Source organism: Luteimonas rhizosphaericola, assembly GCF_029888045.1.
Taxonomy (GTDB): Bacteria; Pseudomonadota; Gammaproteobacteria; order Xanthomonadales; family Xanthomonadaceae; genus Luteimonas; species Luteimonas rhizosphaericola.
This window is the reverse complement of record NZ_JARXRN010000025.1, coordinates 267,917-324,375: the sequence shown is the minus strand read 5'-3', so window position 1 is coordinate 324,375 and position 56,459 is coordinate 267,917. Positions and strand designations below refer to the sequence as shown.

At 71.8% G+C, this 56,459-nt stretch carries 52 protein-coding genes (2 of these 52 running past the window's edge); 31 read left to right on the top strand and 21 right to left on the bottom strand.

Going from position 1 to position 56,459, the window contains the following annotated elements; all coding sequences use genetic code 11:
* The 4 genes from QFW80_RS10780 to QFW80_RS10765 form a co-directional block, all read left to right on the top strand.
* Nucleotides 1-232: the 3' end of a DcaP family trimeric outer membrane transporter gene (locus tag QFW80_RS10780; protein ID WP_280601930.1), read on the top strand. Its footprint begins 1,172 nt before the window's first position; only the last 232 of its 1,404 coding nucleotides appear in the window; its start codon lies beyond the left edge, outside the window; its stop codon occupies nt 230-232.
* A 105-nt stretch (nt 233-337) separates the two neighbouring features.
* On the top strand, nt 338-595 hold the full coding sequence (locus QFW80_RS10775; RefSeq protein ID WP_280601929.1) for a DUF4212 domain-containing protein: 258 nt from the start codon (nt 338-340) through the stop codon (nt 593-595).
* Nucleotides 596-613: 18 nt separating this feature from the next.
* A complete protein-coding gene (locus QFW80_RS10770; protein ID WP_280601928.1) occupies nt 614-2,434 on the top strand; it encodes a sodium:solute symporter family protein in 1,821 nt (606 codons plus the stop codon).
* A 105-nt stretch (nt 2,435-2,539) separates the two neighbouring features.
* Entirely contained in the window at nt 2,540-2,899 is a 360-nt protein-coding gene (locus tag QFW80_RS10765; protein ID WP_280601926.1) for a hypothetical protein, read from the top strand.
* A 60-nt stretch (nt 2,900-2,959) separates the two neighbouring features.
* Here QFW80_RS10765 and QFW80_RS10760 read toward each other — a convergent pair whose 3' ends face one another.
* From QFW80_RS10760 to QFW80_RS10745, 4 genes are all read right to left on the bottom strand, one after another.
* Entirely contained in the window at nt 2,960-3,628 is a 669-nt protein-coding gene (locus QFW80_RS10760) for a hypothetical protein (protein ID WP_280601924.1), read from the bottom strand.
* A gap of 52 nt (nt 3,629-3,680) precedes the next feature.
* Nucleotides 3,681-4,364 carry an exonuclease domain-containing protein gene (locus tag QFW80_RS10755; RefSeq protein ID WP_280601922.1) on the bottom strand — a complete coding sequence of 228 codons (684 nt, stop codon included), beginning with the start codon at nt 4,362-4,364 and terminating at the stop codon, nt 3,681-3,683.
* Entirely contained in the window at nt 4,361-6,214 is a 1,854-nt protein-coding gene (locus QFW80_RS10750) for a DUF294 nucleotidyltransferase-like domain-containing protein (protein WP_280601921.1), read from the bottom strand. Before QFW80_RS10750 ends, QFW80_RS10755 begins: the two co-directional genes overlap by 4 nt.
* A 71-nt stretch (nt 6,215-6,285) precedes the next feature.
* Nucleotides 6,286-7,599 carry an MFS transporter gene (locus QFW80_RS10745; RefSeq protein WP_280601920.1) on the bottom strand — a complete coding sequence of 438 codons (1,314 nt, stop codon included), beginning with the start codon at nt 7,597-7,599 and terminating at the stop codon, nt 6,286-6,288.
* A 222-nt stretch (nt 7,600-7,821) separates the two neighbouring features.
* Between QFW80_RS10745 and cyoA the strand changes: the two genes are divergently transcribed.
* The 7 genes from cyoA to QFW80_RS10710 all read left to right on the top strand — a co-directional run bounded on the left by cyoA (nt 7,822) and on the right by QFW80_RS10710 (nt 14,637).
* Complete coding sequence (gene cyoA / locus QFW80_RS10740) at nt 7,822-8,859, top strand: ubiquinol oxidase subunit II (RefSeq protein ID WP_280601918.1); 1,038 nt, start codon at nt 7,822-7,824, stop codon at nt 8,857-8,859.
* Nucleotides 8,860-8,938: 79 nt separating this feature from the next.
* On the top strand, nt 8,939-10,912 hold the full coding sequence (gene cyoB / locus QFW80_RS10735; RefSeq protein ID WP_280602218.1) for a cytochrome o ubiquinol oxidase subunit I: 1,974 nt from the start codon (nt 8,939-8,941) through the stop codon (nt 10,910-10,912).
* Complete coding sequence (gene cyoC / locus QFW80_RS10730; RefSeq protein WP_280601917.1) at nt 10,905-11,531, top strand: cytochrome o ubiquinol oxidase subunit III; 627 nt, start codon at nt 10,905-10,907, stop codon at nt 11,529-11,531. Before cyoB ends, cyoC begins: the two co-directional genes overlap by 8 nt.
* Entirely contained in the window at nt 11,531-11,908 is a 378-nt protein-coding gene (gene cyoD, locus QFW80_RS10725) for a cytochrome o ubiquinol oxidase subunit IV (protein WP_280601915.1), read from the top strand. Before cyoC ends, cyoD begins: the two co-directional genes overlap by 1 nt.
* 102 nt (nt 11,909-12,010) lie before the next feature.
* Complete coding sequence (locus QFW80_RS10720) at nt 12,011-12,805, top strand: SURF1 family protein (protein WP_280601913.1); 795 nt, start codon at nt 12,011-12,013, stop codon at nt 12,803-12,805.
* Nucleotides 12,756-14,108 (top strand): ATP-binding protein, encoded by a 1,353-nt coding sequence (locus tag QFW80_RS10715; RefSeq protein ID WP_280601911.1) that lies wholly within the window; start codon nt 12,756-12,758, stop codon nt 14,106-14,108. The genes QFW80_RS10720 and QFW80_RS10715 overlap by 50 nt, the downstream gene beginning before the upstream one ends.
* The gene (locus QFW80_RS10710; protein ID WP_280601909.1) at nt 14,098-14,637 is read left to right on the top strand and encodes a response regulator transcription factor; all 540 of its coding nucleotides are present in this window, start codon (nt 14,098-14,100) and stop codon (nt 14,635-14,637) included. Before QFW80_RS10715 ends, QFW80_RS10710 begins: the two co-directional genes overlap by 11 nt.
* A 28-nt stretch (nt 14,638-14,665) precedes the next feature.
* Here QFW80_RS10710 and sctU read toward each other — a convergent pair whose 3' ends face one another.
* Nucleotides 14,666-15,769 carry a type III secretion system export apparatus subunit SctU gene (sctU, locus tag QFW80_RS10705; RefSeq protein ID WP_280601907.1) on the bottom strand — a complete coding sequence of 368 codons (1,104 nt, stop codon included), beginning with the start codon at nt 15,767-15,769 and terminating at the stop codon, nt 14,666-14,668.
* 209 nt (nt 15,770-15,978) lie between these two features.
* On the opposite strand from sctU, the gene QFW80_RS10700 reads away from it, so the two are divergent.
* From QFW80_RS10700 to QFW80_RS10690, 3 genes are all read left to right on the top strand, one after another.
* On the top strand, nt 15,979-16,281 hold the full coding sequence (locus QFW80_RS10700; RefSeq protein WP_280601906.1) for a hypothetical protein: 303 nt from the start codon (nt 15,979-15,981) through the stop codon (nt 16,279-16,281).
* Between the two features lie 124 nt (nt 16,282-16,405).
* A complete protein-coding gene (locus tag QFW80_RS10695) occupies nt 16,406-17,086 on the top strand; it encodes a hypothetical protein (RefSeq protein ID WP_280601904.1) in 681 nt (226 codons plus the stop codon).
* A gap of 102 nt (nt 17,087-17,188) precedes the next feature.
* Nucleotides 17,189-18,058, top strand: a complete 870-nt coding sequence (locus QFW80_RS10690; RefSeq protein ID WP_280601902.1) for a hypothetical protein — start codon at nt 17,189-17,191, stop codon at nt 18,056-18,058.
* Nucleotides 18,059-18,262: 204 nt separating this feature from the next.
* Here QFW80_RS10690 and QFW80_RS10685 read toward each other — a convergent pair whose 3' ends face one another.
* Entirely contained in the window at nt 18,263-19,096 is an 834-nt protein-coding gene (locus QFW80_RS10685; RefSeq protein WP_280601901.1) for a sulfite exporter TauE/SafE family protein, read from the bottom strand.
* 46 nt (nt 19,097-19,142) lie between these two features.
* Here QFW80_RS10685 and QFW80_RS10680 point away from each other — a divergent pair, with 46 nt between their 5' ends.
* On the top strand, nt 19,143-21,068 hold the full coding sequence (locus tag QFW80_RS10680; protein ID WP_280601900.1) for a lytic transglycosylase domain-containing protein: 1,926 nt from the start codon (nt 19,143-19,145) through the stop codon (nt 21,066-21,068).
* On the opposite strand, the gene QFW80_RS10675 is transcribed toward QFW80_RS10680, so the two are convergent.
* Nucleotides 21,065-22,321 carry a hemolysin family protein gene (locus QFW80_RS10675; RefSeq protein ID WP_280601898.1) on the bottom strand — a complete coding sequence of 419 codons (1,257 nt, stop codon included), beginning with the start codon at nt 22,319-22,321 and terminating at the stop codon, nt 21,065-21,067. The genes QFW80_RS10680 and QFW80_RS10675 overlap by 4 nt on opposite strands.
* Nucleotides 22,322-22,413: 92 nt before the next feature.
* On the opposite strand from QFW80_RS10675, the gene QFW80_RS10670 reads away from it, so the two are divergent.
* On the top strand, nt 22,414-23,652 hold the full coding sequence (locus tag QFW80_RS10670) for a multifunctional CCA addition/repair protein (RefSeq protein WP_280601896.1): 1,239 nt from the start codon (nt 22,414-22,416) through the stop codon (nt 23,650-23,652).
* A gap of 350 nt (nt 23,653-24,002) precedes the next feature.
* On the opposite strand, the gene QFW80_RS10665 is transcribed toward QFW80_RS10670, so the two are convergent.
* The 5 genes from QFW80_RS10665 to QFW80_RS10645 all read right to left on the bottom strand — a co-directional run bounded on the left by QFW80_RS10665 (nt 24,003) and on the right by QFW80_RS10645 (nt 29,517).
* Nucleotides 24,003-25,091: a DNA topoisomerase IB gene (locus QFW80_RS10665; RefSeq protein ID WP_280601895.1), complete on the bottom strand. Its 1,089-nt coding sequence runs from the start codon at nt 25,089-25,091 to the stop codon at nt 24,003-24,005.
* 73 nt (nt 25,092-25,164) lie between these two features.
* Nucleotides 25,165-26,232: an acyltransferase family protein gene (locus tag QFW80_RS10660; RefSeq protein WP_280601893.1), complete on the bottom strand. Its 1,068-nt coding sequence runs from the start codon at nt 26,230-26,232 to the stop codon at nt 25,165-25,167.
* Nucleotides 26,229-27,383, bottom strand: a complete 1,155-nt coding sequence (gene nagA, locus QFW80_RS10655) for an N-acetylglucosamine-6-phosphate deacetylase (RefSeq protein ID WP_280602217.1) — start codon at nt 27,381-27,383, stop codon at nt 26,229-26,231. The genes QFW80_RS10660 and nagA overlap by 4 nt, the downstream gene beginning before the upstream one ends.
* A gap of 8 nt (nt 27,384-27,391) precedes the next feature.
* Nucleotides 27,392-28,450, bottom strand: coding sequence for an SIS domain-containing protein (locus QFW80_RS10650; protein ID WP_425603548.1), 1,059 nt, complete (start codon nt 28,448-28,450; stop codon nt 27,392-27,394).
* Nucleotides 28,447-29,517: a LacI family DNA-binding transcriptional regulator gene (locus tag QFW80_RS10645; RefSeq protein ID WP_280601891.1), complete on the bottom strand. Its 1,071-nt coding sequence runs from the start codon at nt 29,515-29,517 to the stop codon at nt 28,447-28,449. Before QFW80_RS10645 ends, QFW80_RS10650 begins: the two co-directional genes overlap by 4 nt.
* A 356-nt stretch (nt 29,518-29,873) precedes the next feature.
* Here QFW80_RS10645 and QFW80_RS10640 point away from each other — a divergent pair, with 356 nt between their 5' ends.
* The 3 genes from QFW80_RS10640 (at nt 29,874) to QFW80_RS10630 (ending at nt 36,310) form a co-directional block, all read left to right on the top strand.
* Nucleotides 29,874-30,911: a glucokinase gene (locus tag QFW80_RS10640; RefSeq protein WP_280601890.1), complete on the top strand. Its 1,038-nt coding sequence runs from the start codon at nt 29,874-29,876 to the stop codon at nt 30,909-30,911.
* A 112-nt stretch (nt 30,912-31,023) separates the two neighbouring features.
* The gene (locus QFW80_RS10635; RefSeq protein WP_280601889.1) at nt 31,024-33,867 is read left to right on the top strand and encodes a TonB-dependent receptor; all 2,844 of its coding nucleotides are present in this window, start codon (nt 31,024-31,026) and stop codon (nt 33,865-33,867) included.
* A 106-nt stretch (nt 33,868-33,973) separates the two neighbouring features.
* Entirely contained in the window at nt 33,974-36,310 is a 2,337-nt protein-coding gene (locus QFW80_RS10630; protein WP_280601887.1) for a beta-N-acetylhexosaminidase, read from the top strand.
* 17 nt (nt 36,311-36,327) lie between these two features.
* Here the strand turns inward: QFW80_RS10630 and QFW80_RS10625 are convergent, their stop codons facing one another.
* Complete coding sequence (locus QFW80_RS10625) at nt 36,328-36,744, bottom strand: VanZ family protein (RefSeq protein WP_280601886.1); 417 nt, start codon at nt 36,742-36,744, stop codon at nt 36,328-36,330.
* Entirely contained in the window at nt 36,741-37,919 is a 1,179-nt protein-coding gene (locus QFW80_RS10620) for a class I SAM-dependent methyltransferase (protein WP_280601884.1), read from the bottom strand. Before QFW80_RS10620 ends, QFW80_RS10625 begins: the two co-directional genes overlap by 4 nt.
* 54 nt (nt 37,920-37,973) lie before the next feature.
* On the opposite strand from QFW80_RS10620, the gene QFW80_RS10615 reads away from it, so the two are divergent.
* Nucleotides 37,974-38,711, top strand: coding sequence for a pteridine reductase (locus tag QFW80_RS10615; protein ID WP_280601883.1), 738 nt, complete (start codon nt 37,974-37,976; stop codon nt 38,709-38,711).
* Nucleotides 38,712-38,942: 231 nt separating this feature from the next.
* On the opposite strand, the gene QFW80_RS10610 is transcribed toward QFW80_RS10615, so the two are convergent.
* The 5 genes from QFW80_RS10610 to tsaD form a co-directional block, all read right to left on the bottom strand.
* On the bottom strand, nt 38,943-39,773 hold the full coding sequence (locus QFW80_RS10610; RefSeq protein WP_280601881.1) for a DUF6159 family protein: 831 nt from the start codon (nt 39,771-39,773) through the stop codon (nt 38,943-38,945).
* 166 nt (nt 39,774-39,939) lie between these two features.
* Nucleotides 39,940-40,443, bottom strand: coding sequence for a 2-amino-4-hydroxy-6-hydroxymethyldihydropteridine diphosphokinase (gene folK, locus QFW80_RS10605; protein ID WP_280601880.1), 504 nt, complete (start codon nt 40,441-40,443; stop codon nt 39,940-39,942).
* Nucleotides 40,444-40,534: 91 nt separating this feature from the next.
* Nucleotides 40,535-41,806: a mechanosensitive ion channel family protein gene (locus QFW80_RS10600; protein WP_280601879.1), complete on the bottom strand. Its 1,272-nt coding sequence runs from the start codon at nt 41,804-41,806 to the stop codon at nt 40,535-40,537.
* A 52-nt stretch (nt 41,807-41,858) separates the two neighbouring features.
* Nucleotides 41,859-42,215 (bottom strand): dihydroneopterin aldolase, encoded by a 357-nt coding sequence (gene folB, locus QFW80_RS10595; RefSeq protein ID WP_280601878.1) that lies wholly within the window; start codon nt 42,213-42,215, stop codon nt 41,859-41,861.
* A gap of 11 nt (nt 42,216-42,226) precedes the next feature.
* Complete coding sequence (tsaD, locus tag QFW80_RS10590; protein WP_280601876.1) at nt 42,227-43,273, bottom strand: tRNA (adenosine(37)-N6)-threonylcarbamoyltransferase complex transferase subunit TsaD; 1,047 nt, start codon at nt 43,271-43,273, stop codon at nt 42,227-42,229.
* A gap of 141 nt (nt 43,274-43,414) precedes the next feature.
* Here tsaD and rpsU point away from each other — a divergent pair, with 141 nt between their 5' ends.
* From rpsU to QFW80_RS10540, 10 genes are all read left to right on the top strand, one after another.
* Complete coding sequence (gene rpsU, locus QFW80_RS10585; protein ID WP_036170822.1) at nt 43,415-43,630, top strand: 30S ribosomal protein S21; 216 nt, start codon at nt 43,415-43,417, stop codon at nt 43,628-43,630.
* 106 nt (nt 43,631-43,736) lie between these two features.
* Nucleotides 43,737-44,183 (top strand): GatB/YqeY domain-containing protein, encoded by a 447-nt coding sequence (locus QFW80_RS10580; protein ID WP_280601874.1) that lies wholly within the window; start codon nt 43,737-43,739, stop codon nt 44,181-44,183.
* Nucleotides 44,184-44,310: 127 nt separating this feature from the next.
* Entirely contained in the window at nt 44,311-44,805 is a 495-nt protein-coding gene (locus QFW80_RS10575; protein ID WP_280601871.1) for a GNAT family N-acetyltransferase, read from the top strand.
* A 117-nt stretch (nt 44,806-44,922) separates the two neighbouring features.
* Nucleotides 44,923-45,825, top strand: a complete 903-nt coding sequence (locus tag QFW80_RS10570) for a YihY/virulence factor BrkB family protein (protein WP_425603547.1) — start codon at nt 44,923-44,925, stop codon at nt 45,823-45,825.
* Between the two features lie 163 nt (nt 45,826-45,988).
* Nucleotides 45,989-47,707, top strand: coding sequence for a DNA primase (dnaG, locus tag QFW80_RS10565; protein WP_280601867.1), 1,719 nt, complete (start codon nt 45,989-45,991; stop codon nt 47,705-47,707).
* A 440-nt stretch (nt 47,708-48,147) separates the two neighbouring features.
* Complete coding sequence (locus tag QFW80_RS10560) at nt 48,148-50,151, top strand: S9 family peptidase (RefSeq protein ID WP_280601865.1); 2,004 nt, start codon at nt 48,148-48,150, stop codon at nt 50,149-50,151.
* Between the two features lie 164 nt (nt 50,152-50,315).
* Nucleotides 50,316-50,813 carry a GFA family protein gene (locus QFW80_RS10555; RefSeq protein WP_280601864.1) on the top strand — a complete coding sequence of 166 codons (498 nt, stop codon included), beginning with the start codon at nt 50,316-50,318 and terminating at the stop codon, nt 50,811-50,813.
* Nucleotides 50,814-51,044: 231 nt separating this feature from the next.
* Nucleotides 51,045-51,260, top strand: a complete 216-nt coding sequence (locus QFW80_RS10550) for a DUF4287 domain-containing protein (RefSeq protein ID WP_280601862.1) — start codon at nt 51,045-51,047, stop codon at nt 51,258-51,260.
* A gap of 47 nt (nt 51,261-51,307) precedes the next feature.
* Nucleotides 51,308-51,823, top strand: coding sequence for a DUF1993 domain-containing protein (locus QFW80_RS10545; RefSeq protein ID WP_280601860.1), 516 nt, complete (start codon nt 51,308-51,310; stop codon nt 51,821-51,823).
* Nucleotides 51,824-52,067: 244 nt separating this feature from the next.
* The gene (locus QFW80_RS10540) at nt 52,068-52,418 is read left to right on the top strand and encodes a DUF2200 domain-containing protein (RefSeq protein WP_280601858.1); all 351 of its coding nucleotides are present in this window, start codon (nt 52,068-52,070) and stop codon (nt 52,416-52,418) included.
* A 142-nt stretch (nt 52,419-52,560) separates the two neighbouring features.
* On the opposite strand, the gene QFW80_RS10535 is transcribed toward QFW80_RS10540, so the two are convergent.
* Entirely contained in the window at nt 52,561-53,442 is an 882-nt protein-coding gene (locus QFW80_RS10535; RefSeq protein ID WP_280601856.1) for a transglutaminase family protein, read from the bottom strand.
* A 33-nt stretch (nt 53,443-53,475) separates the two neighbouring features.
* Nucleotides 53,476-55,869 (bottom strand): circularly permuted type 2 ATP-grasp protein, encoded by a 2,394-nt coding sequence (locus tag QFW80_RS10530; protein ID WP_280601854.1) that lies wholly within the window; start codon nt 55,867-55,869, stop codon nt 53,476-53,478.
* Between the two features lie 231 nt (nt 55,870-56,100).
* On the opposite strand from QFW80_RS10530, the gene QFW80_RS10525 reads away from it, so the two are divergent.
* Nucleotides 56,101-56,459: the 5' portion of a DNA/RNA non-specific endonuclease gene (locus QFW80_RS10525; RefSeq protein ID WP_280601853.1), read on the top strand. Its footprint extends 883 nt past the window's final position; 359 of the gene's 1,242 nt are visible here — the first part of the coding sequence; it begins with the start codon at nt 56,101-56,103; the stop codon falls past the right edge of the window.

The window sequence follows — 56,459 nt, the reverse complement described above, 5'->3', positions numbered from 1 at the left end:
CAACCTGATGTATTCGGTGGCCGAGTTCGACAACGACCGCGGCCTGGCCGGGTGGGGGCCGGGCAGCTGGGCGGCGATCGAGCGCGCGCAGTCGTTCCACGCCAACCTGATCTACTCGCCGTTCCCGAAGCTGGACATCGGCGCGGAGGTCAGCTGGGGCGAGCGTGCGCTGGAGGACGACCGCAAGGGCGACCTCAAGCGCATCCACACCACGGTCAAGTATTCGTTCTAGCCGCGTCCGGGCCGGGTCGCCGCCGATTTGGTGGCGGCCCGGCCGGTTCCGTTCCAGGGCCCGTTCCGGCAATCGTTCCCGCAGATCCACGGAGGCATGTCACCCATGAGTGCAGACACCGAACACTGGCGCAAGACGCGCAACCTGACGATCGCCCACCTGCTCGTCTGGTTCGTCTTCGCGTTCCTGATCCACTGGTTCGCCCACGACATCAACAACATCCGCTTCCTCGGCTGGCCACTGGGCTACTACATGGCCGCGCAGGGGTCCCTGGCCGTGTTCGTGGTCCAGCTGTTCCTGTTCAGCCGGCAGCAGCACGCCATCGACGTGAAGTACGGCGTCCACGAAGAAGACGAAGTCTGACAACCGAGGGGATACGTCATGGCACTGCAATTCGAAGGCAAGTCCTTCACCCAAAGCCTGCCGAAGATCTACGCGATCTACACCGGCGGGTTCCTCGCGTTCTTCGCGCTGATGGCGGTACTGGAGCAGTTCGGGCTCAGTGCGCGCGCGATCGGCCTGAGCTTCGTCGCCTTCACCATCGCCATCTACGCCTTCATCGGCGTGATCTCGCGCACGGCCGCGGCCGACGCGTATTACCTGGCGGGCCGCAGCGTGCCGCCGGTGTTCAACGGCATGGCGACGGCGGCCGACTGGATGTCCGGCGCCTCGTTCGTGGCGATGGCCGGCGGCATCTTCATGTCCGGCTACCCGTACCTGGCCTTCGTGGTCGGCTGGACCGGCGGCTACATCCTGGTGGCCACTTTGATGGCGCCGTACCTGCGCAAGTTCGGCTGCTACACGGTGCCGGACTTCATCGGCACCCGCTACGGCGGCAAGCTGACGCGGTTCTGCGCGATCGTGGTGCTGATGGTGGCGTCGTTCACCTACGTCACCGCGCAGATCACGGCGACCGGCACGATCGCGGCGAGAGCGTTCCTGATCCCGTTCGAGCTGGCCTGCTGGCTGGGCCTGATCGGCATCCTGGTGTGCTCGATGCTCGGCGGCATGCGCGCGGTGACCTGGACCCAGGTGGCGCAGTACATCGTGCTGATCGTGGCCTACATCCTGCCGATTGTGTGGATGTCCGGCGCACAGGGCTTCGGCTGGTTCCCGCAGCTGCAGTACGGCCCGGCGGTGGAACGCATCCAGGAGCTCGAGCCGCTGCTGGGCGTGGGCACCGCGCCGGTGGACACCGTGACCGGGCTGTCGGCCCTGACCACGCTGCACGCCTCGCCGGCGGACGGCGCGCTGGCCGCGTGGCAGTTCGTGACCCTGGCGTTCTGCATGATGGTCGGCACCGCATCGCTGCCGCACATCCTGATGCGCTACTTCACCACGCCTTCGGTCAAGGCCGCGCGCAGTTCGGTCGCCTGGTCGCTGTTCTTCATCTTCCTGCTGTACTTCTCCGCGCCGGCCCTGGCCACGCTGAGCAAGCTGTCGCTGTTCGATCCCAACCTGGCCAGCTCGATCTTCGGCAAGGCGATCGCGGACGTCGAAGCGCTCAGCTGGGTGCGCAACTGGGGCGAGATCGGCCTGGTGGCGATCCGCGACTCCAACGGCGACGGCATCCTGCAGATCAACGAGTTCTTCCTCAATCCCGACATCATCGTGCTGGCCACGCCGGAGTTCGCCGGCCTGCCCTACGTGATCTCGGGCCTGGTGGCCGCGGGTGGCCTGGCGGCGGCGCTGTCGACCGCCGACGGCCTGCTGCTGGCCATGGCCAACACCCTGTCGCATGACCTGTACTACAAGATCATCGACCCGAAGGCCGAGACCCGGAAGCGCCTGCTGACCGCCCGCGTCCTGCTGCTGGTGATCGGTGCGGCCGGTGCGGCGGTGGCGTCAATGCGGCTGGAAGGCATCCTCGGCGCGGTGGCCTGGGCCTTCTGCTTCGCGATGTCGGGCCTGTTCGCGCCGCTGGTCCTGGGCGTGTGGTGGAAACGGGCCAACCGCGCCGGCGCGGTCGCCGGCATGGTGGTCGGCCTGATCGCGGGCTGGGGCTACCTGCTCGCGGTGCGCAACGGCATGACGCCGTGGCTGGGCCTGGACCACCTGCGCTTCGGCGTGGTCGGCGTGGTGGCGAGCTTCATCGCCATGATCACCGTCTCGCTGCTGACGCCGGCGCCGGACGAGGAGATCCAGCGCATGGTCGACGAGGTGCGCATCCCGCGCGGCGACGCCCTCGTGCGCCACCACTGACGGACCCGCGGTGCAACCGGATGCCGGGGCGAGGCGACTCCCCCGGCATCTTTTCTTTGTGAGAGCATGGCCGCGAAGGCCGTAGATGGGGAGCCGCGACGACGCATGGTGACCGGAGTTCCGCTGTACGCGGTCGTGATCGACTACCTGCTGGGCATGGTGATGTGGACGCTGATCGGGCGCTTCGGCATGCGCCTGTTCCTGCCGGAGGAAAGCAGGTTCTTCTTCAGCCGCTTCTTCGTCCGCGTCACCGACCCGCTGCTCAAGCTGTTCAAGCCGATCACGCCGGGCTTCCTGGTGCCGGCGATGGTGCCGCTGTACGTGGCCTGGTTCTTCTTCATGGCCCGCTTCTACGTGCTGCCCTGGGCGCTGGGCTACTCGGTGATGGGGATGCTCTCGTTCCCGCTCGAAGGCCAGATCGCGCAGGGCCTGTACTGGATCGTGTCGAAGCTGCTGGGCAGCTGAGGCGGACGGCTATCGCGCTGTCGGCATGGCGGGGGCGATGCCGCCCGCCGCGCGCGGTCGTCAGTCCGCGAACGCGCGGTCGACCGCCTGCGCATCCAGCAAGGCGCGCAGGTCACGGCGAACCTCCTGCCAGTGGTAGCGCACCGAATTGCGCACCACCTCCTCGTCCAGCCGCATCAGGGTCTCGACGATCGGCGCATGCCGCACCAGGGCCGCGGGACTCTCGTGGAAGCAGCCTTCGTCGTCACCGACCTGGCTCCACGGCGTGAGCGCGATGCGCGCACGCACCCGTCCGGCGTGTTCGACGAAGCCGTCGTCGGCCTCGGCCGGCACGCCGGTCTCGTCGAGCGTGCGCTCGAGCTGGCCCCGCATCATCGCGCCGACGCGGTCCTCGGCCATCCCGCCGCGCGCCAGCAGGCCGCCGGCATAGACGCTCAGGTCCGACAGGCTGGCCAGCCACATGTGCCATTTCGCGGCATTGAGCAGTTCGACGAAGCCGTCGTTCTCGAACAGTTCCGGGTAGCGCTGGCCGGCGCGCGTGCGCATGTAGCCGTACAGGCTGGTCTGGGCGATGAAGCTCGCGCGCGAGGAGACGAAGCCGCGCAGCGCCTCGGGATCGCGCACCGGCTCGCGGCGCACGCGGCCGCCGATGCCGAGGTAGTCGCGGGCCGTGTCGAGGAAGCCGGCGATGCGGGAGCGGGCGCCGCCGGTGTCGTGGGGCTGGGTCATTGCGCGCGGACATCCTGCCGTCGGGACATGGACTGTGACCGAAGCCGGCGCACTAGTCGAGGTCGCGCAGGCGCACGCGGGCGCCGCCGCCGAGCGCCTCCACCTGCGCCAGCAGCAGCTCGCCGCAGGCCAGCGCGTCCGACACCGCCGAGTGCTGCGCATGCGGCGCCAGGCCATGCCGTTCGCGCGCCGCGGCCAGGGTGAGCGCACCACCGTGTTCGTCGACCCGCCCGCCGCCGCCCTCGAGCACGGTGCGCGCAAGCACCAGCGTGTCGATGAAGGGGTTGGGCAGCGCGACGCCGCCATGGCGCCGCAGCAGCGCGCGCAGGAAACCGCGCTCGATGCCCGCCGCGTGCGCCGCGATCGCGCGCCCGGACAGCGCGGGCAGCAGCGCCTGCAGCAGCGCGGCCTCGTCGCTGGCCTGGGCCAGGTCGCTGTCGAACAGGCCGTGGATGGTCGCGCTCTGGCCGACGCCCGCCTCGCCGCGCGGCCGCACCCGCACCTCGCGCGCCTCGCCCATGCGCAGGCGGCCGCGGTCGATCGGCACCCAGCCGGCGGAGAGGATCTGGTCGCGCGCCGGATCCAGGCCGGTGGTCTCGAAGTCCAGCGCCAGCACCGGCAGCGCCTCGAACGGGGTCGCCGGCGACGGAAGCGCCACCGCGAGCGCCTCGCGCTGCGCCGGCAGCCGGCAGCGCGCACGCGCGCGGGCCAGCCGCCACGTGCGCCAGGGGTTCACGGAAAATCCTGCTTCAGCGCGTCCTGCGCTTCGCGGATGACCAGGAAGGCGTCGCGCAGCGCGCTGCGCTCGGCGTGGCCGATGCGACGCACGTCGAGATGGTTGTGTGGGGCCTCGCCGCGGCGCGCGAGGTCGGCGTGCAGGCGCACGCGCAGCCCGCACAGCAGGCGGTAGGCGCCGTCGAGGCGGTCGCCCTCGGCGCGGTCCATCGCCCCGCGCGCGACCAGCGCGGCGATGCGCTCGCGGGTCGAGGCCACGGTCACCCCGCCCTGCAGCGCGCGCACGCGCACCAGGTCGGTCAGAGGCAGCAGGCCGGCGGCCTTGATCTCGAGGGTGTCCCGGTGCTCGCCCTGTCGCTGCAGCACGAACTGGCGGAAGAACCCGAGCGGGACGTCGTACTGCGCGGCCTGCCGCGCCAGCGCGCTCAGGAACACGGCGCGTCCGCGGCCGCCGGCGCAGTCGGCCATCGCCTCGCGGATGCGCGCCACCAGGCCGGCGTCGCCGTCGATCCCGCGCAGGTCGAAGAAGATGCTCACCCGCAATACCGCGGTCGGGTCCGGCAGCGTGGCCCAGCGCGCGAAATGCCGCAGCCAGCCCGACAGCGGCTGCCGCCATTCCGGCGTGGTGGCCATGATGCCGCCCGGGCAGTACACGTAGCCGCAGGCGTCGAGGCCGTCGCTGACCTCGCGCGCCAGCGCCGCGTACCAGGCGTCGGCACCTGCGGGCGCATCGTCGGCGTAGACGATGCCGTTGTCCTGGTCGGTGCGCAGGCTCTGCTCCTCGCGCGCCTGCGAACCGAAGGCCAGCCACGCCCACGGCGCCGGCGCCGGGCCCAGGCGCGCCTGTGCGAGGTGGATCAGGCGCCGGGTCACCGCATCGGCGAGGGTGCTCATCACCTTGGGCACTTCCTCGGCGCGCAGGCCCGAGGCCAGCAGCAGTTCGAACAGCTGCGGGATCCGCCGGCACACGTCGACCACGCCTTCGCGGGTGTCCTGCTTCTGGATCTGCGCCGCGAGGTAGAGCGGATGGTGGGTCTGCAGGCTGAGCAGGTCGCGGGTGGTGACCATGCCCACCACCGCGCCCTCGCGGACCAGCGGCAGGTGGTGGATGCCGCGGCCGGCCATGGCCACGATGGCCGAGAGCACCGGGCTGTCGGCGTCGAGCGTCAGCGGCGCGGAGGTCATCACCTCGGACACCGGCGTGGACGGATCGCGGCCCTGCGCGAGCACCCGGTTGCGCAGGTCGCGGTCGGTGAGGATGCCCTCGAGTTCGCCGCCCTCGCCCACCAGCAGCGAGGACACGCCGTGCGCGGACATCGCCCGCGCCGCCTCCGCCACCGGCGTGACGCGCGGCACCGAGATCGGCGCGCGCCGGGCCAGCTGCGACAGCGGGGTGAGGAACAGGGTCGCGGTCTGCTTGCCCGCCGCGCTGCCCTCCAGCGCACCGACCAGGCGCTGTTCCAGACTGCGGATGTAGAAGTCGTCGAACGCGCGCGAGGCCGCGCGCAGGTCGTCGAACGCCGCGCGCGGCATGCACCACAGCAGGCTGTCCTCGATCAGGACGGCGCGGAACCGCACCGGCCGTGCGCCCAGCAGCGACTGCAGGCCGAAGCTCTCGCCCTCGCCGTAGCGACCGACCAGGTTGCCGGCGCCGTCGCGGGTCTCGACCGCGCCGCGGCGCACCAGCCACAGGGTGTCGTTGGCCTCGCCGATGCGCAGCACCTCGGTGCCGCTGCGGCGGTACACCGCCTCGAACGCCGCGGCCGCGCGCCGCAGCTGCGGCGGCGCCAGGCCGTCGAACGGCGGCGTCTGCGCGAGGAAGCCTTCGACATCGGCGAGCGGGCTGTCCATGGCGGCGATGGTAGCGCCGCCGCGCGGCCGCGGCGGGCGACCGCGACCAAGGTCGAGTGCGCCGCGGGGCGTCAGCTCTTCAGCCGCAGCGCCCGGTTCACGCCCAGCGCGGCGAGGGTGCCGATCGCGCCCGACAGCAGGTACAGGCCGATGTAGGGCAGGCCGAACTCCGCGCACAGCCCCAGCGCCACCAGCGGCGCGAACGCGGCGCCGATCAGCCAGGCCAGGTCGGAGGTGAGCGCGGCGCCGGTGTACCGGTAGCGGCTGCCGAAGTTGGCGGTCACCGCGCCGGCCGCCTGGCCGTAGGACAGGCCCAGCAGCACGAAGCCCAACAGCACGAACACCACCTGCCCCGGGCCGCCGGCGCCGAGCAGGGTGGGCGCGAAGCCGCTGTACATCGCGATCGCCACCGCCGTACCGCCGAGCGTACGCGCGCGGCCGACGCGGTCGGCGATCATGCCCGAGGCGACGATGCCCGCCGCCGCCAGCACGCCGCCGAACACCTGCAGCAGCAGGAAGCCGCTGACCGAGTCCTCGGTGAACAGCTCGATCCACGACAGCGGGAAGATCGTGACGATGTGGAACATCGCGTAGCTGGCCAGCGCCGCGAACGCGCCGATGAACACGTGCCGGCCGCGGCCGCGGAACAGTTCGCCCACCGGCGTGGGCTCAAGTTCGAGCTCGCCCATCTTGTCCTGGTACTCGTCGGCCACCACCAGCCGCAGCCGCGCGAACAGCGCCACCACGTTGATCGCGAACGCGGCGAAGAACGGATAGCGCCAGCCCCAGGCGTAGAAGTCCTCGGGCGACAGGCTCGAGATCAGGAACGCGAACAGCGCCGAGGCGACGATGAAGCCCACCGGCGCGCCCAGCTGGCCGAGCATCGCGTACCAGCCGCGGCGCTCCTTGGGCGCGTTGAGCGCCAGCAGCGACGGCAGCCCGTCCCACGAGCCCCCCAGCGCCACGCCCTGCAGCACCCGGAACAGCGCCAGCAGCACGATCGCCGCCGCGCCGATGGCGCCGTAGCCGGGCAGGAACGCGATGCCCGCGGTCGAGGTGCCGAGCAGGAACAGGGCCACGGTGAGCTTGGTGCTGCGGCTCCAGCGCTGCTGCAGCCACATGCCCAGCACCGTGCCCAGCGGCCGGGCGACGAAGGCCAGGGCGAAGATCGCGAACGCGTACAGGGTGCCGGTCAGCGGTTCGGCGAAGGGGAAGAACACCTTCGGGAACACCAGCGCCGAGGCGATGCCGTAGACGAAGAAGTCGAAGTATTCAGAGCCGCGACCCACCACCACGCCGACCGCGATCTCGCCCGGCGCGATGTCCTTGTGCGCCCGCGTCCCGTGGTCGTGGGCGGAATGGATGGCGTCTGGATGGGCGGACATCGTCGGGTGGCTCGTCTCGCGGGGCGGCCGGCCGCAGCCGGAAGGGGGTCGGGCCGCCGGTGGCAGTGGCGGCGACGCCAGTGTCGCAGCGACGCGCGTGCGAAGCGATGGGACAAAACGTCCAATGGTCCGGCATCGGCGCGCTGACTACATTGATCCGGATCAAGCGCCATGCCGATTCGAGCCCCCATGCCCGCCTTCCCACGCGCCCTGCCCCGGTGGATGCTGCCCATCGCCGTCCTGCTGCTGTCCGGCTGCAGCACCGTCGTGCTGTCGCCGCCCGGCGACGTGGCGGCGCAGCAGGGGCGGCTGATCCTGGTCGCCACCGGGCTGATGCTGCTGGTGATCGTGCCGGTGATCGCGCTCACCTTCCTGTTCGCCTGGCGCTACCGCGCCTCCAACCGCAAGGCCACCTACACCCCGGACTGGGACCACTCCACCCAGCTGGAGCTGGTGATCTGGGCGGTGCCGCTGCTGATCATCATCGCGCTCGGCGCGGTGACCTGGATCAGCACCCATCTGCTCGACCCGCACCGGCCGCTGGAGCGCATCGCGCCCGGGCGCCCGGTGCCCGAGGACGTGCAGCCGCTGGAGGTGCAGGTGGTGTCGCTGGACTGGAAGTGGCTGTTCGTCTATCCCGAGTACGGCGTGGCCTCGCTCAACCAGATGGCCGCCCCGGTGGACCGCCCGATCCGCTTCCGGCTCACCTCGTCGACCACGATGAACGCGTTCTACGTGCCAGCGCTGGCGGGCATGGTCTACACCATGCCGGCGATGGAGACCACGCTGCACGCGGTGATGAACGCGCCCGGCACCTACAAGGGCTTCTCCTCGCACTACAGCGGCGAGGGCTTCTCGCACATGCGCTTCGACTTCATCGCGCTCGACGACGCGGGCTTCGCGCAGTGGATCGAGACCGCGCGCGCCGGCGGCGCGACGCTCGACCGCGCCGGCTACCTCGCGCTGGAAGCGCCCAGCGCGCGCGAACCGGCGCGCCTGTATGCCAGCGTGGCGCCGGACCTGTTCGACGCGGTGGTCAACCGCTGCGTCGACACCGACCGGCTGTGCATGGACCAGATGATGGCCTTTGATGCGATGGGCGGGCTGGGGCTGGAGGGCATCGACGCGCTGGCCATGCCACGCCGCGGCCGCCTCGATGCCGGCCCGTTCGTCAGCGCCGGCGTGTGCACCGTGGACGAGGCGCGCGCGCTGGTGCCGCCGTCCCGCCCCGTCTTCGCCGGCGGCCTGCAGGCGCCCTGACCCGCGCCCTGCCGACACCCCGTTCTTCCGGACATTCCTTCAGATGGCTTTCGATCCCTCCACCGTCGAGACGTCCCCGCTGACCGGCCGCATGGCCTGGGACGCGATCCCGATGCTGCACGACCCGATCATCGCCGCGACCTTCGTCGGCACCTGTCTCGGCGGCCTGGCGCTGGTGGCGGTGATCACGAAGTACCGGCTGTGGGGCTGGCTGTGGAACGAATGGTTCACCAGCATCGACCACAAGAAGATCGGCATCATGTACATGGTGCTGGGCCTGGTGATGCTGCTGCGCGGCTTCGCCGACGCGATCATGATGCGCCTGCACCAGGCGATGGCCTTCGGCGACAGCATGGGCTACCTGCCGCCCCACCACTACGACCAGATCTTCACCGCCCACGGCGTGATCATGATCTTCTTCGTGGCCATGCCGCTGGTCACCGGGCTGATGAACTACATCGTGCCGCTGCAGATCGGCGCGCGTGACGTGGCGTTCCCGTTCCTCAACAACTTCAGCTTCTGGATGACCACCGCCGGCGCGATGCTGGTGATGCTGTCGCTGTTCTTCGGCGAGTTCTCCACCTCCGGCTGGCTGGCGCTGTCCAACCTCGGCAACCAGAGCCCGTGGGTGGGGCTGGACTACTACATCTGGGCGCTGCAGATCGCCGGCGTGGGCACGCTGCTGTCGGGCGTGAACCTGCTGGTGACCATCATCAAGATGCGCGCGCCCGGCATGGGCCTGATGAAGATGCCGGTATTCACCTGGACCGCGCTGTGCACCAACGTGCTGATCGTGGTCTCGTTCCCGGTGCTGACCGCGGTACTGGCGCTGATGACGCTCGACCGCTACGTGGGCACGAACTTCTTCACCAGCGACCTCGGCGGCAATGCCATGCTGTACGTGAACCTGATCTGGATCTGGGGCCATCCGGAGGTCTACATCCTGATCCTGCCGGTGTTCGGCGTGTTCTCCGAGATCGTCTCGACCTATTCGGGCAAGCGCCTGTTCGGCTACAGCTCGATGGTCTACGCCACGGTCTGCATCACGGTGCTGTCGTACCTGGTGTGGCTGCACCACTTCTTCACCATGGGCTCGGGCGCGAGCGTCAACTCGTTCTTCGGCATCACCACGATGATCATTTCGATCCCCACGGGCGCGAAGATCTTCAACTGGCTGTTCACCATGTACCGCGGGCGCATCCGCTTCGAGGTGCCGATGCTGTGGACCATGGGCTTCATGGTCACCTTCGTGGTCGGTGGGATGACCGGCGTGCTGCTGGCGGTGCCGCCGGCGGACTTCGTGCTGCACAACTCGCTGTTCCTGGTGGCGCACTTCCACAACGTGATCATCGGCGGCGTGGTGTTCGGCCTGTTCGCGGCGATGACGCACTGGTTCCCCAAGGCGTTCGGCTTCCGGCTGGACGATTTCTGGGGCAAGGTCTCGTTCTGGTTCTGGCTGGCCGGCTACTGGCTCGCGTTCACGCCGCTGTACGTGCTCGGCCTGATGGGCGTGACCCGGCGCATGAGCCACTTCGACGATCCCTCGCTGCAGATCTGGTTCCAGATCGCGCTGCTGGGCGCGGTGCTGGTGGCGATCGGCATCGCCGCGTTCCTGTGGTGCATCGCGGTCAGCTTCCGCCGCCGCGAGCAGCTGCGCGACGTCACCGGCGACCCCTGGGACGGGCGCACGCTGGAATGGTCGACCTCCTCGCCGCCGCCGGAATACAACTTCGCCTTCACCCCGGTGGTGCACGACAACGACGCCTGGGCCGACATGAAGCGGCGCGGTTTCAGGCGCCCGGAGAGCGGCTTCGTGCCGATCCACATGCCGCGCAACACCGGCGCCGGCGTGATCCTCTCGGCGTTGAGCACGGTCTGCGGATTCGCCCTGATCTGGCACATCTGGTGGCTGGCGGCGGTGTCGCTGCTGGCGACCGTGGTGTACGCGATCTGGCACAGCTTCGACCGCGACCGCGACTACCACATCCCCGCGCAGACCGTGGCCGCGACCGAGGCCGCGCGCACGCAGCAGCTGAGCAGCGTCCATGTCTGAGTCCATCGCCCTGTCCCACGCCGACGGCAGCCCGGTGTTCCTGGACACCGCCGGCCGCCACCATCCCGAGAACGGCACCCTGCTGGGCTTCTGGATCTACCTGCTCAGCGACCTGATGATCTTCGGCAGCCTGTTCGCCACCTTCGGGGTGTTCGCGCAGAGCTATGCCGCGGGGCCGTCGGGCCGCGACCTGTTCGACCTCAAGCTGATCGCGGTCAACACCGCGGTGCTGCTGGTGTCGTCGATCACCTACGGCTTCGCGATGATCGCGATGCTCCGGCGCAAGGCGCGCGCCACCATCGGCTGGCTGGCGGTGACCGGCCTGCTCGGGCTGGCGTTCCTCGGGATCGAGCTCTACGAGTTCCAGCACCTGATCCACCTCGGCGCCGGGCCGCAGCGCAGCGCGTACCTGTCGGCATTCTTCGCCCTGGTCGGCACCCACGGCCTGCACGTGCTGTTCGGCGTGGTGTGGCTGGTGGTGCTGTGCGTGCAGGTCGGCCGCTGGGGCCTGAACCGCACGACCACGCGCCGCATCGCCTGCCTGTCGCTGTTCTGGCATTTCCTCGACGTCGTCTGGATCGGCGTCTTCACCTTCGTCTATCTCATGGGCGTGCTGTGATGAGCGACCATTCCCACGATCCGCACGACGACTTCCTCGAGGACGGCATCCCGCACGTCAGCGTGAAGGAGTACGCCACCGGCTTCGGCCTGTCGGTGGTGCTGACCGCGATCCCGTTCTGGCTGGTGATGGCCAAGGTGCTGCCGACGCCGACGATCACCCTGCTGGTGATCCTGGCCTTCGCGATGGTGCAGGTGGTGGTGCACATGGTGTACTTCCTGCACATGAACCCGAAGTCCGAGGGCGGCTGGAACCTGCTCGCCCTGATCTTCACCGCGGTGCTGCTCGTGATCGTGCTGATCGGCACGCTGTGGGTGATGCACCACATGAACACGAACATGATGCCGTCGATGCACGACGTGGAACGCATGCTCTAGCGTCGCCGCGCCGCCTCCACGCGCCGGATGTCCGCCGGCGCGCGGCGCGGCTGGAGCGCGGCGCCACGAAGCGACACGCAGCCCTTGCGCCACACCGCCGCCATGACCCCGCATCCCGCCCCCGCGCCGCGCCGCGCCCGCAAGTTCGCCTTCCTGGCGCTGCTGGCGGCGCTGTTCGCGATGTTCTGCGCGCTCGGCACCTGGCAGGTGCAGCGGCTGCAGTGGAAGCGCGACCTGATCGCGCGGGTGGATGCGCGGGTGAGCGCCGAGCCGGTGGCCGCGCCGGGGCGCGCGGCCTGGGGCGGGATCGACCGCGCCAGCGCGGAGTACCGGCGCGTGGTGGCGCGCGGACGGTTCCTGCCCGGCCGCGACACCCGCGTCGACGCGCTCACCGCACTCGGCCCCGGCGACTGGATCCTCTCTCCTCTGCGCACCGTCGACGGCGATACGCTGCTGGTGAACCGCGGCTTCGTGCCGGCCGGCGAGACCGCCGCGCCCGCGCCCGGCGGCGAGGTGCGGGTGCAGGGCCTGCTGCGGCTCGACGAACCCGACGGCCGCATCCTGCGCGCCAACGTGCCGGCGCAGGAGCGCTGGTATTCGCGCGACGTGCACGCGATCGCCGCCGCGCGCGATCTCGGCGCCGTGGCGCCGTACTTCATCGACGCCGCCTTCGACCCCGCCGCCGCGCCCTGGCCGCGCGGCGGCATGACCGTGGTACGGTTCCGCGACCACCACCTGCAGTACGCGCTGACCTGGTTCGCGCTGGCGCTGATGGTGGCCTTCGCCGCGTGGCGCGTGCTGTCCGGGCCGCTGCCGCGGCGCCGGGTTCCGCCCACCGATCCCCCCGATGCCGCACGCCGCCACGCCGCCCTCGCCGACCGACCCGATCGCCGCTGATCCGCGCGTCGCCGTGCGCGCGACCGGCGACAGCGCCGGGGTCAACAACATGCGTCAGCTGGTCCAGCTGCGCTGGATCGCGGTGGTCGGCCAGCTGCTCACGATCGTGGTGGTGCACGCCGGGCTCGGGATCACGCTGCCGCTGCAGCCGATGCTGGCGGTCCTCGCGGCGCTGGCCACGTTCAACGCGCTGGCGATGCTGCGCTGGCGCGGCCCCAGGCGCGTCACCAACACCGCGCTGCTGCTGGGCCTCCTGGCCGATGTCGCCGCGCTCACCGCGCAGCTGTACCTGAGCGGCGGCATCGCCAACCCGTTCGCATTCCTGTACCTGCTGCAGGTGGTGCTGGCGGCGGTCCTGCTCAAGCCCTGGTCGAGCTGGGTGATCGTGGCGCTGACCAGCGCCTGCGTGGTCGGACTGGCGCTGTTCCCGGGGCCGGTGACGCTGCCGGCCAGCGAGGAAGGTGGGCTGTCGGATCCCTACGTGTTCGGCCTGCTGCTGTGCTTCATGCTGATCGCGACCCTGCTGGTGGTGTTCATCACCCGGATCGGCCGCATCATCCGCGCCCGCGACGCGCGCCTGGCGGCGCTGCGCCAGCGCGCGGCGGAAGAGGAGCACATCGTGCGCATGGGCCTGCTGGCCTCCGGCGCCGCGCACGAGCTGGGCACGCCGCTGTCGACCCTGGCGGTGATCCTGGGCGACTGGCAGCACCTGCCGCACTTCACCTCCGACCCCGAGCTGCTGCAGGACGTGAGCGAGATGCAGGCGCAGGTGCTGCGCTGCAAGGCGATCGTCTCGGGCATCCTGGCCTCGGCCGGCGAGACCCGCGGCGAAGCGCCGCGCGGCACCACCCTGCGCGCCTTCCTCGACGGCCTGGTGGACGAGTGGAACCGCAGCCGCAGCGTGCGGGGGTTCCGCTACGACGACCGCATCGACGAGGACGTCCCGATCGTCGCCGACGCCGGCCTGCAGCAGATGCTGTGGAACATTCTCGACAACGCGCTCGAGGCCTCGCGCTCGCGGGTGACGCTGGAAGCCGCGCGCACGGCCGAGGCGGTGGTGTTGCGGGTCCGCGACGACGGCCCCGGCTTCAGCGAGGGGATGCTCGAACGCCTGGGCACGCCCTACCAGTCGAGCAAGGGCGCGCCCGGCCGCGGCCTGGGGCTGTTCCTGTCCGTGAACGTTGCGCGCACGCTCGGGGGTACCATCGAAGCGGGCAACGAGCCCGCCGGGGGCGCGTTGGTGACGATCACCCTGCCGCTGCCGGCGCTGTCGCTGGAACACGAGGAAGACGATGCACGCTGACCCGCGCCGCCTGCTGATCGTCGAGGACGACGCCGCGTTCGCGCGCACGCTGTCGCGCTCGTTCGAACGCCGCGGCTACGAGGTGCGCACCGCGGCCGGACTCGACACGCTCGAGCCGCTGCTCGAGCAGTTCGCGCCCAGCCACGCCGTGGTCGACCTCAAGCTGGCCGGTGGCGGCTCCGGGCTGGCCTGCGTCAAGGCGCTGCACGCGCGCGATCCGGACATGCTGATCGTGGTGCTCACCGGCTACGCCAGCATCGCCACCGCGGTCGAGGCGATCAAGCTCGGCGCCCGCCACTACCTGGCCAAGCCGTCGAACACCGACGACATCGAAGCCGCGTTCGCGCGCGAGGGCGGCGACGAGGAGGTCGAGCTCACCCGCCGCCAGACCTCGATCAAGACCCTGGAATGGGAGCACATCCACGAGGCGCTGGCCGCAGCCGACTTCAACATTTCCGAAGCCGCGCGCCAGCTCGGCATGCACCGCCGCACGCTGGCGCGCAAGCTGGAGAAGCAACGGGTGAAATGACGCCGTTGCGCGACGGCGCACGCGGCGATCACTCCGCGTCCGGCTCCCGGTACACCGTCTCGATGTCGTCGCCGCGGTCGCGGCGCACGTTCTCGGCCCAGTGCAGCACCTCGGCCACGGCGTCGAAGAAGTCGCTGCCGATGTAGTCGTCCAGCTCCACCTGCTCGTTGAGTCCGCGCGCCAGCGGCACGTTCTGCAGGATCGGGATGCCTTCCTCCTGCGCGGTCTTCTTGATCAGTTCGGCGAACGCGCCCTCGCCCTTGGCCACGACCACCGGCAGGTCGGTCTCGCCCGGTTCGTACTGCAGGGCGACGGCGATGTGGGTGGGGTTGGTCACGACGACGTTCGACTTGCGCACGGCCGAAAGCATGTTCTGCTGCGCCCACTCCTGGTGCAACTGCCGGCGGCGCTGCTTGACGTAGGGGTCGCCCTCGTTCTCCTTGACCTCCTGGCGGATGTCGCGCCGGCTCATGCGCAGCTTCTTGGTGTAGGAGAACTTCTGGTACCACACGTCCAGCGCCGAGACGAAGAAGAACACCGCGATCGTCCACACCGCGATCCACTTCACTCCGTGCCAGAACGCCGCCGCCATCGCCTGCGGCGGGGCGTAGGGGAGCTTGAGCAGCCACTCCATCATCCCGCGCAGCACGATGTAGCCGATGCCGAGCATCGCCGCGCACTTGAGGATCGACTTCACCAGCTCGACCAGGTTGTCCATCGAGAACATGCGCTTGATGCCCTCGACCGGATTCATCTTGTCCATGTTCGGCGTGATCTTCTTGATCGACGCGACCGGCCCGACCTGCAGGAACTCGATCAGCACCCCGAGCGCGAGCGTCATCGCCATCAGCGGCAGGCACACCCACATCAGCGTCTCGAACGCCAGCTGCCCCAGCCGCGGCAGCACGATGTGGAACGGCTGGCCGATCGCCTCCAGGCTCTGGTCGAACAGCGCCTGCAGCCGCCCGTAGATGAACGCGGCCAGCATGCCGCCGAGCGCGATCCAGCCGAGCAGCAGCACGGTCGCGGTGAGCTCCTTGCTCTTGGCGACGTTGCCTTCCTTGCGCGCGTCGCGGATCTTTTTCGGGGTGGGCTTTTCGGTCTTGTCGGCGCCCTGGTCCTTGTCGGCCATTGCCGTGTCCCGTGCTGGGGGAGGTCGCGCCGGCCGAGGCTAGCACGCCGTCCCGCCCGCCCCGGTCGAGGCCGCACGCGATCCGCGCATGAACGTCCGCCGCGCGCGCCCACGGGCCTAGGGGCGACCCGAGGTGACAGTCGGATGACACGCTCGCTAGAGTGTGCCCATCGCCGGGAACGGCCCTATCAGACCCCTCGCACGCCGCAATGAGCAGCATCGGTTCCACGCCCCCGGGCCTGAACACCGCCGGATTCGATCCGGGCGGGCAGGTCTCGCTCGACCAGGCCCGCCAGCAGGGCCTGCTGCGCGCGGATGGCGGGCTGGGCGAGGCCGATGCCGCTCCGGCGGCGCTGGTGGATCCGGGCGAATCGCTGCTCAACCATGCCGCCTGGCCCGAGGGCGGCCTGCGCGCGCTGCCCCGCCAGGACGCCTTCGGTGCGCAGCTGGCCGGCCTGGACCGCGCCGAGGCCGCGAACGCCGCGGTCGACGGCATCCTCGCCGCGCTCTGAATCCACGCACCGGCGGCCCCCACGGCGGGGTCGTCCGCACGCGCGGCGTCGCCATCCGCAGCAGCGTGAGCGTGCGTCCGACGCGCGGGCCGATAATGGGCGCCTGTTCCCGTCGCAGCGCCACATGTCCACCACTCCACCCACCGCCGAACAACTGCGTGATGCCGCCGGCCGGCTGGTCGCGGCGCTGGGTGCGCACGACGATCCCGAATACCGCCTGGCGGTGCTCAAGCGCCTGTCCCGGCGCCTGGGCGAGGACCAGTACCCGATGTTCCTGCGCCTGCTCGGGGTGGTGGCCGAAAGCGACGACCGCGAGGCGAAGCGCCTGCTGGCCGACACCGTGGCCACCGCGCTGCGGCGCGCCGACCTGCCCGGCGGCGCGCTGAGTTCCTGGGGCGCGACCCGCCTGCCGGACGACGTCACCGGGCTCACCGCGGGCGCGCTGTCGGGCCACTTCTTCGGTGCCTCGCCGCGGCGGATGCTCGGGCCGGTGGAATACCTGCTGGTCTGGCACCTGCAGCGCACCCAGCGCACCTCGCTGGGCGTGGACACCTTCCGCACCCAGCTCGCCCGGCTGGTCGACCTGCTCGACCACAGCCCGGACGCGCGCCAGCTGTATCCGCAGAAGCTGGCCGCCGACGCCCAGAACGAGCTCGAAGGCGCCTACACCCGCGCCACGCGGACCCGGCTGGCGGCGATCGCCGCGGCCTGGCAGGCCGGCCGCACGCCCGAGGAGGTGGCCCAGGCCGCGCTCGATGCCGCCCATGCCGACCTGCCGCCGGGCTGGGTGGTGCGCGACCTGTAGCCGCGGGCGCGGGACGCGACCCCGGCCACGATTCGCACCGCGCGCGGTTGCCGCCCGTGGCCGCAGTCGCCAAGATGCGGCGACGCGGGTCGGGGAGAGGTCGTGGCGATGGGGACACGGGCGCTGGCCCTGCTGTGCGTGCTGGTGGTCGCCCTCGCCGCGGGCCTGGCCGGGTGCGAACGGCGTCCGGGCGCCGAGACCGCGGCCCCGGCCGAGCCGGCCACGCCGGGCGAAACCGTGCGCCGCCTGACCGCGCACCTGGTCGCCAACGACCTCGAAGCCTTCGCCCGCGACGCGGTCACCCCGCAGGTGCACGCGCAGCTCGAGCAGGCCTGGCGCGAGGGCCGCACCCGCTGGCCGCTCGACCAGCTGCCGTTCGCCCAGCACCTGCCGCGCGCGATGGCCGCGCTGTCGGCGCCGGATGCCGAGCAGACGCTGCAGCAGGGGTTCGACCGCCAACTGGCCAATGCCAGCCTCGCCTCGGCGGCCGAGTTCCTCACCGTGTTCACGGTGCAGTACATCACCCAGCAAGGGGATTTCAGCGTCGGCGAGCGCGAGCACTACCCGCAGCTGGTCCAGGCCCTGGGCACCTGGGCCGGGCGGGCTCCGATCGGCGACCGGGCGCGGGCGCGCGCGACGATCGCGCGCATGGCCGCGGCCGCGCGCGAGGCCGCGCTCGACAGCGACGCCGCCTTCGCCGAGGCGGGAATGGCCGCCGGCCTGCAGCGCATGTCGCGGGTACTGGCGGCCGGCAAACTGGTCCTGTCCGGGTACGGACTGGACCTGGACGCGGACCTGCGCGCAATCGACGTGCAGCTGCTCTCGCAGACCGGCGACCTGGCCCGCGTGCGGATGCAGTACGCGCTGGCGGGCACGCCCATCGACACCATCGTCCAGCTCGAGCGCCGCGACGGCACGTGGTACGTGAGCGATTTCCTGCGCCATGCCGAGGCGGCGGTGGCGACGGACTAGGCAACGGAATCTGCCCCCGTGCCGCAGCGCGGGGAATGCGGCCGCGTGGCCCGCGGCGTTCGCAGGGAGCGAACAGCGGCGACAGCCCCGAGCGCGTGGGCCTGCCCGACTTCCGGGTGGCGCGCCATGGCTGCGCTGTGACGGCCGCGGCGTCGCATCGACTGGCGTCGGGCGCACCGGCGCGCCGCCTGCCCTGTCCCGCCCTCAGAGCAGGATGCCGACTCCCACCAGCACCATGAACACGGCGAACACGCGCCTGAGCGCCGGGCCGCTGATCGCATGCGCGAGCCGCGTGCCGAGCGGCGCGGCCATGACCGACGCCAACGCGATGCCGATCGCCGCGGGCAGGTAGATGTAGCCCAGCGCGTACTCCGGCAACGCGCCCGCGGGTGCGTGGGCCGCGTAACCGGCCGCACTCGCCAGCCCGATGAAGATGCCGCAGGCCGAGGACGTGCCCACCGCGCGCACCGGCACCACGCCACGCCACACCAGCAGCGGCACGGTCATGCTGCCGCCGCCGATGCCCACCACCGCCGACACCGCGCCGATGCCGCCGCCGGCCACGCTCATCGGCCAGCCGGTCGGCGCCCCGGCGGTGGCGGTCGTGCCGGCGCGTGGACCACCGAAGGCCATCTGCGCCGCGACCAGGAAGCAGTACAGGGCGACGCACCAGCGCAGCACGTCGCCGGCGAGCGCGACCGCCACCAGGCTGCCCAGCCAGCCGCCGAGCAGCAGCCCCGGCACCATCCATGCCACCGTCGGCCACAGCACGCTGCCGCGGCGATGGTGCGCGCGCGCGGACGACGCCGCGGTCAGCACGATGCTCGCCAGCGAACTGGCCAGCGCCGCGTGCATCGCCGCCTCCTGCGGCACGCCGTACGCCGGCAGCAGCCACACGAGCGCACCGATCAGCACCAGCCCGCCACCGATGCCGAGCAGGCCCGCCAGCACGCCCGCGGCCACGCCCAGCAGCGGGAACACCCACCAGCCCTCGATCATGCGCGCGCCTCGCGCACGCGCGACGCGGACGGGAAGCATCGCGGATCGGGCAATGAATTCATGGGGCCTTCGCTATAGTCGGGGCATGTCGATTCCACGCCTGACCATCGTACTCGCCGCCGCGCTGCTGGCCGTGCTGCCCGCGCGCGCGCAGCCCACCGACGCCGCACTGCGCACCGCACTCGAGGCCGCCGAACGCGGCCTGCCCGCGCCGGCGCTGGCCGCCGACCATCCCGCCGCACGCTGGGTGGAGATGGCGGTGCTGCGTCGCAACCTCGACACGCTGCCGAACGCGCAGGCCCAGGCCTTCCTGGCCCGCTACCGCGGCGAGGCGGTGGCCGGCGTGTTCCGCGAAGCCTGGCTGCGCGCGCTGCTCAAGCGACAGGACTGGAGCGGCTATCGCGCCGCCTGGTCGGACGACGTGCGCACGCCGGCGCTGCGCTGCGCCGAGCTCGACGCCCGCCAGCGCACCGGCGCCGCCGACGCGCAATGGACCCGCGACGCGCAGGCGATGTGGCGCAACGGCGCCTCGCTGCCGGACGAATGCGATCCGGTGTTCGCGGCGCTGGCCGCGCGCGGCGGCCTCACCGATGCGCTGCGATGGGAGCGGCTGGAACTGGCCGCCGCCGAGTGGAACCCGGGCGTGATGCGTGCCGCCGCGCGCGGCCTGCCCGCCGGCGAGCTGGCGCTCGCGAACGACTACGCCGCGTTCGTGCAGGCGCCGCACCCGCGCGCCGCGCAGTGGCCCAGGACCGCGCGCAGCCGGCTGGTGGCCTCGCACGGACTGGCGAAGTTCGCCAAGGACGATCCGCTCGCGGCCGAGGCCCAGCTGCCTGCGATCGCCCGCGCCCTGGCGTTCGGCGAGACCGAGCGCGGGCGCGTGCTGTACCAGGCGGCGCTGTGGACGGTTGCGTCCTACCTCCCGGACTCCCCGCGCCTGCTCGCCCTGGTGCCCGCCAGCGCCTACGACGAGCGCCTGCACGAATGGCGCGTGCGCGATGCGCTGGCGCGCTCGGACTGGGCGGCGGCGCTGACGGCGCTGCGCGCGATGCCCGACTCGCAGCGCGCCGATTCGCGCTGGCAGTGGTTCGAGGCGCGGATGCTGGAACTTACCGGCGATCGCGACGGCGCCCGCACGGTGTTCGCGCGCGCGGCGCGCAGCGCCGACTTCCACGGCTTCCTCGCCGCCGACCGGCTCGACCAGCCCTACGCACTGTGCCCGTGGATGCCCGACTGGACCGCGGCGCAGAAGGCCGCGGTCGCGAAGGATCCGGCGCTGGTGCGCGCGCTGGCGCTGTACCGCGCCGAGCGCGCGGCCTGGGCGGTGCGCGAATGGAACGACGCGCTGTCGCGCTTCGACGACGCCCAGCGCCGGATCGCGGTGGAAGTGGCGCAGGAGCACGGCTGGTTCGACCGCGGCGTGTTCGGGCTGGGCAAGTCGCCGGACGAGAACCGGCTGTACACGCTGCGCTTCCCGATCCACCACGCCGACGTGATCCAGCGCGAGGCGCGCCGCAACGGGCTCGACCCGGCCTGGGTGGCGGCGGAGATCCGCGCCGAGAGCGTGTTCAACCCGCGCGCGCGCTCGCCGGCCGACGCGCGCGGACTGATGCAGGTACTGCCCTCCACGGCGGCCGCGGTCGCGAGGCGCCTGGGCATGGCCTGGAGCGGCGCCGAGCGCCTGTACGACCCGGAGACGAACATCGCCCTGGGCACCGCATACCTGCGCGAGAAGGAGGAGATGTACGGCAAGCCCTACGTGGCCATCGCCGCCTACAACGCCGGCCCCACGCCCACCTCCCGCTGGCTCGCGCAGCGGCCCGGGCACGACGCGGATCTGTGGATCGAAACCATCAGCTACAAGGAAACGCGCGAGTACGTGGCGCGCATCCTCGCCTTCAGCGTGATCTACGACTGGCGCATGTTCGGCAAGGCGGCGCCGGTGAGCGACCGCATGCACGGCGTCGCGGGCACGCCGCGCAAGGCCTTCGCCTGCCCGGCGCCGGCCTAGTCGTCGCGCGGCGCCTGGTCCGCGCCAGGCGGCTGCGACCCCGCGGCGGACGCGTCGACCGGCGACGCGGCGTGCGCCTGCCAGACCACGCCCCGGCGCGCGGCGCGCCTCTGCCAGCGTTCGCGGGCCAGGCGCTGCATGTCGGTGGCGCGGTCGCGCTCGTCGACGATCTCGTCGCCCAGCAGGGTCTCGACCACGTCCTCCATCGACACCAGGCCCACGGTGTCGCCGTATTCGCCCACCACCAGCGCGATCTGCTGGCGCCGCTCGAGCAGGAACTCCAGCAGCGCGCCCAGCGGCATGCTGTCGGCGACGGTTGCCAGCGGCCGCGCCAGGTCCGCGACCGCCTCGCCGCCGCGCCCGGCGGCTTCGGCCTGGCGCAGTTCGTCGCGCAGCACGAAGCCCGCGATATCGTCGATGTCGTTCGCGTACACCGGGAGGCGCGAGAACGGCTGGGCCTTCGCGTCGGCCAGCGCGTCGGCGACCGGCGTGTCGGACGCGAGCGCGGCGACCACCGGCCGCGGCGTCATCACGTCGCGCGTGCGCAGCGTGCCCATCGCGAACAGGTTGCGCAGGATGCGCGACTCGCGCGGGTCCAGGTCGCCGCTGGCCTCGCCCATCCCGGCCATGGCCAGGAATTCCTGGCGGTTGAACCCCTCAGCCTGGTGGCCACGTGCCAGCAGGCGGGTCAGCAGTTCGGAGACCACGATCAGTGGATACAGCAGCACGATCATCGCGCGGATGAACCACGCCACCGGCGCGGCCAGCCGGCGCCAGTACAGCGCGCCGAGCGTCTTGGGCACGATCTCGGACAGGAACAGGATCAGCAGGGTCGCCACCGCCGAGAACACGCCCACCCACGCGCTGCCGAACACCACGGTGGCCTTGGCGCCCGATCCGACGGCGCCGACCGTGTGGGCGATCGTGTTGAGCGTGAGGATCGCCGCCAGCGAGCGGTCGATCTTGTCCACCCGGAGCGTCTGCAGCCGGTCCGCCAGCGCCGGGCGCGTGGCGCGCAGCCCCGCGACGTAGGACGGCGTCATGCTCAGCAGCGCGGATTCGGCGATCGAGCACAGGAACGACAGCACGATCGCGCCGAACAGGTAGGCCAGCATCAGCGCCACGTCGGCGGGCGTGCCGGACGGCGCCACGTCCGCGGTCGGGGCCGCGCCGGCGGCGAGGGCCGCCGCCGGCAGGAGCACGGCGGCGGCGGCGCACCCGCGAGCGGACGCGCGTAAACGGAAGGACTTCATGGCCCGAGTATAGGCGCCCGATGAGCGGTGGCCGCGTGAGGCCGTCGCTGCGGCGCGGCTGGCGCGTACGCCGATTGCGGCATCATGCGCGCATGGAGACCTATCTCGTCGGCGGCGCGGTGCGCGACCGCTTGCTCGGCCTGCCCGGCGGCGATCGCGACTTCGTGGTCGTCGGCCAGACGCCCGATGCGATGCTGGCCGCCGGCTTCCGCCCGGTCGGGCGCGATTTCCCGGTGTTCCTGCATCCCGAGACCGGCGAGGAGTACGCGCTGGCGCGCACCGAGCGCAAGTCCGGGCGTGGCCATCGCGGGTTCGTGGTGCACGCCGATCCATCGGTGACGCTGGCGCAGGACCTGGAACGCCGCGACTTCACCATCAACGCGATCGCGCAGCGCGACGACGGCCGCCTGGTCGATCCGCTCGGCGGCGCGCGCGACCTCGAGGCGCGCGTGCTGCGCCACGTCGGCCCCGCCTTCGTCGAGGATCCGCTGCGCGTGCTGCGCGCGGCGCGGTTCATGGCGCGGCTGGCGCCGCTGGGTTTCAGCGTCGCCCCGGAGACGCTGGCGTTGATGCGCGACATGGCGGCCGGCGGCGAACTCGACACGCTGGTCCCGGAACGCGTGTGGCAGGAGCTGGCCAAGGCGCTTGCCGCGCCGTGTCCGTCGGCCTTCCTGCGTACGCTGCGCGACGCCGGCGCACTCGCCGCGGTGCTGCCCGAGGTGGACGCGCTGTACGGCGTGCCGCAGCGCGCGGAATTCCATCCGGAAGTCGACACCGGCCTGCACCAGGAACTGGTGAGCGACATGGCCGCGCGCCTCGCACCGGGCGACGCCGTGGTCGGCTTCGCCGCGCTTGCGCACGACCTCGGCAAGGCACGCACGCCGCCGGCGCAGTGGCCGCGCCACATCGGCCACGAACAGGCCGGCCTGGCGCCGCTGCAGGCGCTGTGCGCGCGCCTGAAGGTGCCGCAGGAACACCGCGACCTCGCGGTGGCCGCGTGCCGCGAACACCTCAACGTGCATCGCCTGGACGAACTGCGCGACAGCACCGTGCACGACCTGCTGCTGCGCTGCGACGGCTTTCGCAAGCCTGGGCGCATCGACCGGCTGGCCACCGTGTGCGAGGCCGACAAGCGCGGGCGACTCGGGCATGAGGACGCTGCGTATCCGCAGGCCGACGCGCTGCGACGCCTGCATGCCGCCGCGTGCGCGGTGAACGCCCGCGACCTCGCCCTCGACGGCCTCGACGGCCCCGCGGTGGGTGAGGCCCTGCGCAAGGCCCGGATCGCCGCGATCCACGCCGCGCGTGGCGCACCGGTGCGCGAACGCTAGTCGCGCAGGACGATTCGAAGCCGACGGCAGATGATGGATGGTGGGCGATGCGACGAGGCCACCGGCATGCCTGTGCGCGTGTCGCGACGAACGTGACCTCCAGGCCGGAAATTCGCCGCCCCCCGGATGCGGCCTGCGGCCTTATCCGGTCTACGAACACGCCTCGCGTAGCCCGGGTAAGCGCAGCGCACCCGGGATCCGGAACGGCATCCCCGCTCCGGGCCAGACCCGATCCGGATTTCGCATCGATCCCGACGCCTCTTTCACCGGACGTCCGGCGTCCAGCGTCCGGCATCCGGCATGCCTCATCCATCCTGCGCGATCCTCCGGCCCACCGACCTCGGCCGCGGTCAGGCCGCGCCCTTGCGCGTGCGCGACGCGCGCGCCAGGAACCGCAGCAGCGCGCCTTCCCACTGGCGCGGCCCGCGGACGTGCTTCGCCGCCCGCTGCAGGCGCCCATCCTCCCAGCCGTCGAACACGCGTGGGTCCACGTATGACTTGCGGCACACCGTGGGCGTGTTGCCGAGCATCGACGCCACCGCCTCCACCACCTGTTTGCGCACGCCGACCACGGTGATGCGCTCGCCTTCCTCGACGACCGTGCCGGCGAGCTGGCGGAAGGCGGCTTCGGTCGCGCCCCAGGTGCGGAAGTCCTTGGCGGTGAACGACGCGCCCATCGCCTCGCGCAGGTAGTCGTTGACGTCGGCCGAATCCACCGGCACCAGGGTGCCGTCGTCGTCCCGGTACTGGAACAGGCGCTGGCCCGGCAGTTCGTGCATCTGTCGCACCAGCTGCAGCAGGCGCCGGTCCTGGATGCCCGCCTCGTGCGCGCGCCCGCCCTTGCCGACGAACTGCAGCCGCAGCGCGCCCTTGAGGAACTTCGCGTGCCGGTTGCGCAGCGTGGTCAGTCCGAACGACCCGTTGTCGCGCGCGTAACCCTCGTTGCCCACGCGCACCAGGGTGCTGGCCATGATCGCGACCACGCCCGCCAGCACCTTTTCGCGCGGCAGGCCCGGCTGCGCGAGGTCGGCGCGCACGCGCCGCCGCAGCTTCGGCAGCGCGCGCCCGAATTCGACGATGCGGTCGAACTTGTTGGCATCGCGCAGCGGCCGCCAGTCCGGGTGGTAGCGGTACTGCTTGCGCCCGCGCGCGTCGCGGCCGGTGGCCTGCAGGTGGCCGATGGGCGAGCTGCAGATCCAGACCTGGCGGTAGGCCGGCGGGATCGCGAGCGTGCGGATGCGCTGCAGGGTGTCGGCATCGCGCACCGCCTGGCCCTGCGGGTCGCGATAGCAGAAACCGCGGCCGCGGCGCTCGCGCGAGATGCCGGGGGCGGTGTCGCTGACGTAGCGGAGCCCCGCCTCGATCGCGTCGCGCTCGGCCGGGGTCAGTGCCTGTCGACGGCGGGCGCGGGCGGAAGGGATCGATCGGGAGGCGGGCATGCGCGGAGTGTCACCAGCGGCCGTGATCGAGCGGTGAATCGACGCCGCCTCGACACGTCGCCATGCCCCCGCGTCAGATCTTCAGGTGCCAGCCGCGGCGATCCATCACCCGCACGATCGCCCACCACAGCGCCACGAACGCCAGCGCGAACAGCAGCGACGGCAGCCGCGGGCCGACATGCGGCGCCATCCATGCGAAGCCGTGTCGGTACAGCGCGCCCCACACGCCGACCGCCACCAGCCCGTACACAATCAGCGCCGATCCGGCGTAGGCGGCGATCGCGTTGACGCCGAAGACGCGTCCGACGGCCGGCCAGCCGCGCCGGTCGACCAGCACGTGCAGTGCCGCCAGCGCCAGCGCCGCCCAGCCGCCGGTCCACAGCACATACGAAGGCGTCCACAACGCCTTGTTCACCGGCACCGCCAGCGACCACAGCGCGCCCAGCGCCAGCATCGCCACGCCTGCGGCGCACAGCCGGCGCACCTGCCCGCGCCGCAGCCAGTCGCCGGCGCGCACGCCCAGCAACACGGTCGCGATCGCCGGCACGGTCGACAGCAGCCCTTCGGGATCATGGCCGCGGCCGGTCGCCGGCTCGAAAACGTACAGCAGCGGCGCGAACAGCGCGGTGTCGACGCGGTCGGCGAGGTTGTCGAAGCGCGCATAGCCCCCGGGCGCGAGCGCGGCCCAGTAGCCGAGCAGGATCGCCAGCACCAGGGCCCACTGCGCGCGCGGCGAGGTGCGCATCGCCAGCGGCGCGGCCACCAGGACGCACAGGCCGATCCGCTGCAGCACGCCCCACGGGCGGTAATGCGCGGCATCGAGCGCCCACCACGCCACCACGTGCAGCGCCAGGCCGAGCGCCACGATGCGCAGGCCGCGCAGGATGGCGTCGCGCTGCAGCGCGCGCAGGTCGTCGCCGCGCTCCACGCGCGGCACGATCCCCAGCGCGATCGACACCCCGACCACGAACAGGAAGAACGGGAACACCAGGTCGGTGGGCGTGCAGCCGTGCCAGTCCGCGTGCAGCAGCGGGGCGTAGACGTGGCCCCAGTCGCCCGGGGTGTTGACCAGCAGCATCGCCGCCACGGTGAGCCCGCGCAGGGCGTCGACCGAGGCGAAGCGGCGCACCGGCGCGCTCAAGCCGCGTGGCGCTCGTGCTGGCCGCCGACCCAGGTCGCGCGCACGCCCAGGGTGTCGTCGAGCAGGACCAGGTCGGCCGCGTAGCCGGGCGCGATGCGTCCGAACCGGTCGCCGATGCCGAGGAATTCGGCCGGGTAGCGCGAGGCCATGCGCACCGCTTCCTCCAGCGGGACGCCGAGCAGGCGCACGCTGTTGCGCACCGCGGACGCCATGTCCAGCGCCGAACCGGCCAGCGCGCCGCTGGCGTTGCGCACCACGCCGTCGACCGCGGTGATGGTTTCGCCGTAAAGCTCGAACGAGGGCGAGTCCGCGCCCACCATCGGCATCGCGTCGGTGACCAACAGCAGCTTGCCGCGCGGCTTGGCCGCGAGCGCCACGCGCAGGCTGGCCGGATGCGCGTGCACGCCGTCGACGATGATCCCGCACCAGCTGTGCGGATCTTCCAGCGCCGCGCCGACCGTGCCCGGCTCGCGGCCCTGCAGCGGCGACATCGCGTTGTACAGGTGGGTGAAGCCGCGGATTCCGGCCTCCAGCCCGGCGCGCGCCTCGCGCCAGCTGGCGGCGGTATGTCCGGCGGCGACGATCGCCCCGCGCGCGACCAGCGCCCGGATCGTGGCGACCGGCACCTGTTCCGGCGCCAGCGTGATCAGGGTGACGCCGTTGCCCAGCGAGGTGGCAAGCGCGATCTCGTCGGCATCTGGCACGCGGAACACGCGCGCGTCATGCGTGCCACGGCGCGAGGGCGCCAGGTAGGGCCCTTCGAGGTGGATGCCGAGCACGCCCGGCACGCGCGCGTCGATCGCCTCGCGCACCGCGGCGATCGCCTCGCGCATCACGCCCACGCGGTCGCTGATCAGCGTCGGCAGCAGGCCGGTGGTGCCGAAGCGGCGATGCGCGCGGGCGATCGCGCGCACGCCCTCGGCGGTCGGCGTGTTGTTGAGCAGCACCCCGCCGCCGCCGTTGACCTGCACGTCGATGAAGCCCGGCGCCAGCAGGCCGCCTTCCAGGTCGAGCCGGGTCGCGGCGGCCACGCGTGGATCGTGCGCCGGCAGCACCGCGGCGATGCGGTCGCCGGAGAGGACCACGGCGGTGCCGCTGCGGATGCCGTCGTCGCCGACGAGACGGGCGTTGACCAGCGCGGTTTCGAGCATGGCCATCGTCACAGGGTCTCGGTGACCTTGTTCAGGTGCGGGGGCGTGTCCGGGTCCAGCCCGCGCGCCAGCGACAGCGCGTTCGCCATCCGGTAGAAGCTCTGCACCAGCAGCAGCGGCGCGCAGGCCGGATGCGGCGCCGCGGCCACGGGGAGGTCGGCGCCGGGTTCGCGCGAGGCCAGCCATACCTGGGCGCCGCGGGCGCGGAACTCGCCGGCCAGGGCCAGGGTGCCGGCCTCGGTCTGGTCGGGCTGGGCCAGGATCAGCACCGGGAAGCCCGGCCCCACCAGCGCCATCGGCCCGTGCTTCACTTCCGCCGAACTGTAGGCCTCGGCGTGCAGGCCGCAGGTTTCCTTGAGCTTGAGCGCCGCCTCCTGCGCCGCGCCCAGTCCCAGCCCGCGCCCGAGCACGAACAGGTTGCGCGCCGGCACCAGCGCCTCGCCGGCGGCCGACCAGTCGCAGTCCCAGGCCTTCCGCAGCGCGTCGGGCACCTTGTCGAGCGCATCGAGCAGGGCGAAGTCGTCGCTCCACAGCGCGCCCAGCTGCAGCAGCGCCGACAGCGAGGCGAGGTAGCTCTTGGTCGCCGCCACGCTGCGCTCGGGCCCGGCGTGCAGCGGGACGACCACGTCCGCCAGGCCGGCCAGCGGCGAGTCGGCCACGTTCACCAGCGCGACCACGCGCGCGCCGGCCTCGCGCGCGGCCTCGGCGTTGCGCAGCAGGTCGGGGCTCCTGCCGGATTGCGAGATGGCGATGAACAGCGCGTCGCGCAGCTGCTGGCGCACGCCGTACACCGAGCCGATCGACGGCGACACCGAGGCGGTGACCACGCCCAGCCGGGTTTCGAACAGCGCCTTGGCATAGGTGGCGGCGTGGCCGGAGCTGCCGCGCGCACAGGTGGCGACGAACGCCGGCGGACGGCGGCGCAGGTCGGCCGCGAGCGCGGCGAGCACGTCGCGGTTGGCGACGAACTGCGCGCCGACCACCGACGGCGTCTCGGCCGCCTCCTGGAACATGCGGGTGGCGGCGGCGCGCGCGTGCAGCGCCTCGGGTTCGATCACTGCGTTCATGCCTCGCTCGCGTTGGGGGTCCCGCGCGGCCGCACCGGCGCGGTGGAGCCGCGCACCACCAGCTGCGGCACGAAGCCCTGGTTGTGCGCGGCGGCGGCATCCTGGCGCAGGCCGGCGATGAGCATGCGCGCGGCGTGGCGCGCGATTTCCTCGGTGGCCTGCTTGGCGGTGGTCAGCGCCGGCCAGGACTGGCGCGAGAACGGGCTGTCCTCGAAGCCGGCGATCGACAGGTCGAAGGGCACGTTCATGCCGGCCGACTTGGCCGCGGCCAGCACGCCGGCGGCGATCTCGTCGTTCGAGCCGAAGATCGCGGTCGGCGGATCGCGCAGCGCCAGCAGCCGGCGCGCGCCGCGGAAGCCGTCGTCGAAGGTGTAGTCGCCCGGGACCACCAGGTGCTTGTCCAGCGTGATGCCGTAGTCCTTCAGCGCCTGCTCGTAGCCCAGGTAGCGCTCGGAGCTCGAACGGTGCTCCTGCCCGCCCCACAGGAAGCCGATGCGCTGGTGGCCGAGCTGCACCAGGTGCTCGGTGATCTCGTAGGCGGCGTCGCGGTCGTCGACGTAGACGCAGGGGTGGCCGTCCTTCGGGTCCTCGGCCGCGGCGATGATGCGGGTGGCGCGCACGCCGGCCTTCTCCAGCGCGTCGATCAGCTCCGGGCGCTCGGAGATGGGCGCGGTCAGCACCAGGCCCGCCAGGCGCGAGCGCTGGACCAGTTCCAGCAGCTCGTCCGCCAGCAGCGGCGAGGTCGCGTCGCAGGGATGGATCTGCAGCCCGAAGCCCGTCTCGCGACAGGCGGCCAGCACGCCGTTCTGCAGGCCGATGATGTGGTACGGGTTGGGGTTGTCGTAGACCAGCCCGATCACGTACGCGCTGGCGCTGCGCAGGTTGCGCGCGGAGGGATCGGGCTCGTAATCGAGCTCGGCGATGGTCTGCAGCACGCGCGCGCGCGTGGCCGGCAGTACCGACGGCTCGTTGTTGATCACCCGCGAGACCGTCTTCAGCGACACCCCGGCGCGCTCGGCCACGGTGCGGATCGTCGGCTTGCGCGGGCTGGCCGGTGCTTCGCTCATTTCCGCTGCGCCCCTCATGTCCTGCCTTCCGGACAAGGTGACTAACGTTGTCATACTTTGCGCGCGGATGCCACCGACGGGCGTCCCGGCCGGGACGCGAATGGCGGCCGATGGTGTTGTCCTGCAGCATTTCGACGTCGGACATGGACTGGACACGGCGCGAATCAGCGCGTGAATAACGCGATATCGGCAACGATCGCGGTGTTTCTCGAGCCGGCATCCCATGCACGTGAAGAATTTGTGACGGTCCGTCGTGGTCATCCGGGACTGGCTTGACATCGTTGTCACGACGTGCCGACACTGCGACGACGCCGCTGCCGCCGATGCGCAGCCCTGCAGGAGCCCGTTTGGCCGCCATGACCCGCCCGCTGCCCGCCGCAGGCCCCCGTCCGATCCCCGCGCCGTTCCTGGCCGCGGACGTCGGCGGGACCCACGTCCGCGTCGGCCTGGTCACCGCCAGCCCCGAGGCGCCGACGCACTACCGCAAGTTCGCCTGTGCCGACTTCCCCGGACTGGCCGCCATTCTCGAGGCCTACCTGGCCGAACTGCCCGCGCCGGCCCTCGTCCGCCGTGGCGTGATCGCCTGCGCCGGGCATCCGCTCGAGGACGGCTCGCTGCTGTCGGTCAACCTGCCCTGGCCGGTGGCGCCGGCGCGCATCCGCGAGCAGCTCGGGTTCGAGGACCTGCGGCTGGTGAACGATTTCGAGGCCGTCGCCCATGCCGTGGCCTCGGCCGATGCGCATTCGCTGCTGCGTCTGTCCGGCCCCGAGCGCGCGCCCGTGGGCCCGACCCTGGTCGTGGGGCCCGGCACCGGCCTGGGCGCCGCGGTGCGCATTCCCTCGCGTGGCGGCGCGGTGGTGCTGGCCACCGAGGCGGGCCAGGCCTCGCTCACCGTCTCCACCGAGGCCGAAATGGCGGTCCTGCGCGAGTTCCTGCGCGAGCGCCGCCACGTCTCGATCGAACACGCGCTCTCCGGCCCCGGCCTGGTGCGCCTGCACGACGCGCTGGCGCGCGTGCACGGCACCCGCCCCACCCATTCCACGCCCGACACCATCACCGCGGCGGCCCAGGCCGGCGACGATCCGCTCGCGCGCGACACGCTGGAGCTGTTCTGCGGCCTGCTCGGCAGCGCGGTCGGCGACATGGCGCTGCTGTACGGCGCCCACGGCGGCGTCGCCCTGGCCGGCGGGATCCTGCCGCAGATCCGCGACTTCCTGCTCCACAGCAGCTTCGTGCAGCGGTTCCTGGACAAGGGCCCGATGCGCGAAGCGCTGCTCCGCATTCCCGTGACGCTGGTCGAGCACGGGCAACTGGGCGTGATCGGCGCCGCCGGTTGGTACCTCGACCAGGACCAGAACGACAACGAGCGAACGGATGCCCGCCTGCTGACCTGACCCACCCGCCACGCCCACGCCGGCCCCCGGCGGCGAGGAGATGGCACTGCCCCGGCGCCGGCGCGCCTTCACCGGCGTCCACAGCCACACTTTCGCAATGGAGAGAACCGTCATGAAGCACCGCACATCCATGCTGTCGGCCGCCATCGCCGCGTGCCTCGGGGTCGCCGCGCAGGCGAACGCGCAGGACGCGGTCGACCCGGCCGCCGCGCCGGGCGACAGCGCCACCGAACTCGATCGCGTCGTCGTGACCGGCATCCGCGCCAGCCTGCAGCAGGCACTGGATACCAAGCGCAACTCCGACGCCATCATCGACGTGATCACCGCCGAGGACGTAGGCAAGTTCCCCTCGACCAACGTCGCCGAGGCGATTTCCTCGTTGCCGGGCGTGACCATCGACAAGGCCTTCGGCCAAGGCGAGAAGATCAGCATCCTCGGGACCGATCCCGCGCTCAGCCGCACCCTGCTCAACGGCCAGACCGTGGCCTCCGCCGACTGGTTCATCACCGACCAGCCGGGCCGCACGTTCAACTACTCGCTACTCGCCCCGCAGCTGGTCGGCAAGGTCGAGGTCTTCAAGTCGCCAGAGGCGCACATCGACGAAGGTTCGATCGGCGGCACCGTGATCGTGCACACGCGAAAGCCGCTCGACCTCGACAAGACCACCATCGCCGGCCACGTCGGCTATCTGTACAACGACCGAATCGAGGGCGGCGATCCCCAGGCCTCGCTGCTGTTCGGCTGGAAGAACGATGCCGAGACGTTCGGCCTCATCGTTGCCGCGCAGCGCGCGGACGAGGGCATCCGCCGGGACGGCGTCGAATCCTACGGGACGGTCACAGGGCGGGACTACGCCGAGGGTCAGGGCGGCGGCAATTCATTCACCCCGACCATGGACTGGGGCGCGGGTGTGGAAGTGCCGCCTGCGTGCCAAGGCGAATGCGAGACGACGCTGCGGGCGAACCTCGACGCGATCGCGCCCAACTCCATCAGCGCTCACTACTTCGAACAGCAGCGCGAACGCGACACGATCTCGCTGGCCCTGCAGTTCAAGCCGCACGAGAAGTTGAACGTCGAGTTCAATGCGCTCGACGTCACTGCCCATTACGACAACATCAGCCACTCCATGTTCGCCTTCAACGGCAATGCCTGGAACAGCCTGATGCGGCTGACCGACCTCGACGTCGAAGGCGGCGTCATCACGCGGGCCTCCTTCAGCAATGCATTGACCGTCTACGACCTGATCAACCGCCAGGCCACCGTGGACACCAACTCCTACGACATCAAGGCCACATGGAACGACGAGCGCTGGTTCGCGACCTGGCATTTCGGCACGACCGAGGCCACCGGCGGCACGGGCCGGCAGGTGTTCGGCGAGTTCCTGAACTGGGCGGACTACAGCTACGATCTCACCGGTACGCCACGATTGGATTTCGCCGGCTATAACTACGGCTCGGCGCCCGCGACCAGTCCGAACATCGCCGGCAGCCCGTTCACCGACCCGGACGCCTTCCGCATCGACGGCGGCTGGGGCGCGGATCCCGATGGCGGCCCGTCCACCTGGAACACCGGCTGGGGCGGCAACATCGTTACCAAGCCGACCTGGGACGAAGAGGTGTATGGACAGGTCGATTTCGGCATCCGCCTGGAATCGCCCATCTACCAGGTGCGGTTCGGCGCGAAACGGCGCCAGCACGAGACCGGACAGACCATGGCCGGCGTCTCGGTCGCCGCGGTCGCCGGCTACGGTGACGCCACCGCGGCCGAGTTCTCGCCACGCCCGCTTCCGGGCAATTACCTGAGCGGGTTCGGCAACACCGGCGACCTGTCCAACCGGTTCACGATCGACGGCTGGGCACTGGCCGACTGGATCCTCGCAGGGGAATGGCTTGCTCCCTGGCAGACCATGCCGACGCCGGGAACGTTCAACGACCTGTCCTTCGTCCAGAACACCTGGGTGGTGGAAGAGGACGTCAACGCGGGCTACGTGCAGGCGGACTACACATGGAACGGCCTCCGTGGCAACGTCGGCTTCCGCTACGTGCAGACGGAGTCCGACAGTCTTGGCTGGCAGTGCACGGCAAGCGCCAACTGCAACAGCGCTGCCAACGGCGGCGTCCACACCTATGAGCAGGTCAGCGTCAAGAAGAAGTACAACGACTTCCTGCCCAACATCAACGTGGTCTACGACTTCGCCAACGACCTCGTGCTGCGCTTCTCCGCAGCGAAGGTGATCTCACGCCCGAATTACGGCGATATGTCGAACTACTTGTGGCTTGGCCCGCAGACGCTCACCGGCGGCGGCGGCAACCCGGAACTCGACCCCTACCGTTCCACCAACCTGGACCTGTCGGCCGAGTGGTACTTCGCCGAGAACGGCATCCTGGCGGGCACACTGTTCCGCAAGGACGTCGGCAACTACATCCTGTACACGACCGGCATCGAGCAGCACATCAACGAGAGCAACGGGCAGCTCATGGATTTCACCGTGTCGCGTCCGCAAAACGCCGGCGAGGCCACCATCCAGGGCGCATCGTTCAACTACCAGCAGAACCTGTGGGGTGGCCTGGGCATCCTCGCGAACTACACCTACTCCGACGCCGAGGCCGACAACGGCGATCCCATGCCCTGGACCTCGGAGAACCAGTACAACATCAGTCCGTTCTTCGAGAACGACCGCTGGAGCGCGCGCGTGACCTACTCGTGGCGCTCGAAGTACTACACCCAGGTCGATCGCGGCAACTTCCTCGTCACCAGCGACTACGAGTCGCTCGATGCGAGCATCGGCTTCCGGATCAACGACAGCCTCAGCCTCACCCTGGACGGCATGAACCTGCTCGATTCGGAGTACTACACCTACGCCGACGTTCCCGGCGTGGCGAACACCGAGAAGCTGGTCCGCGGGCTGTACCGGACCGGGCGCCGCTACATGGCCTCGCTGCGCATGCAGTTCTGACGTTCCGCGGCGTCCCCTCCCAGATCGATGCCGTTGTCCATGCGGGCCTGGATTCGTCCGGGCCCGTTTTTTTTCGCTATCGTCCGACCGTGATCCAGGAGACGAGATGAACCCGATCCGCCGCCCGTGGCGCCTCGCGCTGACCCTGTCCTTCTGCCTGCTGGCCGCCTGCGACCGCGAGCCCGCGCCGCCGCCGGCGCCGTCGGTGGCCGAAGCGACCGCGCGCCCGGCGCTGATCCCCGCACCCGCCTCGGTGCAGACGCGGGAGGGCAGCTTCCGCTTCGACCGCGGCACGCACCTGGTCGCCGAGGGCGATGCCGCCCGCCGGGTCGCGGTCTCGTTCGCGGGGCTGGTGGCCACCACCCAGGGTGTCACGCCGGCGCTCGCGGGCGCCGACACCGCGCCGGCGATCGCGTTCGTCCTCGACCCGTCCATGCCCGCCGACGCCCCCGAGGCCTACGTGCTCGAGGTCGCGCCGCAGGGCGTGCGCGTGGCCGCGGCCGACGAGCGCGGCCTGTTCTACGGCGCGGTCACGCTGTGGCAGCTGCTGTCCTCGGCGCAGGGCGAGGCGGTGCGCATCCCGGCGCTGCTGATCGAGGACGCGCCGCGCTTCGGCTGGCGCGGGCTGATGCTCGATTCCGCGCGCCACTTCCAGTCGGTCGAGCAGATCAAGCAGTTGCTCGACGCGATGGCCTGGCACAAGCTCAACGTCTTCCACTGGCACCTGACCGACGACCAGGGTTGGCGGATCGAGATCCCGAAGTACCCGAAGCTGATGGAGGTCGCCGCCTGCCGCATTCCCGCCGGCGAGGCGGGCACCGATCCGGCGACGGGGCAGACGCGGCCATACTGCGGCTACTACACCCAGGACCAGATCCGCGACATCGTCGCCTACGCGGCCGACCGCCACATCACCGTGGTGCCGGAGTTCGACATGCCCGGCCACGTGCAGGCGGTGGTCGCGGCGTATCCGGAGTACGGCTCGCTGGGCGACACGCCGGCGGTCTCGAACGAATGGGGCGTGCACCAGTACCTGTTCAACGTCGACGAGCCGACGTTCGACTTCATCGAGGACGTGCTGGACGAGATCGTCGCGCTGTTCCCGGCGCCCTATGTCCACATCGGCGGCGACGAGGCGGTCAAGGACCAGTGGGAGCAGTCCGAGCGCGTGCAGGCGCGCATGGCCGAGCTCGGCATCGCCGACGAGACCGCGCTGCAGAGCTGGTTCGTCAAGCGCCTGGAGACGTACCTGGAAGGCAAGGGCAAGCGCCTGCTGGGCTGGGACGAGATCCTCGACGGCGGCCTGCCGCCGCAGGCCACGGTGATGTCGTGGCGCGGCACGGAGGGCGGCATCGCCGCCGCGCGCGCCGGCCACGACGTGGTGATGACGCCGGCGGAAAGCCTGTACCTGGACTACCTGCAGACCGGCTCGCCGAACGAACCGCCGGGCCGCCCGGCCCAGGTCACCCTGCAGACCGTCTACGAGTTCGAGCCGGTGCCGGCCGTGCTGACGCCGGCGCAGCGCAGGCACATCCTCGGCGTGCAGGCGAACCTGTGGACCGAGCACCTGGGCACCTGGCCGCGGATGCAGCACGCCCTGTTCCCGCGCGTGGCCGCGCTGGCGGAAACGGCCTGGTCGCCGGCCGGGCGCAGGGACTACGCCGACTTCCTCACCCGCCTGCCGGCACAGCTGGCGCGCTACCGCGCGTTCGACATCGCCCATGCGCAGACGCCGTTCGAGGTGCTGGCCAGCGCCGAGGCCGGCGAGGGCGACGCGGCGACGGTGACGCTGGAGAACCCGCTCGGCTACGCGATCCGCTACACCACCGACGGCCGGGATCCCGATGCGGACGCGCCGCTGTACGAGGCGCCGCTGCAGGCGACGCTGCCGGTGGAGATCCGCGCCGCGGCCTTCGCCGGCACCACCGCGCTGGCGCCGGCCTCGCGCCATGCGTTCGATGCCGCGCGCCTGCGCGTGCGCAGCGACGAGCAGATGGCGACGTGCCCGGACACCGGCCGGCTGCTGCTGCGGCTGGAGGACGACGGTCCGCCCGACGGCGAGCGCGCGATCTTCAACGTCACCATCTTCCGCCCGTGCTGGCTGTGGGCCGGGGCCGAGCTGGACGGCATCGCCTCGGCGAAGGTGCGGCTGGGTCGGCTGCCGTACTACTTCCAGCTCGCGCACGACGAGCCGGCGCGCCGGTTCGAGCCGGCGCAGTCGCCGCACGGCGAACTGCTGCTGCGCACCGGCGGCTGCGAGGGCGAGCCGGTCGCGTCCTTGCCCCTGCCCGAAGCGCCGGGCGCGGACGGGTTCATCGAACTCGACCTGCCGCTGCCCGACGCGGGCGCCGACGTCGGACGCGCCGACCTGTGCCTGATCGCCACCGGCGACACGCGTCCGACGATGTGGGTGCTGGACCGGATGGAGCTGGTGCCGCGCTGAGGCGCGGGCGCGCTGCGCTAGGCGGCGTTCTCGCGCCGCCCGTCGAGCCGCAGCAGCAGGTCGTGCGCCGGGGTGAGGCGGGTGCCGAGGCCGGCGATCACGCCCAGCGTGTTCGCCAGCCCGTCGCGCATGTCGAGCATGCGGTCGGCGGTGAACGCGTCCTGCGCGTACTCGATCCCCACGCCCAGCAGCACCAGGCCCAGTCCCGCGCCCAGCAGCGCCGGCCAGTTGCGGAACAGCTGCACCGCGCATGCGGCGAGCACCGCGTAGGCGAGGAAGTGCGACCACTTGTCGCTGTCCTCGAAGTCGGGCATCGGCGGCGGCGGCATCAGCGACACCACCACCACCGCCGCGATCGCCAGGCACCACAGCGCGCACCACAGCCGCGGATGCCGCAGCGGCTTGAGCGAACGCCCGACGCGGCGCCGGGTCACAGCCGGAACGCCAGGTCGCCGAACAGGAACGCGGCATCGAGATCGACGTCGCGCGCGAAGCCCATCACCTGGAAGCGCTCGCCCATCCCGCCGGGCAGGGTCAGCAGCTTCGCCTGCTGCCGCAGCGCGTAGCGCGCGGCCTCGTCGGTGGCGCGCGCTTCGTGCGCGTCCACCCGCGCGGCCAGGCCGTTGCCGATCAGGAAACTGGCCTGCGTGCAGTAGCCGGCGAATCCGAACCCGGCGCCGGTGCCGGCCTCGGCGAGCGCGGTGAAATCGACCGAGGCGGTGAGGTCCTGCAGGCCCGCGCGCGCCAGCACGTCCGCAACCACCTGGTGGCGATGGAAGGCGCGCAGGGTGCCGTCCGGCCGGCGCGGATCGTAATACTCGCGTCGCGGATGGCCGTAGTCGACGAACAGCAGCGCGCCCGCCTTCAGTCCGCCCGCCACCGCCTGCACCCAGTACGGCAGCTGCGGCAGCAGTTCGGAGCGGTAGCCGTCCGCGAACGGCGCGTCCAGCTGCGATTCGACATGGCGCACGGCGGCCGCCAGCAGCGCGTCGGCGGGGCGGTCGCTGCGCACGAAACGGTCGCCGTCCAGGGCCACGTGTTCCTCGAACACCTCGCCGCCGAGGATCGAGAACCGCGGCGTGGGCAGCGCATCGACCACTTCGTTGGCGAACAGCACGCCGGTCCAGTCGTCGGGCATCGGGCCCTGCAGCCATTCCACGCGCGCGTGCAGCGCGGGCGGCAGCGCCTGCGCCAGGTGCGCGCGCTGGCGCTCGCGCAGGTCGGCGCTGGGTTCGAGGATCGCGTAGCGCCCGGGCGCCGCGCCCAGCGCGTCCAGGTGCGACAGCGCATCGGCGGCGAACCGGCCGCTGCCGGCGCCGATCTCGAGCATGCGCGCATCCGGGCCAAGCTGGCGCAGCACCGGCGCCAGCGCCTCGGCCACGCACTCGGCGAACAGCGCGCCGAGCTCGGGCGCGGTGACGAAATCGCCGGCGGCGCCGAACTTGGTCGCGCCGGCACTGTAGTAGCCCAGCCCCGGCGCATACAGCGCCAGCTCCATGAAGCGCCAGAACGGGATCGCCCCGCCGGCGGCGGCGATCTGCTCGCGGATCAGCGCCTGCAGCCGCGCGTTGTGGGCGCGCGCATCGTCGGGAAGCGGGGTTTCGGGCATCGTGCGGCGTCAGCGGCGACAATGCACAGGATACCGGCAATCGCGAGCGCTCCCATGCCAGAACCGACCCCCGTAGCGCTGGTCACCGGCGCCGCGCGCCGCCTCGGCGCCGCGATCGCGCAGCAGCTGCACGCGGCCGGCTACGCGGTGGTCCTGCACTGCCGCGGCTCGCGTGCCGAAGCCGACGCGCTGGCGGCCCGGCTGGAGGCCCGGCGTGCGGGCAGCACCCTGGTGCTGCAGGCGGACCTGGCCGAGTTCGACCGGCTGCCCGAACTGGTGGCGCAGGCCGTCGGCCGCTTCGGCCGGCTCGACGCGCTGGTGAACAACGCCGCCGCGTTCTTCCCCACCCCGGTCGCCACGGTGACCCCGGCGCAATGGGCCACTCTGATGGACGCCAACCTGCGCGCGCCGTTCTTCCTGTCGCAGGCGGCGGCGCCGCACCTGGCCGCCACCCGCGGCGCGATCCTCAACCTCAGCGACGTCTACGCGCGCCAGCCGCGCGCGGACCTGGTCGCCTACGCCACCAGCAAGGGCGCGCTGGAGGCGATGACGCGCGCGCTGGCCGCGGCACTCGCGCCGGATGTGCGGGTCAACGCGCTGGCACCCGGTGCGATCCTGTGGCCGGACGAGGCGGGCGACGCGGCGCTGCAGGACCGCATCCTCGCGCGTACCGCGCTCGGTCGCACCGGCACGGTGGAGGAGATCGCCGCCACGGCGCTGTGGCTGCTGCGCGACGCCACCTACATCACGGGCTCGACGGTGGCCGTGGACGGCGGACGCTCGCCGCTATAGAGGATGCGGCCCGGGATCCGGCACCTGAGCCGGCGCCGACGCGTGTGGACGTTGGCGCCGGAATGCGTGCAGGTCGCAAGCCGGGATCCGCGAAACCGGAACCCGGGGTCAGAGTCGACTTTTCCCGCCTTACCTGACGTCCCGTCACATCTGGAAAAAAGTCGACTCTGACCCCGGTTTTGCGCCACCCCGGTTTTGCGCCCGTGCAGGCGGACACGGGCGATGGTCGTCCTACGCCTTCGGCAGGAACGCGTGCTCCAGGTCCGCGCCGCGGAACGCGGCGGGCGTTTCGTGCGAGACCGCGTAGCGGTACAGCGCCGCGGAATAGATGCCGCTCAGCGCCGCCTGGTACACGCCCACCAGGAGCGCCGCCAGCAGGGCCAGCGCGCCCACCACGATGGCCAGCGCGAACGAGACCTGCGCCGCCAGCACCGCCAGCCCCGCGCCGACGATCGCCACCGCCGTGGTGATCAGGCCGAAGGCGGCGCCGATGCCGACCTGGCCGACCGCGTTCTCGCCCCAGGTGCGCTTGAGCAGCGCCACGCTCTGCTTGAGCGCATCGATCGGACCGATGTCGCGCGAGACCAGCACCGGCACCACCAGGAAGGTGGCCAGCGTCCAGGCCGCGCCCAGTACGCTGCCCATCAGCCGCACCAGGAAGTTGTCCTTCTGCTTGAGCCCCTGCAGCAGCACGCCGACGGTGGCGGCGATCGCCGCGTAGCCGAGGATCGCGGGGATCCGCGCCTTCGCCGCGTTGAAGCCGTCGGCCAGGGTCGGGTCGCCGCCGTCCAGGCGGATCATCGCCGCGCCTACCAGCGCGCAGTTGAAGAAGATCATCACCGCGTACTGCACGAAGTAGAACAGGAAGCCGAACACTACGCCGCCCAGGCCGAAGCCGTCGGCGAAGATCCGCAGCGCGAACGCCGGCAGCAGGAACGTCGCCAGCACCACCAGGGTGACCGCGCCGGAGATCACCGGGAACAGCATCAGTTCCTTGTCCGAGCGCAGCACCGAAGCGCTGGCCTTGACCAGGTCCCAACTGCGCGAGAACTTGTCGAACATGGTGTCGCCTCCGTGGATGGCCGCCATCGTGCCGCGGCGCCCCGGCGCCGGCAATTGACGGATGTCATGTCCACGACCGCGCGGGCGCGCCGGATGTGACCGGGGCGCTGGCCGCGGGTCGCTGCAACGCGCCGCGACGCCGGCGCCCGGCGCACGCCCGCCGGGCTCACCCCGCGTGCGTGACCGGCTCCAGCGCCACCGCCTCGAACGCGCGGTCGTGGTCGGCATGCGCGCGCCACAGGTCGGCCACCGTGCGCCGCGCGGTGGGATGCACGGCGTCGGGCGCGATCTCCGCCAGCGGCTTGAGCACGAAGGCATGGCGCAGCTCGTCGCGCGGCAGGCGCAGGTGGCCGGCGCCCTCGGCGACCAGGTCGTCGTAGAGCACGATGTCGATGTCGAGCGTGCGGTCGCTGTAGCGCGGGCCGCTGCGGTCGCGGCCGTGCGCATCCTCCAGCGCGTGCAGCCAGGCGTTGAGCGCATCCGGCGACAGGTCGGTCTCGAGCGACGCCGCGGCATTGAGGAAATCGGGACCGTCGTACCCCACCGCCGGGAACCGGTACACGCGCGAGACCCGCACCTGGCCGAAGCGCGCCCGCAGCGCCGCGATCGCCGCACGCAGGTGCCGCTCCGGATCGAGGTTGCTGCCGAGGCTGAGGTGGGCGGTGGGCATGGGGCGCTCCGGGCGGGTGCCCATGATCGCGCATCGCGGCGCGATCGGGCGACGTGCAGGTGGCGCAGCCGTGCGTTGCGCCCCGGCCGGCTCAGCCGGAAACGGTGACGTCCGCCGGGTCGGCGGCGGCGCGGTGCAGGCGCACGTCCAGCGGCGCGTCGCTGCGGCTCTGGAACACCTTGAGCCCGAACTGCGGCAGGATCGCCAGCAGGTGGTCGAAGATGTCCGACTGGATGCCTTCGTACTCGGCCCATGCGGTGGTCGCGGTGAAGCAGTAGATCTCCAGCGGCAGCCCGGTCGGGCCCGGGTCGAGCTGGCGCACCAGCAGGGTCATGTCGTCGCGGATGCCCGCATGCGCGCGCAGGTAGGCCAGCGCATAGGCGCGGAAGGTGCCGAGGTTGGTCACCCGCCGCGCGTTGACCGGATCCTTGCCCGCCGCCTCGAGCTGCGCGTTCCACGCCTCGAGCTCGGCGCGCTTGGCGTCGAGGTACTCGTCGATCAGCGCCACCCGGCGCAGCGCGTCGCGCTCGTCCTTCTCCAGGAACCGCACCGAGGCCTGGTCGATCAGCAGCGCGCGCTTGATCCGGCGCCCGCCGGCCTCGCTCATGCCGCGCCAGTTCTTGAACGACTCGCTGATCAGGCGATAGGTCGGGATGGTGGTGATGGTCTTGTCCCAGTTCTGGACCTTGACCGTGTTCAGGGCGATGTCGATCACGTCGCCGTCGGCGCCCAGCGCGGGCATCTCGATCCAGTCGCCCACCCGCAGCATGTCGTTGCCCGACAGCTGCACGCTGGCCACCAGCGACAGGATGGTGTCCTTGAACACCAGCAGCAGCACCGCGGTCATCGCGCCCAGGCCGGACAGCAGGATCAGCGGCGAGCGGTCGATCAGGGTCGCCACCACCAGCACGCCGGCCAGCAGGAATACCAGCAGCTTGGCCACCTGCAGGTAGCCCTTGATCGGGCGCGACTGCGCGCGCGCCACGTCGCGTGCGTACAGGTCGCCGATGGCGTTGAACAGGTTGCCCAGCGACAGCGCCACCGTGAGCACCACGTAGGCGTGGGCAACGTTGCGCACCACGGTCGCCACCGCCGGCGGCAGGTCGGGCACCAGGCCGATGCCGGCCGACAGCACCAGCGCCGGGACCACGTGGGCCAGCCGCGTGAGCACGCCGCGCGCCATCAGCGCGTCGTCCCAGGACATCGGCGAGGCGCGCACCAGGCGCCGCACCACGCGCAGCAGCACGCGATGGGTCAGCCAGTTCGCCAGGAGTGCGACGACCACCAGGGCCAGCAGGCCCGCCAGGGTGTCGCCATACGGCACGCGGTCGAGCCACGCGAGCCATCGGTCGTCGAATTGCATGGCGCCATCGTAACAAACGCCCTGCGTACGCCCGTTGCGACGCGCGAAGGTCTCAGCCGGCGCGCGTGCGCTCCACGATCACGCCCACCGCCTTCGCGCCGCGCACGGCGCCGGGCTTGCTCAGCTTCAGGCGCACGTGCGCCACATCGAACTCGGCGAGCACGATCGCGACGCAGCGTTCGGCCAGCGTCTCCACCAGCCCGAAGTCCGACTGCGAGACGTACTCGACCAGGCGCCGGCTCACCGCCTTGTAGTTGAGCGTGTCGGCGATGTCGTCGCTGGCGGCGGGCACGCGGTTGTCGAAGCCCATCTCTAGGTCGAACACGAGCGTCTGCCGGATCCGGCGCTCCCAGTCGTAGATGCCGATCAGGGCCTCGATCTCGAGGCCTTCGATGAAGACTCTGTCCATGGGCCGGGATCCTACGCCGCGACCGGCGGCAGCGACGCCATGTCCCAGCGCGGGGTCACGTGCACCGCGGCATCGTCGTGCTGGCCCGCCTGCAGGCGCAGCGCGCCGGCGAAGGCGATCATGGCGCCGTTGTCGGTGCACAGCGACGGCCGCGGGAAGCAGGCGCGGCCACCGCGCTTGGACGCCATGTCCTGCAGCCGCGCGCGCAGGCGCTTGTTGGCGCCGACGCCACCGGAGACCACGATCACGTCGCACCCTGCCGCGTCCAGCGCGCGCCCGCACTTGATCGCGAGCGTCTCGACCACCGCGTCCTCGAAGCCGCGGGCGATGTCGGCCTTCGTCTGCGGCGACTGGTCGGACTGCTGCCAGGCCAGCAGCACCTGGGTCTTGAGCCCGCTGAAGCTGAAGTCCAGTCCGGGGCGGTCGGTCATCGGCCGCGAGAAGCGGAACGCGCCGGGCGTGCCCTGCTCGGCCAGCGCGGCCAGCTGCGGGCCGCCGGGATAGGGCAGCCCCATCAGCTTGGCGGTCTTGTCGAAGGCCTCGCCGGCGGCGTCGTCCAGGGTCTCGCCCAGCAGCCGGTAGCGGCCGATGCCGTCCACCGCCACCAGCTGGGTGTGCCCGCCGGAGACCAGCAGAGCCACGAACGGCGGCTCGGGCGCGCCATGGACCGGATCGGGGTCCTCCATCAGCGGCGCCAGCAGGTGGCCTTCCATGTGGTGCACGCCGATGGCGGGGACGTCCAGCGCCCAGGCCAGCGAGCGCGCCACCCCGGCGCCCACCAGCAGGGCGCCCACCAGCCCGGGGCCGGCGGTGTAGGCCACCCCGTCGAGCTCGCCGACGCCCAGGCCGGCCTCGGCCAGGGTCTGGCGCACCAGGGGCAGCAGCTTGCGCACGTGGTCGCGGCTGGCCAGTTCCGGCACCACCCCGCCGTACTCGGCGTGCAGGGCCACCTGGCTGTAGACCGCGTGCGCGCGCAGCCCGGCGGCGCCGGCCAGGGCCGTGTCGAACACGGCCACGCCGGTCTCGTCGCAGCTCGATTCGATGCCGAGGACCTTCATGGGCGGGCGGGGCGGCTTGCGTCGTCGGGAAACAGGCCGTTATCATACGCGGCTCGCCCGGTCCGGGGACCTGGCGTTTGGCGAAGCTGCTTCGCACGAGCCCGGTGTCGACCGCCGGATGATCCCAGAACCGAGATTCCTATGCCCAGCGTCAAAGTCCGCGAAAACGAGCCGTTCGAGTTTGCCCTGCGCCGCTTCAAGCGCACCTGCGAGAAGGCCGGCGTGCTCGCCGAGACCCGCAAGCGCGAGTTCTACGAGAAGCCGACCCAGGAGCGCAAGCGCAAGGCCGCCGCGGCCGTGAAGCGCCAGGCGCGCCGCACCTCGCGCGACGTCACCAAGCGCCAGCGCCTGTACTGAGCCGCGTTGCTTCGCGCAGAAGCCGGCACGCGCGAGCGTGGCCGGCTTTTTGCGCTTCTGGACCCCCGTTTTCCATCCCTTCGACCCGACCCACACGGAGCGCCCCATGGCCCTCAAGCAACAGCTCACCGACGACATGAAGGCCGCGATGAAGTCCGGGCAGAAGGAGCGCCTGGGCGTGATCCGCCTGATCAACGCCGCGATCAAGCAGAAGGAAGTCGACGAGCGGGTCGAGCTGGACGACGCCGCGGTGCTGGCGGTGCTGGAGAAGATGGTCAAGCAGCGCCGCGATTCGGTGAGCCAGTACGAGGCCGCCGCGCGCGAGGACCTGGCCGCGGTCGAGCGCGCCGAGATCGCGGTGATCGAGGCCTACCTGCCGGCCAAGCTGGGCGAGGCCGAGATCCGGGCCGCGATCGACGCCGCCATTGCGCAGACCGGGGCCACCGGCCCGGCCGACATGGGCAGGCTGATGGGCGTGCTCAAGCCGGCGCTCGCGGGCCAGGCCGACATGGGCCAGGTCTCGGCGCTGGTGAAGCAGCGGCTGGCGGGCTGACCCCGCCTCCCCCGGTCCGGGCGCCGCGGCCGTCGCGGCGGGTGTCCGCACAGTGGGAGCCCCACCGCCTCGCGCCCCGCGGCGATCCAGGGACGAGGCGCGCGCCCCGCATCAGGAGTAGCCGCTCATGACCCAGCAGACCCGGGTATCGATCCGACCGGCGCGTCGCGACGACGTGCCCGTGATCCTCGCCCTCATCCGCGCCCTGGCCGAGTACGAACGGCTCGCAGACCAGTGCCGGGCCGACGCCCCGTCGCTGGAGGCGACGCTGTTCGGCGAGCGGCCCGCGGCCGAGGTGCTGATCGCCGAGGTCGGCGGCGCCGCCGCCGGCTTCGCGCTGTTCTTCCACAACTACTCGACCTTCCTCGCCAGGCCCGGGCTGTACCTGGAGGACCTGTTCGTGCAGCCGGAGCATCGCGGCCTGGGCGTGGGCCGGCGGCTGATGGCGGCGCTGGCGCGGATCGCGGTGGCGCGCGGCTGCGGGCGCTTCGAGTGGTCGGTGCTGGACTGGAACGCGCCGGCGATCGGCTTCTACCGTCGCCTGGGCGCGATCGGCATGGACGGCTGGACCGTGCAGCGCGTCAGCGGAGAGGCGCTGCAGCGGCTGGCGCAGGACGCCTGAGGCCCTGACGCCACGCCAGGTCATGGCGCAGCGGCGTACCCGCCGCCACCCCGGGATTCTCGTCGGCGCGCGACCGCCACGGCGCGATGACGCCACGGCTACGCCGTCGCCGCGATCATGCCGGCCATGATGCTGCCCCCCTCGCTCCAGGCGCGCCTGGACCGCCTCCAGCGCACGCTGCCGGCCCAGCTGGTGCAGCGCTTCATCGAGATCGACCTGCTCACCCAGGCCGCGTCGCTGTCGTTCTTCGCCCTGCTGTCGCTCGCGCCGCTGCTGGTGCTGCTGCTGTGGCTGACCGCCTCGCTGTATCCCTCCGCGCAGGCCGAACTGATGGAGCAGCTGGGCGCCCTCGCCGGCCGCGGCGCGCAGGAAGTGGCGGCCACCGTGCTGCGCAACGCCGAGGAACAGCCCGACGTGGGATCGCTGGCCGGGCTGTGGAGCACGCTGCTGCTGTTCGTCGGCGCCACCGCGGTGTTCGCGCGGCTGCAGAACACGCTCAACCTGGTGTTCCATACCGATGCCAGGCGCCTGGGGCTGCAGGCCTGGCTGCGCAAGCGCGTGTTCTCCTTCGGCGTGGTCCTGGCGCTGGGCTTCCTGCTGGTGGTGTCGGCGGCGCTGACCACGGCCCTGGAAGTGGTGTTCGCCGGATCGCCCACCCTGCCCGTGCTGGGCAACCTCGCGGCCCTGGGGATCTACTCGCTGGCGTTCGCGCTGATGTACCACTACCTGCCCGACCGCCGCGTGCGCTGGCAGCAGGCGCTGCTGGGCGGCGTGATCACCTCGCTGCTGTTCGTGCTCGGGCGCTGGGCGATCGGGCTTTACATCGCCCGGGCCGCGCCCGGCAGCGCCTACGGCTCGATGGGCACCCTGGTGATCCTGCTGGTGTGGATGTACTACGCGGCGATGGTGTTCTTCACCGGGGCGCTGGTCACGGCGCTGATCGACGAACGGGTCTCGCGGCGGGCGCGCGAGGAACGCGCGGCCGCGCGGGCGGCCGCGCGCCCGGACACCGCCGACTGACGCGCACGCCTGGCGGGCGCCCGACCGGCGCGCCCCGACAGGCGCCGGGATGCGATCATGGCGGCGTGGCCCTGACCGCTGACGCACCTGCCCGCCCCTGCGGCGCCGCCCCGGGCGGCGCGGCGACCCCACGCGCGCGCGCCGTGATGCGGAGGCGCTGACCATGGCCCGCATCCCCGACGCCTTCATCGACGAGCTGCTGGCGCGCACCGACATCGTCGAGGTGATCCACGCGCGCGTGCCGCTCAAGCGCCAGGGCAAGGAATACTCGGCGCGCTGCCCGTTCCACGACGAGCGCTCGCCGTCATTCACCGTCTCGCCGACCAAACAGTTCTACCACTGCTTCGGCTGCGGCGCCCACGGCACCGCGATCTCGTTCCTGATGAACTACGACCGGCTCGAGTTCCTCGATGCGGTCGACGAGCTGGCGCGCGCCGCCGGCCTGGAGGTGCCGCGCGACACCCGCCAGCGCAACGCCAACCCCGACACCCAGGACATCTTCAAGGCGCTCGATGCGGCCGCCGGCTTCTTCCAGCGCCAGCTCGCCGCGAGCGACAAGGCACGCGCCTACCTCGACCGCCGCGGCGTGGGCGAGGCGATCCGCGCGCAGTTCGCGATCGGCTACGCGCCGGACGGCTATTCCGCGCTCAAGGATGCGCTGGGCACCGATCCGCGGCGGATGCAGCTGCTCGAGCGCGCCGGGCTGTTCTCGAAGAACGACCGCGGCCATGTCTACGACAAGTTCCGCGACCGGGTGATGTTCCCGATCCACGACCGCCGCGGCCGCGTGATCGCCTTCGGCGGCCGGGTGCTGGATCCGGACGCGGCGCCGAAGTACCTCAACTCGCCCGAGACCGCGGTGTTCCACAAGGGCCGCGAGCTGTACGGCCTGTGGCAGGCGCGCCAGGCGAACCAGGCGCTCGCGCGGCTGGTGGTGGTGGAGGGCTACATGGACGTGGTGGCGCTGTTCGAGCACGGCGTGACCCAGGCCGTGGCCACGCTGGGGACTGCGACCACGCCCGACCACGCCGAGCTGCTGTTCCGCAACGCGCCGGACGTGTACTTCTGCTTCGACGGCGACCGCGCGGGGCGCAGCGCGGCGTGGAAGGCGCTCGAGTCGGTGCTGCCGCGCATGCGCGACGGGCGCCAGGCGTTCTTCCTGTTCCTGCCCGAGGGCGAGGACCCCGACACCATCGTGCGCAGCGAGGGCGCATCGGGATTCGACGCGCGGCTGCGGGACGCTACCCCACTGTCGCAATACTTCTTCGACACGCTCTCGGACGGGATCTCGCTGGGCACGCTCGACGGCAAGGCGCGGCTGGCCGAACGCGCGAAGCCGTTGCTGGCGCAGATTCCCGATGGCGCCTTCGGCGACCTGATGCAGCAGCGGCTGACCGAACTGACCGGCGTCGGCGCGCGCCCGTCGGTGGCCGAAGCGTCGGCGCCGATCCGCCGCCACGGCAGCCAGCCGCTCGCGCCGCCCAGGCGCAGCCTGGTGCGCAGCGCGATCGCGCTGCTGCTGCAGCAGCCCTCGCTGGCGCTGGACCTGCCGCCGCCGTACCGCTTCGTCGCGCTGCGCCAGCCGGGCATCGACCTGCTGACCGAGCTGATCGCCCTCGTCAGCGTGCGCCCCGAGATCACCACCGGCGCCCTGCTGGAACATTTCGAGGGCCGCGAGGAAGGCGCCGCGCTGCAGAAGCTCGCCAGCCAGTCGCTGCCCGGCGACCAGGCCAGCTGGCGCGAGGAATTCCACGACGCGATCGCCCAGCTCGACCGGCAGACCCTGCAGCAGCGCATCGACGAACTTCAGGCCAAGCTCGGAACGGGCCTCGACGAGGCGGAGAAGGTCGAGCTGCGGGAGCTGCTGCAGGCGCGGCGCTGAGCCGCGGCAGCAGGCTGCGCACCGGACGCGTGGCCGCCTGTCCCGCCAGCGGCGTCTTCACCTGGCATCGCGATGACGAGGCGCGCGGACCGCGCCTGACAACACCGGCCGCCGACGCTGCCCCTGCCCGACGGCTTCCGGCAGCGCCCCAGCCAGCACCCCGCTCCCGCTTCCCCTGACCATCCGCCGCAGGCAGTTCCAGCCGTACCGGCGCAGTGCACCGGGCGTTCGCACCCGGCCCGAGGCATGCCTTCGGCCGGGTAAACGGCGCCAGACGTGGCGAAACGGCGACCAGGTCATGGTGGCCGCCGTGGTGCCGCCGCGGGCGGACAGCGTCAATGTCACGGTCCTGATGCTGCTGGGGCTTCGCCCCCAGGGCGGCATCGGCAGGCAGGCGTCATCTGGACTAGGCTGTCGCCACCCTGCCGCCGGAGCCGCCCATGCGCCTGATCCCGTCGCTGTCCAGCCTTGCGTTCGCGCTTGCCCTGCCGGCGCTGGCGCAGTCCCCCGTCGCCACCGCACCGAAGGACGCATCGCCTGCCGCGGTCGAACGCATCGAACAGGGCAACCGCGTCACCGAGCAGATTCCGGAGATCCCGGCAGACCTGGTCGAACGCCTCAACCGCTACCAGAACACCCGTGGCGCCTCGGTGGAGGGCTGGACCGCCGACGACTGCCTGCTCGTGTCCACGCGCTTCGCCGAGACCAGCCAGGTGCACCGCGTCTGCCAGCCGCTGGGCATGCGCGAACAGCTGACCTTCTATCCCGAACCGGTCGCCGGGGTGGCGGTGGCGCCGCCCGGCGCGCCGCGCGAGGGGTTCGTGTTCGGCAAGGACCGCGGCGGCGACGAGTTCTCGCAGCTGTACTGGTTCGACGCCGCCACGCGCGAGACCACCCTGCTCACCGACGGCAAGCGCAGCCAGAACGGCGGCACGGTGCTCAGCGACGACGGCGGCCTGATGGCCTGGAGCAGCACCGCGCGCAACGGCACCGACCGCGACCTGTGGCTGCGCGACGCGCGCACGGGCGAGTCGCGGCTGCTGCTGCAGGAAGGCGGCACCTGGAGCGCGCTGGATTTTTCGCCCGACGGCGAGCGGCTGCTGGTGTCGCGCTACGTGTCGATCAACGAGTCCTATCCCGGCGAAGTGGACGTGGCCAGCGGCGCGCTGCGGATGTTCCCGGTCGAGGGCGGCAAGGCGGCCTTCGGCGATTTCCGCTACGCGCCCGACGGCGTCGGCGTGTACTACGTGTCCGACGAGCCGGTGGACAGCGCTCCGAGCGAGTTCCAGACCCTGCGCTACCATCGCCCCGGCACGGCGCCGGTGCAGCTGAGCACCGCGCCATGGGACGTCGATGCCTTCGAACTGTCGGGCGACGGCCGCCACCTGGCCTACGTCACCAACGAGGACGGCATCCATCGCCTCACCGTCCTGGCGCTGCCGGCCCACACCCCGATCGCGCTGCCCGAACTGCCGGTGGCGCTGATCGGCGGACTCGAATTCTCGCCCGATAACCGGCGCCTGGCGGTCACGCTCAACACCGCCACTTCGCCCAGCGACACGCACGTGATCGACCTGGGCGCGGCCACCCTGGTGCGCTGGACGAAGAGCGAAGTGGGCGGACTGGACACCACCGGTTTCGTCGCGCCCACCCTGGTGCGCTATCCCACCTTCGACACCGTCGATGGCGCGCCGCGCACGATCCCCGCGTTCTACTACCTGCCGGCGCGGCCGACGCCGGCGGGCGGCTATCCGGTGGTGATCAGCATCCACGGCGGCCCCGAATCGCAGGCGCGGCCGGGGTTCAACGCCAGCACCCAGTTCCTGCTCGACCAGCTGGGCGTGGCGGTGCTGGTGCCCAACGTGCGCGGCTCCTCCGGCTACGGCAAGACCTGGCTGACCCTGGACAATGCCGAAAAGCGCGAGGATTCGGTCAGGGACATCGGCGCGCTGCTGGACTGGATCGCGCAGCAGCCCGAGCTCGACGCCTCGCGCGTGGGCGTGATGGGCGGCAGCTACGGCGGTTACATGGTGCTGGCCTCGCTTATGCACTACAGCGACCGCATCCGCGCCGGCATCGACGTGGTCGGCATCTCGGACTTCACCACTTTCCTCACCAATACCGAGGAATACCGCCGCGACCTGCGCCGGGCCGAGTACGGCGACGAGCGCGACCCCGCCATGCGCGCCGTGTTCGACCGCATCTCGCCGCTGAAGAACGCCCACCGCATCGACGCGCCACTGTTCGTGGCCCAGGGCCGCAACGACCCGCGCGTGCCCTACACCGAGGCCGAGCAGATCGCCACCGCCGTGCGCGCCAACGGCAATCCGGTGTGGTTCCTGATGTTCAACGACGAGGGCCATGGCTTCCGCAAGAAGAGCAACAGCGACTACTTCGGCGCGGCCTCGGTGCTGTTCTGGCAGCAGCACCTGCTGGAGCGGTGAGGCATGCGCACGGCCATACGCGCGCCCGTGCCGACGGCGCCGACATCCGACCCGCCGTGTGCGGACCAGGGTAGGGGCATCATGCGCCGATCCGACCTGCCGACGCCGGCACGGCGCCTCGCTGCGGCACGCACGTGGCGTCGACCTTCATCGAAGCCCCGGCCATGATCGGCCATGCAACCCGCGCCACCTGCGCATGCGGCCAGGTGGCGGTCGAACTCCGCGGACGGAGCATCTACTGCGCGGCCTGCCACTGCGACGACTGCCAGCGCGCAGCGGACCAGCTCGCGCGCCTGCCGACACCCGACCCGGTGACGGACCCATATGCGGGGACGCACTACCTGCTGCACAGAAGGGATCGCTACACGGTCGAACGTGGCGCACTGGTGCCCCACAGGCTGCGCGCCGGATCGCCGACCAGGCGCATGGTGGCAGAGTGCTGCAACACGCCGGTGTTCGTCGCGTTCGACAACGCGCAGCACTGGATCAGCGTCTATCGCGCGCGCGTCGATCCCGCGCCGGCGCTGCAGGCGCGGATCGCCACGAAATTCCATCCCGGTCGCGCGCCGCTTCCCGACGATGTTCCCGCCTACCGGACATTTCCGCTCGCGCTGGTGGCGCAGCTGCTCCTGTCCAGGGCGCGGATGGCGGTCGGGCGGTGAAGGCCGCATGCCCGCGGTCGCGCGGCCCGGCCGACTGCGCGGTCCCCGCACGCTGGGCGCGGCCGTGCTGCGGCGCGACGAGGGCGCGATCGCCCCTTCCCTGACGGTCACCCGACAGGTCTCGGAGGAGAGCATCCCGGTCGATCCGGCGGCATCCCGATCGTCGGATACGATGAACGGTCAGTCGCGCGTACGGCCACGGCCGCCACAGTCCCCAACACGGAGCATCCCATGGCACCCCAGGCAAAAGTCGCAGGCCCGGCCTCGTATTTCCCGTCCATCGAGAAGACCTACGGCCGACCGGTCGCGCACTGGCTGGCACTGCTGGACACGGTCGCCGACCGCCCGCACATGGCGCAGGTCGCCTTCCTGAAGCAGGACCACGGCCTTGGCCACGGACATGCGAATGCGCTGGTCGCCTATCGCAGGTCGCAGGCCGGTCGCTGAGCGACCGCGCGGCGCATCCCTCACCCTCACCCGCCACAGGCGTCTGCATGGCCGACACCGGAATCACCGAACTCAAGCGCGTCTTCATCTCGCGCCTGGACACGCTGGACCATATCCTCGACGTGGGGCAGGCGCACCTGCCGGACATCGACGCCGCGATGGGCGAGCGCCTGGCGCCCGACATGTTCCCGCTGGGGACCCAGGTCGCCTTCGCCTGCAACCAGCCGCGCGGCTTCGCGCTGTGGTGCGCACGGCAGCCGATCTCGCTGCTCGACCCGGAGGTGCGCAGCCTCGACGCGGCGCGCGGATACATCCGGGACACGCGCGCCCTGGTGGCGGCGATCGATGCCGACGACGCCCGGCTGGACGAGGCCAAGCGCACGGGCCTCGGTCCCGGCCTGTACTGCGAGACCACCGCGCACCTGTACGTGAGCGACTACCTGCTGCCCAACTTCTACTTCCACATCACCACCACCTACGCGATCCTGCGCCTGCTCGGTGTGCCGGTGGGCAAGGCGGATTTCATGCGTTTCCTGCTGCCGCACGTGCGCCAGGACAGGTGAGCCCGCTGCGGGGCCGGCGCCGGCGGGCTGCCATGAGCGTCCGTCATCGCCCATCGCGCGTGATGCCACTCCGGTAGCCGCAAGGTCATCGCGTTTCGAGATCGATCCGGGAGGGGAACCCTTGAGTGCCGATGAAGGTCGACGCGAGCGAGCACGCGCCGCTGTGCCTGAAAGGCGTTTCCATCCGGCACAGCGCCGCTGTGCCTGAAAGGCGTTTCCATCCGGCACGGGTGGGGCACCACGCATGAGCAGCCACCGCATCTTCGCGATGAAGTTCTCCAGCGTGTATCCGCTGTACGTGCAGAAGGCCGAGCGCAAGGGTCGCACCCAGGCGGAGGTGGACCAGGTGATCCGCTGGCTCACCGGCTACACCCAGGCCGGCCTGCAGCGACAGATCGCGCAGGACACCGACTTCGCAGGCTTCTTCGACCAGGCACCGGCGATACACCCGGCCAGCGAACGGGTTACCGGCGTGGTGTGCGGGGTACGGGTGGAAGCGATCGAAGACCCGCTGATGCGGCGCATCCGCATCCTCGACAAGCTGGTCGACGAACTGGCCAAGGGCAAGGCGATAGACAGGATCCTGCGCGCGTAGCCGTGTTGGATGATTCAGGTCCGTAGCCCGGGTAAGCGAAGCGCACCCGGGGTGTTTTCCGCATCGACCCAATCCCGGGTGCGCTCCGCTTACCCGGGCTACGCGAGTGTGGTGAGCCCGACATGCAAATAGCCGCGCGAGCTCACTCCAGCGGCAGCACGTCCACTGCCTGGGCGGCGGTCTGGGCGCCGGTGGTCTTGAGCACGCCGGCAATGGGCGAGACGTCGGCGTAGTCGCGGCCGTAGGCGATGGTGATGTGGTCGTCTCCGGCGGCGATCCCGTTGGTGGGATCGAACTCGCGCCAGCCCATCTGCACGCCGCACCAGGCGCGCACCCATGCGTGGGTGGCATCGGCGCCTTCCAGGCGCGGCCGGCCCTGCGGCGGCACCGTGCGCAGGAACCCGCTGACGTAGCCGGCGGGAATGCCCAGGCCGCGCAGCCCCGCGATCATGATGTGGCTGAAGTCCTGGCACACGCCCGCCCGCATGTCGAAGGCCTCGCCCGCGGGCGTGTCGACTTCGGTCGCGTCGGGGTCGTAGGCGAAATCCCCGTGCAGGCGCAGGCCCAGATCCTGCACCAGCGCGTACACGCTGCTGCCGCTGCGCGCGCTGGCGCGGGCGTAGTCGGTCAGGCGCGCGAGCAGCGGCGCGCGCGCGCTGGCGGGCAGGAAGTGCCACGGCGCATCGGGCGCGAGCGTGCGCAGCCCGGCCAGCTCGGCCTGCAGGCCGGCCGGGTCGGGCGAGAGGTCGAGCTGCGACTGCCCGTCGCGCTCCACGCGCACGTGCGCGCGCATCTCCACCTCCAGCGCGCGGTGCGGCGGGCGCAGCGCGATCGACAGCACGGGATTGCCGAAATAGTCGTCGAACTGGGTGCGTTCGGACGGGGCGGGATCGATGCGCACCCGCACGTCTTCCACATGCTGGATGCCGGGCAGTTCGCGCGGCTGCACCCGCACCAGGTGGTGAGCGTCGCCCACCGGGCGCTGGTAGGCGTAGCTCAGGCGCAGGCGCACGTCATAGCGCATCGGAAGATCCTCGGCCCGGGCCCGCCACGGCGCTCAATGGAAATAGGCGCGCGAGACGCCGTTGTAGAGCCCGGCGATGTCGCGCGACAGGCCGGCGAGCGTCGCCGGATCCAGCGCCGCGGCATCGCGGGTGGCCAGTTCGGTGTGCAGGCGCATCGCCTGGCGGGCGAAGTCGGGCAGCGGGTGGCCGGCCCCGGTTGCCGGCAGCTGCGCGAACGCCTCGCGCAGCTTGTCGACCTGGAACATCACCGAACGCGGGTTCGCGCCGTCCAGTGCCAGCAGGTCGAGCACGCTGTGCGGGCCGGCGTTGACGCCGTAGCGGTTGCGGTGGGTCATGACGCTGTCGGCGATCTCCAGCAGCGCCTGCTGCAGCCCCGCCGGGGCCTCGCTGCGGAACAGCAGCGCGAGCACGTCGGCGATCTGGATGCCGCGCTCGATGCGACGGCCGATCTCGAGGAAGCGCCAGCCGTTGGAGCGGTACATGTTCTCGTACATCAGGCCGGAGAAGCCCGCCAGCTTGCGCAGCAGGACCGTCACCGCGCGGCTGGCGTCGTCGCCCGCCGTCACCCGCTCGGCGAAGCGGTTGGCAGTGGTGGACAGGTCGTGCAGCGCGCCCCAGCCGTCGGGCGAGAAGCGGTCGCGGATGCGGCTGGCGCTGGTGGCCGCGCCGTCGAGGCTGCGCAGCAGGCCCGCGGGAATGGGATCGATGACCTCCACGCCGATGCGGTCGAGGTAGTCGCCCAGCACGTCGAGCAGCGGCGCGGGGTGGTCGCCGATCTCGGCCAGACGCACGTGGTAGGCCCGCAGCACGCGCGCGATGGCCTCGCTGCGCTCGGTGTAGCGGCCGAGCCAGAGCAGGTTCTCGGCCGCGCGGCTGGGCAGCGCCGACTCGCGCCGCTGCAGGTGGGCCCCCGCCAGCAGCGTCTCCTGCACCACCGGGCGCTCGCCCACCACCCACACGTCGGCCGCCTGGCCGCCGAGCTGCATCGCGATCGCGCGGGTATCGGCCTGGGCGCCGATGCGGGCGAAGCCGCCGGGCATCACTTCCCAGCCGTCGGGCGTGCGCGCCACGAACGCGCGCAGCACGAACGGGCGCGGCTCCAGGCGGCCGTCCATGTACACCGGCGTGGTCGAGAGCCTGACCGCCTCCTGCGCCACCCAGCGCGCGCCGTCGCTGCGCAGCTGCTGCAGCAGGCGCGCGCGTTCGTCGGGGTCGAGCTGGGCGCCGGGACGGGTGGCCTGCGGATCCTCGTAGGGCAGGCGGGTGGAGAACGCCGGGCCGATCAGCATGCGGTCGGCCTGTGCGATCACCTGCTCGCGTTCGGCCGGCTGCCCGCACCACCAGGTGGCGATGCCCGGCAATTGCAGCGCCTGCCCGGTGAGCGCGTGGCAGATGCGCGGCAGGAAGGCCTGCATCGCGCGCGTCTCGACCACGCCCGAGCCGAGCGCGTTGGCCATCGTCAGGCTGCCGGCGCGCAGTGCGCCCACGGCGCCGGCGGTGCCGATCCACGAGTCGCCGCGCAGCTCGAGCGGATCGACGAAGGCCGCGTCCACGCGCCGCCACAGCACGCTCAGCGGCTGCAGGCCCGACACCGTGCGCACGTGCATCGCGCCGTCGCGCACGGTCAGGTCGTCGCCTTCCAGCAGCAGCACGCCGAGGTAGCGCGCGAGCCAGGCGTGTTCGTAATAAGTCTCGTTGTTAGGGCCCGGCGTGAGCACACCGATCGCGCCCATGCGGCCGTCGGCCAGGTCCAGCAGCGCATCGCGGTAGCGGCGGAAGAAGCCGGCCAGCCGGTACAGGTGCATGTCCTCGGGCAGGTCCGGGAACGCGCGCACGGTGGCGACGCGGTTCTCCAGCGCGAAGCCGGCGCCGGACGGCGCCTGGGTGCGGTCGCCCAGTACCCACCAGCGGCCGTCGGGCCCGCGCCCGAGCTCGAATGCGCAGAAATGCAGGTAGTGGCCGCCACGCGGCGCCACCCCGACCATCGGCCGCAGGAACTCGGGATTGGCGGCGATCAGCTCCGGCGGCAGCAGGCCGTCGGCCACCAGCTGCTGCGGACCGTGCAGGTCGGCCACCACGCGCTCGAGCAGTTCGGCGCGCTGCACCAGGCCGGCGCCGATGTCGCGCCATTCCGCGGCATCGATCAGCACCGGCAGCGGCGAGAGCGGCCATTCGCGCTCGCGCGGGCCGCCGCGGTCGTCATAGGCGCTGTAGTACACGCCGGCATCGCGCATGTACTGGTGGGCGCGGGCGAAGCGCGAGGCGAGCTCGGTCTCGGTCAACCCGTCGAGCATGTGCACGAAGCGCTGCCACACGGGGCGCAGCTGGCCATCGGTGCCGAGCATCTCGTCCACCCCGCCCCACAGCGTCCGGTAGCGCGACTGCAGGCCGTCGGCGTGACCGGGGATTGGCGGAGCTGCGGGCATCGCGTGCGCATCCATCCGGTGGCGGGCCGCGTCCCGGCGCGGCCCCGGGCGCGGACCGCGACCGACCGCGGGTCGGACGGCAGAGTATAGGGGCGGGGGGTGACGGGGCCGGCACGACGCGGCCGGCGGGCGCGTCCCGCCCCGGGTTTTCCCCAATGTCGCGCCCCGCCGGGGCTGCGTACCCTGCCTCACCGAGGGTGCCGTACGGCACCGCACGCCCCCGGCCTGCGCATGATGGACGAGACGTTCCGCTTCCCGCCGCCGACGGCTCCCGGGGGCGACTGGCCCGGATGGTCGGCCCCGCCCGCCTTCGCCGGCGCAGTGCCCGGCTTCGGGCCGGACCTGCTCGCCGCCGATCCGGCGGACGTCCGCTTCGCACTCGACCCGGCCTCGGTCCGGCTGCAGGACGAGCGCGCCGACCAGTGGAACACCCACTACGCGGCCTCGGGCACGGTGGAGGCATCGGCGCCGGGCGTCGCGCCGCAGTCGGTCGAGGTGCGCTACAGCGTCACCCTGCGCAACGAGCACGCGAGCCCGCTGCAGATGCGCGAGGTGAACCCGTTCGACCCTTCGACCATTCCGCCGCGGAC

Coding starts and splice junctions, on each gene's coding strand:
- QFW80_RS10610 (WP_280601881.1), bottom strand. CDS start 39,773: ATGTTCGACAAGTTCTCGCGCAGTTGGGACCTGGTCAAGGCCAGCGCT.
- QFW80_RS10720 (WP_280601913.1), top strand. CDS start 12,011: ATGACCCCGCATCCCGCCCCCGCGCCGCGCCGCGCCCGCAAGTTCGCC.
- cyoD (WP_280601915.1), top strand. CDS start 11,531: ATGAGCGACCATTCCCACGATCCGCACGACGACTTCCTCGAGGACGGC.
- tsaD (WP_280601876.1), bottom strand. CDS start 43,273: ATGAAGGTCCTCGGCATCGAATCGAGCTGCGACGAGACCGGCGTGGCC.
- QFW80_RS10765 (WP_280601926.1), top strand. CDS start 2,540: ATGGTGACCGGAGTTCCGCTGTACGCGGTCGTGATCGACTACCTGCTG.
- QFW80_RS10695 (WP_280601904.1), top strand. CDS start 16,406: ATGTCCACCACTCCACCCACCGCCGAACAACTGCGTGATGCCGCCGGC.
- QFW80_RS10680 (WP_280601900.1), top strand. CDS start 19,143: ATGTCGATTCCACGCCTGACCATCGTACTCGCCGCCGCGCTGCTGGCC.
- QFW80_RS10540 (WP_280601858.1), top strand. CDS start 52,068: ATGAGCAGCCACCGCATCTTCGCGATGAAGTTCTCCAGCGTGTATCCG.
- QFW80_RS10745 (WP_280601920.1), bottom strand. CDS start 7,599: ATGTCCGCCCATCCAGACGCCATCCATTCCGCCCACGACCACGGGACG.
- dnaG (WP_280601867.1), top strand. CDS start 45,989: ATGGCCCGCATCCCCGACGCCTTCATCGACGAGCTGCTGGCGCGCACC.
- QFW80_RS10600 (WP_280601879.1), bottom strand. CDS start 41,806: ATGCAATTCGACGACCGATGGCTCGCGTGGCTCGACCGCGTGCCGTAT.
- QFW80_RS10535 (WP_280601856.1), bottom strand. CDS start 53,442: ATGCGCTATGACGTGCGCCTGCGCCTGAGCTACGCCTACCAGCGCCCG.
- QFW80_RS10775 (WP_280601929.1), top strand. CDS start 338: ATGAGTGCAGACACCGAACACTGGCGCAAGACGCGCAACCTGACGATC.
- QFW80_RS10650 (WP_425603548.1), bottom strand. CDS start 28,450: ATGAACGCAGTGATCGAACCCGAGGCGCTGCACGCGCGCGCCGCCGCC.
- QFW80_RS10750 (WP_280601921.1), bottom strand. CDS start 6,214: ATGGACAGCCCGCTCGCCGATGTCGAAGGCTTCCTCGCGCAGACGCCG.
- QFW80_RS10770 (WP_280601928.1), top strand. CDS start 614: ATGGCACTGCAATTCGAAGGCAAGTCCTTCACCCAAAGCCTGCCGAAG.
- QFW80_RS10530 (WP_280601854.1), bottom strand. CDS start 55,869: ATGCCCGCAGCTCCGCCAATCCCCGGTCACGCCGACGGCCTGCAGTCG.
- rpsU (WP_036170822.1), top strand. CDS start 43,415: ATGCCCAGCGTCAAAGTCCGCGAAAACGAGCCGTTCGAGTTTGCCCTG.
- QFW80_RS10760 (WP_280601924.1), bottom strand. CDS start 3,628: ATGACCCAGCCCCACGACACCGGCGGCGCCCGCTCCCGCATCGCCGGC.
- QFW80_RS10550 (WP_280601862.1), top strand. CDS start 51,045: ATGGCACCCCAGGCAAAAGTCGCAGGCCCGGCCTCGTATTTCCCGTCC.
- QFW80_RS10615 (WP_280601883.1), top strand. CDS start 37,974: ATGCCAGAACCGACCCCCGTAGCGCTGGTCACCGGCGCCGCGCGCCGC.
- QFW80_RS10665 (WP_280601895.1), bottom strand. CDS start 25,091: ATGCCCGCCTCCCGATCGATCCCTTCCGCCCGCGCCCGCCGTCGACAG.
- QFW80_RS10635 (WP_280601889.1), top strand. CDS start 31,024: ATGAAGCACCGCACATCCATGCTGTCGGCCGCCATCGCCGCGTGCCTC.
- QFW80_RS10670 (WP_280601896.1), top strand. CDS start 22,414: ATGGAGACCTATCTCGTCGGCGGCGCGGTGCGCGACCGCTTGCTCGGC.
- QFW80_RS10545 (WP_280601860.1), top strand. CDS start 51,308: ATGGCCGACACCGGAATCACCGAACTCAAGCGCGTCTTCATCTCGCGC.
- sctU (WP_280601907.1), bottom strand. CDS start 15,769: ATGGCCGACAAGGACCAGGGCGCCGACAAGACCGAAAAGCCCACCCCG.
- QFW80_RS10555 (WP_280601864.1), top strand. CDS start 50,316: ATGATCGGCCATGCAACCCGCGCCACCTGCGCATGCGGCCAGGTGGCG.
- cyoA (WP_280601918.1), top strand. CDS start 7,822: ATGCTGCCCATCGCCGTCCTGCTGCTGTCCGGCTGCAGCACCGTCGTG.
- QFW80_RS10570 (WP_425603547.1), top strand. CDS start 44,923: ATGCCGGCCATGATGCTGCCCCCCTCGCTCCAGGCGCGCCTGGACCGC.
- QFW80_RS10685 (WP_280601901.1), bottom strand. CDS start 19,096: ATGCTTCCCGTCCGCGTCGCGCGTGCGCGAGGCGCGCGCATGATCGAG.
- folK (WP_280601880.1), bottom strand. CDS start 40,443: ATGCCCACCGCCCACCTCAGCCTCGGCAGCAACCTCGATCCGGAGCGG.
- QFW80_RS10675 (WP_280601898.1), bottom strand. CDS start 22,321: ATGAAGTCCTTCCGTTTACGCGCGTCCGCTCGCGGGTGCGCCGCCGCC.
- QFW80_RS10575 (WP_280601871.1), top strand. CDS start 44,311: ATGACCCAGCAGACCCGGGTATCGATCCGACCGGCGCGTCGCGACGAC.
- QFW80_RS10645 (WP_280601891.1), bottom strand. CDS start 29,517: ATGAGCGAAGCACCGGCCAGCCCGCGCAAGCCGACGATCCGCACCGTG.
- QFW80_RS10580 (WP_280601874.1), top strand. CDS start 43,737: ATGGCCCTCAAGCAACAGCTCACCGACGACATGAAGGCCGCGATGAAG.
- QFW80_RS10700 (WP_280601906.1), top strand. CDS start 15,979: ATGAGCAGCATCGGTTCCACGCCCCCGGGCCTGAACACCGCCGGATTC.
- folB (WP_280601878.1), bottom strand. CDS start 42,215: ATGGACAGAGTCTTCATCGAAGGCCTCGAGATCGAGGCCCTGATCGGC.
- cyoC (WP_280601917.1), top strand. CDS start 10,905: ATGTCTGAGTCCATCGCCCTGTCCCACGCCGACGGCAGCCCGGTGTTC.
- QFW80_RS10630 (WP_280601887.1), top strand. CDS start 33,974: ATGAACCCGATCCGCCGCCCGTGGCGCCTCGCGCTGACCCTGTCCTTC.
- QFW80_RS10560 (WP_280601865.1), top strand. CDS start 48,148: ATGCGCCTGATCCCGTCGCTGTCCAGCCTTGCGTTCGCGCTTGCCCTG.
- QFW80_RS10640 (WP_280601890.1), top strand. CDS start 29,874: ATGACCCGCCCGCTGCCCGCCGCAGGCCCCCGTCCGATCCCCGCGCCG.
- nagA (WP_280602217.1), bottom strand. CDS start 27,383: ATGCTCGAAACCGCGCTGGTCAACGCCCGTCTCGTCGGCGACGACGGC.
- QFW80_RS10620 (WP_280601884.1), bottom strand. CDS start 37,919: ATGCCCGAAACCCCGCTTCCCGACGATGCGCGCGCCCACAACGCGCGG.
- QFW80_RS10715 (WP_280601911.1), top strand. CDS start 12,756: ATGCCGCACGCCGCCACGCCGCCCTCGCCGACCGACCCGATCGCCGCT.
- QFW80_RS10710 (WP_280601909.1), top strand. CDS start 14,098: ATGCACGCTGACCCGCGCCGCCTGCTGATCGTCGAGGACGACGCCGCG.